The 40910-nt window shown below is 59.2% G+C and carries 31 protein-coding genes and 1 pseudogene; 13 read left to right on the forward strand and 19 right to left on the reverse strand.

The window, feature by feature from the left end; genetic code table 11:
- Positions 1-87 (reverse strand): transposase-like zinc-binding domain-containing protein (locus VB780_RS13405; RefSeq protein ID WP_416349209.1); only part of this gene is annotated, 87 nt, incomplete at its 3' end.
- A gap of 87 nt (positions 88-174) precedes the next feature.
- Between VB780_RS13405 and VB780_RS13410 the strand changes: the two genes are divergently transcribed.
- Positions 175-747 carry a Uma2 family endonuclease gene (locus VB780_RS13410; RefSeq protein ID WP_323351693.1) on the forward strand — a complete coding sequence of 191 codons (573 nt, stop codon included), beginning with the start codon at positions 175-177 and terminating at the stop codon, positions 745-747.
- A 26-nt stretch (positions 748-773) separates the two neighbouring features.
- Here VB780_RS13410 and VB780_RS13415 read toward each other — a convergent pair whose 3' ends face one another.
- Entirely contained in the window at positions 774-1307 is a 534-nt protein-coding gene (locus VB780_RS13415) for an AAA family ATPase (RefSeq protein ID WP_323351665.1), read from the reverse strand.
- Here VB780_RS13415 and VB780_RS13420 point away from each other — a divergent pair.
- Positions 1306-1554: a UPF0175 family protein gene (locus VB780_RS13420; protein WP_323351666.1), complete on the forward strand. Its 249-nt coding sequence runs from the start codon at positions 1306-1308 to the stop codon at positions 1552-1554. The genes VB780_RS13415 and VB780_RS13420 overlap by 2 nt on opposite strands.
- Before the next feature lie 194 nt (positions 1555-1748).
- On the opposite strand, the gene VB780_RS13425 is transcribed toward VB780_RS13420, so the two are convergent.
- The 7 genes and pseudogenes from VB780_RS13425 to VB780_RS13455 form a co-directional block, all read right to left on the reverse strand.
- A complete protein-coding gene (locus tag VB780_RS13425; RefSeq protein WP_323351667.1) occupies positions 1749-4301 on the reverse strand; it encodes a glycogen/starch/alpha-glucan phosphorylase in 2553 nt (850 codons plus the stop codon).
- Positions 4302-4400: 99 nt separating this feature from the next.
- Positions 4401-6806 carry an alpha/beta hydrolase family protein gene (locus VB780_RS13430; RefSeq protein ID WP_323351668.1) on the reverse strand — a complete coding sequence of 802 codons (2406 nt, stop codon included), beginning with the start codon at positions 6804-6806 and terminating at the stop codon, positions 4401-4403.
- Positions 6807-6978: 172 nt separating this feature from the next.
- Complete coding sequence (locus VB780_RS13435; protein ID WP_323351694.1) at positions 6979-9135, reverse strand: pentapeptide repeat-containing protein; 2157 nt, start codon at positions 9133-9135, stop codon at positions 6979-6981.
- 88 nt (positions 9136-9223) lie between these two features.
- Positions 9224-9886 (reverse strand): annotated as a pseudogene (locus tag VB780_RS13440) (caspase family protein); the annotation flags it as partial.
- A 473-nt stretch (positions 9887-10359) separates the two neighbouring features.
- A complete protein-coding gene (locus VB780_RS13445; RefSeq protein ID WP_323351669.1) occupies positions 10360-10731 on the reverse strand; it encodes a response regulator in 372 nt (123 codons plus the stop codon).
- A 71-nt stretch (positions 10732-10802) separates the two neighbouring features.
- Positions 10803-13946: a PAS domain S-box protein gene (locus tag VB780_RS13450; RefSeq protein WP_323351670.1), complete on the reverse strand. Its 3144-nt coding sequence runs from the start codon at positions 13944-13946 to the stop codon at positions 10803-10805.
- A gap of 99 nt (positions 13947-14045) precedes the next feature.
- Positions 14046-16409 carry a response regulator gene (locus tag VB780_RS13455; RefSeq protein WP_323351671.1) on the reverse strand — a complete coding sequence of 788 codons (2364 nt, stop codon included), beginning with the start codon at positions 16407-16409 and terminating at the stop codon, positions 14046-14048.
- A 490-nt stretch (positions 16410-16899) separates the two neighbouring features.
- Between VB780_RS13455 and VB780_RS13460 the strand changes: the two genes are divergently transcribed.
- Positions 16900-17637, forward strand: coding sequence for a GNAT family N-acetyltransferase (locus tag VB780_RS13460; RefSeq protein WP_323351672.1), 738 nt, complete (start codon positions 16900-16902; stop codon positions 17635-17637).
- A 122-nt stretch (positions 17638-17759) separates the two neighbouring features.
- The gene (locus VB780_RS13465; RefSeq protein WP_323351673.1) at positions 17760-18728 is read left to right on the forward strand and encodes a homocysteine S-methyltransferase family protein; all 969 of its coding nucleotides are present in this window, start codon (positions 17760-17762) and stop codon (positions 18726-18728) included.
- Positions 18729-19372: 644 nt separating this feature from the next.
- Here the strand turns inward: VB780_RS13465 and VB780_RS13470 are convergent.
- Positions 19373-20563 (reverse strand): acyl-CoA dehydrogenase family protein, encoded by a 1191-nt coding sequence (locus VB780_RS13470; RefSeq protein ID WP_323351674.1) that lies wholly within the window; start codon positions 20561-20563, stop codon positions 19373-19375.
- A gap of 136 nt (positions 20564-20699) precedes the next feature.
- Positions 20700-20984: a hypothetical protein gene (locus VB780_RS13475; RefSeq protein WP_323351675.1), complete on the reverse strand. Its 285-nt coding sequence runs from the start codon at positions 20982-20984 to the stop codon at positions 20700-20702.
- A gap of 337 nt (positions 20985-21321) precedes the next feature.
- On the opposite strand from VB780_RS13475, the gene VB780_RS13480 reads away from it, so the two are divergent.
- The 4 genes from VB780_RS13480 (at position 21322) to topA (ending at position 24778) form a co-directional block, all read left to right on the forward strand.
- Positions 21322-21729: a hypothetical protein gene (locus tag VB780_RS13480; RefSeq protein ID WP_323351676.1), complete on the forward strand. Its 408-nt coding sequence runs from the start codon at positions 21322-21324 to the stop codon at positions 21727-21729.
- A gap of 122 nt (positions 21730-21851) precedes the next feature.
- Positions 21852-22157 (forward strand): hypothetical protein, encoded by a 306-nt coding sequence (locus tag VB780_RS13485; RefSeq protein ID WP_323351677.1) that lies wholly within the window; start codon positions 21852-21854, stop codon positions 22155-22157.
- Positions 22154-22294, forward strand: a complete 141-nt coding sequence (locus VB780_RS13490) for a hypothetical protein (RefSeq protein WP_323351678.1) — start codon at positions 22154-22156, stop codon at positions 22292-22294. Before VB780_RS13485 ends, VB780_RS13490 begins: the two co-directional genes overlap by 4 nt.
- A gap of 300 nt (positions 22295-22594) precedes the next feature.
- The gene (topA, locus tag VB780_RS13495) at positions 22595-24778 is read left to right on the forward strand and encodes a type I DNA topoisomerase (protein WP_323351679.1); all 2184 of its coding nucleotides are present in this window, start codon (positions 22595-22597) and stop codon (positions 24776-24778) included.
- Between the two features lie 88 nt (positions 24779-24866).
- Here topA and VB780_RS13500 read toward each other — a convergent pair whose 3' ends face one another.
- Entirely contained in the window at positions 24867-25955 is a 1089-nt protein-coding gene (locus VB780_RS13500) for a glycosyltransferase family 2 protein (protein WP_323351680.1), read from the reverse strand.
- Between the two features lie 326 nt (positions 25956-26281).
- On the opposite strand from VB780_RS13500, the gene VB780_RS13505 reads away from it, so the two are divergent.
- From VB780_RS13505 to cphA, 3 genes are all read left to right on the forward strand, one after another.
- Positions 26282-27448: a cysteine desulfurase family protein gene (locus VB780_RS13505; RefSeq protein ID WP_323351681.1), complete on the forward strand. Its 1167-nt coding sequence runs from the start codon at positions 26282-26284 to the stop codon at positions 27446-27448.
- Positions 27449-27468: 20 nt separating this feature from the next.
- Positions 27469-28212 carry a DUF1995 family protein gene (locus tag VB780_RS13510; protein ID WP_323351682.1) on the forward strand — a complete coding sequence of 248 codons (744 nt, stop codon included), beginning with the start codon at positions 27469-27471 and terminating at the stop codon, positions 28210-28212.
- 200 nt (positions 28213-28412) lie between these two features.
- On the forward strand, positions 28413-31103 hold the full coding sequence (gene cphA / locus VB780_RS13515; protein WP_323351683.1) for a cyanophycin synthetase: 2691 nt from the start codon (positions 28413-28415) through the stop codon (positions 31101-31103).
- A gap of 61 nt (positions 31104-31164) precedes the next feature.
- On the opposite strand, the gene VB780_RS13520 is transcribed toward cphA, so the two are convergent.
- Together VB780_RS13520 and VB780_RS13525 are read right to left on the reverse strand one after the other, a co-directional pair.
- The gene (locus VB780_RS13520; RefSeq protein WP_323351684.1) at positions 31165-32196 is read right to left on the reverse strand and encodes a tetratricopeptide repeat protein; all 1032 of its coding nucleotides are present in this window, start codon (positions 32194-32196) and stop codon (positions 31165-31167) included.
- A 40-nt stretch (positions 32197-32236) separates the two neighbouring features.
- Positions 32237-33001, reverse strand: coding sequence for a sigma-70 family RNA polymerase sigma factor (locus VB780_RS13525; RefSeq protein ID WP_323351685.1), 765 nt, complete (start codon positions 32999-33001; stop codon positions 32237-32239).
- 290 nt (positions 33002-33291) lie between these two features.
- Here VB780_RS13525 and VB780_RS13530 point away from each other — a divergent pair, with 290 nt between their 5' ends.
- A complete protein-coding gene (locus tag VB780_RS13530) occupies positions 33292-33870 on the forward strand; it encodes a glyoxalase-like domain protein (RefSeq protein ID WP_323351686.1) in 579 nt (192 codons plus the stop codon).
- 375 nt (positions 33871-34245) lie between these two features.
- On the opposite strand, the gene VB780_RS13535 is transcribed toward VB780_RS13530, so the two are convergent.
- The 5 genes from VB780_RS13535 to VB780_RS13555 form a co-directional block, all read right to left on the reverse strand.
- Positions 34246-35679 (reverse strand): AAA-like domain-containing protein, encoded by a 1434-nt coding sequence (locus VB780_RS13535; protein WP_323351687.1) that lies wholly within the window; start codon positions 35677-35679, stop codon positions 34246-34248.
- Positions 35672-37033, reverse strand: coding sequence for an AAA-like domain-containing protein (locus VB780_RS13540; RefSeq protein ID WP_323351688.1), 1362 nt, complete (start codon positions 37031-37033; stop codon positions 35672-35674). The genes VB780_RS13535 and VB780_RS13540 overlap by 8 nt, the downstream gene beginning before the upstream one ends.
- A 337-nt stretch (positions 37034-37370) precedes the next feature.
- A complete protein-coding gene (locus VB780_RS13545; protein ID WP_323351689.1) occupies positions 37371-37718 on the reverse strand; it encodes a hypothetical protein in 348 nt (115 codons plus the stop codon).
- A gap of 45 nt (positions 37719-37763) precedes the next feature.
- Positions 37764-38195: a histidine kinase dimerization/phospho-acceptor domain-containing protein gene (locus VB780_RS13550; RefSeq protein WP_323351690.1), complete on the reverse strand. Its 432-nt coding sequence runs from the start codon at positions 38193-38195 to the stop codon at positions 37764-37766.
- Positions 38196-38291: 96 nt separating this feature from the next.
- The gene (locus VB780_RS13555; RefSeq protein ID WP_323351691.1) at positions 38292-38822 is read right to left on the reverse strand and encodes a DsbA family protein; all 531 of its coding nucleotides are present in this window, start codon (positions 38820-38822) and stop codon (positions 38292-38294) included.
- Between the two features lie 714 nt (positions 38823-39536).
- On the opposite strand from VB780_RS13555, the gene VB780_RS13560 reads away from it, so the two are divergent.
- Entirely contained in the window at positions 39537-40733 is a 1197-nt protein-coding gene (locus tag VB780_RS13560) for a hypothetical protein (protein ID WP_323351692.1), read from the forward strand.
- The last annotated feature ends 177 nt before the right edge of the window (positions 40734-40910 follow it).

A 40910-nucleotide genomic window follows, 5' to 3' on the forward strand; every position in this document is an offset into this window, starting at 1 on the left:
ACCACAGGCTACGCAAATGTGATTTTGCTTACCCTGCTTTTTCCCATTCTTACGGATATGGGTGCCGCCGCATTCAGGACACTGCATCACAACTCATCCTCAATTCATACTCTAATTATGCAACGCCGGACAGGCTTTGCCAACCGGGATGATGTCGCTGAGGCGATCGCTCAAATGACCCAAGCTAAGCTCAAACTCGTCACCTTTGCTGACTATCTAGCCTTTGACAATGGCTTAGATAGTCGGTACGAGCTCACCTACGGAGACTTGATCGAGGTGCCGCCGGAATCTGATGAGAATGTGTTGATTTCGCGCGCGATCGATCGCGTCCTCTCAGAGCTTGTTGGCTTTCGGCGAGTACGCACCCATCAGCTGGCAATTGAGCTACCGGGTCAGCCCAAAAACCGCTTTCCAGACCTCACCGTACTGCGGCCAGAACACCTAGACCAGCTCCAAAGCTTGGGAAAATCTGCCATTACCCTAGATATAGCTCCGCCACTGCTGGTGGTAGAAGTGGTTAGCCCTGGGGCCGACAACCGCCGCTGCGACTACCTCGACAAGCGCAACCAGTACGAGTGGCGCGGCATTCCTGAATATTGGATTGTTGACCCCCAAGAGCGGTGCGTCACAGTGCTGGCGATGGTGGACGGGAGGTACACAGAATCCATCTTTACCGCCGATGAGGTCGTCGTATCACCAACTTTTTCTAGCTGGCCATTGACAGTGGCAGAGATGTTGATGCCCTAACCGGGCTGATAAATCTTGGGCAGGTTTTAGCTCATTTGATCTAAAGACAACAGCCATTGCTCGGCTGCTTTGGGCGATCGCAACTGCACAATCGATAGATGAACATACTCCGGTTGCTGAAACAGGGCCGGGTACTGCTGACGCTTTTTCCAGTAAGTGCGCAGCATCCAAACCAAAATTGAATCGCGGCTAAAAAACGATTGGCGAAACGTCTCGCGATTGCCATTCCAAAGCTCTTCTTGGTGGAGCGATCGCCGCCAGGTGCGCCGCAACAGCCGCCCCATCACCAGCCCAAAGGGGTAATCCAGAAACACGACCGTGTCGGCTTTAGCCCAAACAAGGTCGCGCACGGCGCTGTAGTTGCCGTCTATAACCCAGCGATCGCCGCTCAGCGCCAACCTCACGCGATCGCGAAAGACCTGAGGCTCAGCAGGGGTCCAATTTGGCTCCCACTGCAAGGCATCTAGCTCAATGTGAGGGAGTTGGCAGCGCTGAGCGACCTGGCGCGCTAGAGTTGTCTTACCTGATCCCGTTGTGCCAACGATGGAGATTCGTGCCATGCAGCTGTCCATTCCCGAATCCATTATTCAATCCATCCGTTTGCCCGAAAGCCGCATTGAGGCAGAGCTTTTGAAAGAACTTGCCCTTGCCCTTTATGCCCAAGAGCTGCTGTCTTTTGGCAAAGCCCGTGAACTTGCCAGCCTTGATCATCGCCAATTCAGCCAACTTCTAGGCGATCGCCACATCGTCCGGCATTATTCAGAATCTGAACTTGAAGAAGATCTGGACTATGCCCGTCGTCAGTAACATCTCGCCCCTCTTAAACCTGGCAATCGTTGATCAAACATCTTTTGTAGGGGCAAACGGCCGTTTGCCCCTACAAAATGCATGCCATTCATCTCCCAAACTTTGGCAAATAGACCATGGGTTAGCCTGCTGAAGCAAGACCTGCGCCAAGGTAAATCTGAAGGCATTACCCTAATTTAGGATGGTCGTTAGACCTAACTCAGTTTGCAGGTGAGCTTGCCGCTAGATTCGCCGCCAATGTCGCCGTAGTCCACCAGGCCAACGGGGAAGGGGGCCACTTTCCAGATGTCGCTGCAATATTCGGCGATGGAGCGATCGCTCGAAAAGCTCCCCATTCGCACCGAGTTGAGAATGGCCATGCGCGTCCAGCTGTCGGCGTGGCTGTAGGCTTCGCCCACGGTCTGCTGGCAGTCGATGTAGGCCTGGTAGTCGGCCAGCAGCATAAAGGGGTCGTGGTACAGCAGCTTATCGAGCAGTGGTTTAAACAGGCCAGCATCGCCGTGGGAAAAGTGGCCCGAGGCGATCAGGTCGATGGCATCCTTGAGCAGAGGGTTGTGCTGATAGTAGCTGTAGGGATCGTAGCCTTCGGTTTTGAGGGCGACGACTTCGGGGGCCGTGAGGCCAAAGAGAAAGAAATTTTCGGCCCCAACGGCGTCGCGGATCTCGACGTTGGCCCCGTCGAGGGTGCCAATGGTCAGCGCGCCGTTCATGGCAAACTTCATGTTGCCAGTGCCCGAGGCCTCAAACCCAGCGGTGGAGATTTGCTCGGAAAGATCCGAGGCGGGATAAATACGCTGGCTGTTGGTGACGTTGTAGTTAGGTAAGAAAATTACCTTGATCTGGTTGCGCAGGTCGGGGTCTTTGTTGACCATGTCGCCCACGGCGGTGATCAGCTTGATCATCAGCTTGGCCATATGGTATCCGGGGGCCGCCTTGCCGCTAAAGATAAAGGTGCGCGGCGTGATATTCAAATTTGGATTCTGCTTGAGCTGGCTGTAGAGGGTGACGATGTGCAGCACGTTGAGGTGCTGGCGCTTGTACTCATGGATGCGCTTGACCTGCACGTCAAACAGCGAGGCGGGGTCAACCAAAACGCCGTGCTGGCTGTGGATACGGCTGGCCAGGTCGCGTTTGACCGCCTGCTTAATGGCCCGCCACTCGTCGCGGAACCCTGCATCGTCGGCCAAAGGCTCGATCTGTTTGAGGTCGTCCAGGTGCTTGATCCAGCGATCGCCGATCCGGCTGCTAATCAGCGTACTCAGGCGCGGGTTGCTCAGCACCATCCAGCGGCGGGGGGTAACGCCGTTGGTCTTGTTGCAAAATTTTTCGGGGAACAGTTCGTAGAAGTCGCGCAGCACGGTCTCTTTGAGCAGCTCGCTGTGCAGGGCGGCAACCCCGTTGATGGTGTGGCTGCTGACGCAGGCCAAGTTGGCCATGCGCACGTAGCGATCGCCGCCTTCGTCAATCAGCGACATGCGGGCCAATCGGTCAGGATCCTTAGGAAACTTCATCCGCACCAGATCGAGGAAGCGGTTGTTGATTTCGTAGATAATTTCGAGATGGCGGGGCAGCAGGGCCCCAAACAGGCTGACGGGCCACTTTTCGAGCGCCTCGGGCAGGAGGGTATGGTTGGTGTAGGCGAGGGTTTTTTGGGTAATTTCCCACGCTAAGATCCAGTCCAACCCGTGCTCGTCGAGCAGCAGGCGCATGAGTTCGGCGGCGGCGATCGCCGGGTGCGTATCATTCAGCTGAATGGCAAACTTCTCGTGAAATTTTTCGACCGGCATATTCTGCCCGGCCAAAATGCGAAACATGTCTTGCAGCGAGCAAGACACAAAGAAAAACTGCTGCTCTAGGCGCAGCTGCTTACCGGCGGTTTTTTCATCGTTGGGGTAAAGCACCTTTGAGATATTTTCTGAGGCAACTTTTTGCTCCACCGCGCCGTAGTAGTTGCCCCGGTTAAACACCTCAAAGTCAAAGGATTCGATCGCCTCGGCCTTCCACAGACGCAGGGTGTTGGCGGTATTGACCCGGTAGCCCAAAATCGGCGTGTCGTAGGGCACACCCAGCACTTCGCGATCGGGCACCCAGCGCACCCGGTAGCGCTCGTGATTATCGGTGTAGGTTTCGGTGTGGCCGCCAAACTTAACCTCCACCGACCACTCGGGGCGGGCCACCTCCCAGGGGTTGCCGTAGCGCAGCCACTTGTCGGTGCGCTCGACCTGCCAGCCGTCGCGCAGGTCTTGCTCAAAAATGCCAAACTCGTAGCGAATGCCGTAGCCCACCGAGGGCACTTCCAACGACGCTAGAGAATCGAGGTAGCAGGCCGCCAGCCGACCCAGGCCGCCGTTCCCCAGGCCCGGCTCTTCTTCCTGGGCCAGCAGATTGTCAAAGTCTAAGCCCAGCTCTGCCATCGCCTGCTTGACCGGCTCGTAGATGCCCATGTTGATTAGGTTGTTGCCCAGGTGTGGCCCCATCAAAAACTCCGCCGACAGATAGCAGACCGTGCGGGCGCGGTGCTGGGTGTAGCTCTCGGCGGTGCCATTCCAGCGGTGCAGCATGCGATCGCGCACCAGGTAGGCCAGGGCCATGTAGTAATCGTGCTGGGTGGCCAGCGACACGGGCTTGCCCTGCACATAAAAGAGATTGTTGAGAAACGCCCGCTTGATGCTCTCCACGTCGGTGGCGGTGCGGTCTTTGGCAAGGGCAGTGGATACGGCAACGTCTACTGGGGAAGGAGTATCCATAGGTGAGCGATCCTGGGTCAGGGTGTAGGGAGTGACCCTATTGATCAGATCAAACTGTGCGATCGCCCATTGTGACCTAGAGCACTATTTAAGATTAGTTTACGACTGGCCCACAATATACTTGTCGAACCACCGGAACTGCTCCCAGAGCACGTGCTCTATGCTCTCTTTGGCTCGATAGCCGTGGTCTTCAAAGGGCAGCAGCACCAGCCGAGTCGTGCCTCCCGCACCGCGCACGGCTTCGTAGAAGACCTGGGACTGAAACGGCGGGGTACCAGGGTTAGAATCGTCGTCACCGTGGATGATGAGAACCGGCTCGTTGACCTGGTCGGCAAAGAAGGTCGGTGAGAGCTGAACGTAAGCCTCCCGCGCTTCAAACAGGGAGCGCCGTTCGGCCTGGAAGCCAAACGGCTGATTTGTTTTGTTGTACGACCCGCTGCGGGCGATACCGGCCCGAAACAAATCGGTATGGGCTAGCAGGTTCGCCACCATTAGCCCGCCGTGGCTGTGGCCGATGACGCCGATCCGTTCGGGATCGGCCACGCCGATTTCGACGGCTTTCGCGACGGCAGCTTCTGCATCGGCCACCAGCTGGGGTACGAAGGTGTCGTAGGCGGTCTCAGGATCGCCAAGGATCGGCATGGCGGTCTGGTCGAGTACGGCGTATCCCTGCAATAAGAAGTAGAGGTGGGAGGCCCCGTACAGCTGCATGAAGCGCTGGGCCGAACCCCTCACCTGCCCAGCGATCGCGGCACCCGAATACTCCATGGGGTAAGCATAGAGCACCGTGGGCAGCGGCGTACCCTCTTGGTAGCCGGGGGGCAGATACAGGTGAAAGCTGAGCGGCACGCCGTCGCTGCGCTCGTAGCGCACAATCCGTTTTTCGATCGCGCGCAGCTGAGGGGTAGGGTCTTCGAACTGCGTAATGGGTTCACGCGTCAGGGCGCGGGTGGCTTCGCCTGCCGCTGCTTCGATCGGCTGGCCGAAGCTGGCCAAATAGTAGTTGGGTACCTCTACCGCTGATTCGGAGCGCAACACGACGCGGTCGCTAGCCGCAACGGCCACAACGTACTCGTAGCGGTTTGGGTCGGAGCGAAACAGTCGCTCGGTTTCCCCAGTGACTAGGTGGCGCAGGTCGAGGAAGGGGCGATCGCCCTCATCGGTCGCACCGCTGCCGCTGAAGTAGACTGCATCTCCCTGCTGGCGCAGCACCTTGCGACCGTTGGGCAACGTGCGAAACAGGGGATGGCCCGGATCGCCGTAGCGATCGCCCTCGTTCAAATCAAACCACAGCCGCGATGTACCGTTATCTACATCCAGTAGCCAAACGTAGCGCCAGCGGCGGATGCGCTCGCGCTGGGTGAGCATGAGCGTGCTGCCCTCGGCAGTCCAGCCATTGCTTTGGGGCTGAATGCGGTGCTCGGCTTTGAAGATGACTTCGGGCTCTGCCGTGAAGGGGGCATTTAGACGCATGAGGCGATCGCGGTGGGGCACCTCGGCCACAGGGTCGCCGCCATCCAGCGCCTCGACCCAAAAGAGCGTATGCGGCGCAGTGGGCCGCCAGGCCACCGATCGCGGGCCGACGGGCACGCCGTGGGTTGGTACCTGGTCGGCTACGGGGAGAGATGCGATAGTTGCAACCGGCTCGCCCTGGCTGTTCCACACTTCGATCGCGCTGGCGAAGCGCCACCAGCCCACCTCGTGCGACCAGGGGGCAACCAAATACTTAACCAGCAGATACTCACCAGACGGTGAAAACTTAGCCACGGTATAGGGAGCCGGTGCCCCGATAACGTTGACCTGGCCAGTCGCCGGGTCGATAATCGCCAGCTCGGCGGTGGCGTAGTACTCAAAGAGGGCATCGTCGTGGGCGGTCTCCAGCAGGTTGCGGGCTTCGTAGGTGGAGCGCGACGAGGCCCCCGACCCTTCAACAATCTCTGGACCTGCCGGAATGGCTGATGGCTCAGGCGCTGGCCCCCGCGATGGAATGCGGCGAATTAGCAGGCGATGCTGGTCGGGTAGCCAGCTGACGGGGTTGCCTAGTACCGGGTTGAGCGCTAGACCCTCGATCTCGGCTACTTTGCCTGCTACCGAGCCGACCCATAGACCGATATGGTCGCTATGCCTGACGGTGAGGGCATAGCGATCGCCATCCGCCGTCCATTTCACGTCGAGCACTTCGACATCCGCAGGCAGATCGAGCTGAATTGTGGTGCCGTCTTCGACTCGAACCAGGCGGGGGGAGGTGCCCCCGTGGCGGCCATGGTGGTCGTTGGTAACGGGGTTGATGCGAATGCCCGCCAGCTTGTGCATGGGCGCGGCGAGTTCGGCTAGGGGCGGGTAGCGCACCGGATCGGTAAGCAGCAGATATTTGCCAGCGGGTGCTGTCCATACGTGGGGGAGCTGCGGCGCGTGGAGCACGTCTAAGACTGCTTGGGGGGGAGACTGCCACTCGGTTGGGGGCTTCAGGCCGTTTTCGGTTGCCCCGACGTTTGTCGTCGCCATAAATGCTCCCACTGCTAGCAAAAGTAAGATTGACAATTTTACGATTATTCTCTTCATGCTTCTGCGCGGGAGTAACAGACTAGTCGGCGAACGGAACAATGCATTTGCAGATTCGGGATGAAGCCTCTGCATCAGCGGTCTAGGGCTACAAATCGCTAATCCAAAACTGACATCACTCCCACTGCTTTTGACGGGCTTCATCGACTAATTGCTGGGCATCTTCAGGTGACAAACCGTATCTACTCCTCAAAACCTTTGGCATTGCATCACAGTCGCGATCAAGTTCAACATCAGGTTCAATATCTGTCAGCGTGTCTGGGAGAGCAACATTACAGAGATAAGGCTGATTTTCCCCAACGAGGTGTTGTGAGGTCAGATTTGTCTCGCCGCGGAGATCCGTTGCCAGCAAGATTGCGTAGCGGAGGTAGGCGGAGCTGAGGTCGGCGGAGCTGAGGTCGGCGGAGCGGAGGTCGGCGGAGCGGAGGTAGGCGGAGCTGAGGTCGGCGGATCTGAGGTAGGCGTCGCGGAGGTTGGCGGAGCTGAGGTCGGCGGATCTGAGGTAGGCGTCGCGGAGGTTGGCGTAGCTGAGGTTGGCGTAGCTGAGGTCGGCGTCGCGGAGGTCGGCGTAGCTGAGGTCGGCGTAGCTGAGGTCGGCGTAGCTGAGGTCAAAGCCACTCAGCGAACGACATTGGCCGAGTAGGATGCGCTCCCCAATATAGTTGCCAAGTAAGCTCTGGTCTGGGCGGGGTACACCACGCCCACAGCCTTTGACCAAATCGACAACCGCGTATTTTTCCGCGCTGCCGCCCTCGTTATCGTCAATTCGGCCGATATCGGCCCGCACCCGTTGTTCGCGGATATTGTGCTCTACTATGCCAACAATTACGAGAGCAGGTATGACCAGCCAGCTTGCGGTTTTAAAGCGGGTCCATTGGCGGTGGCGACGACTCTTTTGAATGAAGGCTCGCGCCATATCTGAGAGGGGAAAGGTCTCTGCCTGCTGTTTTTGAAACTGAATCGCTTCATCCAGTGGCAGTCCCTGCAGTAGATATCCTTGCAATTTTTGATGTTCTTGCCAGGCTACGGCGCTGGCTTCTATGCGGCGCTGCTGGCGCAGCAGGTCGCGGTTTTGTTCTATCCATTGCCGCAGCAGGGTCCAGTGGCGAATCAGCGCTTCGTGGGCCACATCCACAATCGCCTGCCGTTCGAGGTCATCCCCTTTGCTCACCACTTCGCTGGTTACCAGCAGCCGATTGTCCTTATTCGCCAGGGTTTCAACGACCGTTTGTACGCGCTCGGCGGGGTGCAGCGGTTCCGAAACTAAATTGTCTAGAAATACGCGACGGCGGGTGTCTTCGGTACCTTCCCCCAGCTGGGTCAACTGCTGAAAGATATGCTGCACCGTACGCTGCTGGTCAGGGTCAAAGCTGTTGTAGAGTTCCGTGGCCCGCTGATCTAACGTGCCATTGATGCCACCGAGGGCTTGATACGCCGACAGCACCAGTTGATTGCCCTGTCGCCGCTGCCACAGTTCCTTCAGGGTGTACTGCAACAGCGGCAGACTCCCCGGTGCCCCTTGAATGTCATTCAAGATTTCCGTCACCAGGGCATCTTCCACGGTGAGCCCGACCTGCACCGCTGGTTTACAAATGGCATCCCGCAGCTCATCGGGCCGCATGGGCAATACACTCTCCATGTGCTGCTGCACCTGCTGAGCCAAACCACTGTAGTCGCGTTCCAGACATTTGCCTACAAAGTCTGAGCGCATGGCGATCACCAGGCACAGCTTGTCCCCGGTCGTTTGGAGTGCCCCCATCAAACAGGCAAAAAACCGCGATCGCTCATCAATGTCCTCGCAGCGGGTAAACACTTCCTCAAACTGATCGACTACCAGCATCACGCGCGGGGCGGGGGCCACTTCTACCAGACGGGCCAGGCCCGCGCCCCCTTCCCGAAGCAGCCCCTCTGCCCGCCCCAAAGCTTCCGCTCGGTCGAGCTGCGATCCGTCCTCTGGTAAAAAGGCCGTTGCCAGATTTTTCATCGGTTGCGCGTCGGGGCGCATGATCACAATCTGCCACTGGTCGCTGCCCGCAATCCGCCGCCCCAGCCGGAGCTGATGCAGCAGCCCGGCCCGCAGCACCGACGACTTGCCATTGCCCGAGGCCCCCACCAGGGCCAAAAAGTTGCTGGTGCGCACCTGGTCGAGCAGCTGCCCGGTCAAGGCTTCTCGACCAAAGAAATAGTGGGGGTCGTCGTCGTTGAGGTCGAAATATTCCAGCCCTTTGTAGGGGCAGCGGCTGGTATCGGTGGGGGTTAGCCTCGGCCGCAGCCTCGACCTGCCACGACCGGGTCAGGTCGATCGCATTGCCAAAGTTGGTGCAGACCGGGCTCTGCAACTCACCCCTCAGCGCCTGGTTGACATAGTCGACCAGGGCAAAGCTATCGACCCAGCGGCCCGGTAGCCGGGTGGGGTCTAGCCCGGCCAGCAGGGCGTTGGTCAGCACGCTATAGGGGCTGTTCAAGTCTTGCCAAGATTTTTCGTAGTCGCGCGAAGAGGCAATAAAACAGCGATCGCAATCGTCGTCATGGCCTGGATTTGCCGCCTGCACATTGACCAACAGTGCGCCGCTGTGGCAGCAGTCTAGCCAGACAATTTGCTGCTTAATTGGGCTCTCGGCCAGCAGCCACTGCAACCAGCCCAGCGAAATGCCAAAGCGATCGGCACTGGGTTGAGTATCGCTGGTGGCCAGATAGCCCCTATCGTGGCCGTCTTGGGCCGGAATGCCGTGGCCAGAAAAGTAAAACAGCGCCGTATCGGGGGTTTGGGTGCTGCCGGGTAGAAACAGGTCTTTGAGCTGGGCTTTGAGCTGGGCCTGCGACAGCGGCAGGGTCGAACCCACCTGCGGAACTTTGCGATCGCCCCCTTCAACCTGAACAATCGCCTCTGGGCAGCGGATGACGCGAAACTCGCCGTCTTGCTCTAGCCGCTGGGCGATCGCATTGGCATCGGCGGCAGGTGCATTCAAACTTTGCAGGTGTCGGTAGGTATTGATGCCAACAACCAGAGCTTTGCGATCCATAGGAATGCGTCAAAATGGTGAGGTTTCAGTCGCGCGATCGCTAGCGTCAGGCTCCCCTGGCGACGCGGTGCAACCGTTGTTAACCCTATCGCCAGAGCATACCCCATGAAGCTAACTATTCGAAGTTGCTCTATGACGATAACGTTGTGTATTGACAACTTAACGGGTTGAGGAAGTGCAGCGGCATTGTCATGCCGCGATTTAACAAGTTGGGCGATCGCACTAAAGCATTGCCGCCTCGTACTAAAACGCCGGGCGATGGTCAAAGACCGGCAGGCCAACGCACTAAAACATTGCCGCCCTACACTAAAACACGCAGCCGTAACATCAATACGTTGCGGTCTGCATCAAAGGTGTCGGGAAGAACAGAGACCCATACAGTGACTCATGTGGCAGTAGCGCGCCATAATAGGCGCTTCATCCGAGGGGCAACAAAGGACAATCCAGCCCCCTACTCTCTCACTGCCTACTCCTCACCATCTCAAAATCTTGCTAATCTCCGCCGCCAGCTTCAGGGGCCGAAAGGGCTTCGCCAGCACCGCCGCCACCGCCAGATCTGGGGCATCGGCCTGCTGAAAGGTCTGGGCCTTGGCCGTCACCAAAATCACCGGAATGCCCTGGGTGGTGGGGTCGGCCTTGAGCTTTTCCAGGGTGGCGCGACCATCCATTTCCGGCATCATCAGGTCGAGCAAAATGGCGTCGGGGGTCTTCTCGGCTGCCGTTGCCAGGGCTTCTGCCCCCGAGCTGGCGCAGAGCACCTGCCAGTCGGTGGCCATCTCTAGGCCCATCTGAATGATGTCACGCACATCGGCTTCGTCGTCAACGATGAGAATAGATTTGGGCATGGGGTAGTGGATAGGTGGATGGGTGAATGCATAGGGGCAAACGGCGTTTGCCCTAACAACCTTGGCTTAAATCAACCAAAATCGGGCGTCAACGGCAGCAGCACGTGGAAGGTGCTGCCCTGGCCAAGGGTGCTTTCGGCCCAGATATCGCCGCCGTGCTGGTGGACGATCTGGCGGCAGATGGCCAGGCCCAGCCCCGTGCCGCCCTTGGCGCGAGCGTCGGAGGCATCGATCTGCTGGAAGCGATCGAAGATCAGCTGGAGCTTGTCGGCGGGGATGCCGCGGCCCTGGTCGGTGATGGAGAGATGGAGGGTGGGAGATGAGGTGAATGGGTGGATGGGTGGATGGATACTATCTATCCACCCATCCACCCATTCACTCTCTTCTAACTGAGCCTGGAGCCAGACGGTGCTGCCAGAGGGCGAAAACTTGATGGCGTTGCTGAGCAGGTTGGTGAGCAACTGCTGCATGCGATCGCCGTCAACCCACACCCTTAACGGCAGCGACTCGACCACCAGGGTGACCTGGGTCTGGTCAGCCATGGCCTGCATGGCGGCGATCGCCTGGTCGAGCAGACCGGCCAGGTCGCAGTGGGTTTTGTGCAGGGTGAGCTGGCCCGATTTCATTCGCTCTAGGTCGAGGATGTCGTTGACCAGGCGAATCAGGCGCTCGGTGTTGCTGACGGCCACCTGCACGATCTGCTGGCCACGGGGGGTGAGGTCGCCGAGCTGGCCGGTGGCCACCAGGTCGAGGGAGCCGATCAGGGCGGTCATGGGGGTGCGCAGCTCATGGCTGACCAGGGAAATAAATTCGTTTTCGAGGCGTTTGCGCTCGGTGATGTCGTTGGCAATGGTGAGGGCGCAGCGCTGGCCCTGAAGCTCGATTAGCTCCACCGAGAGCAAGATGGTGCGGGTCTCGCCCGAGCGAATGCGCAGATCGACTTCGCGGTTGTGCAAGACGCCAGCCTTGATCAGGTCTTCGATGCCCTGGTCGTAGGTGGGGGTGTCGATGCCCAGGTTGAGGTCGGTGACCCGCTGGCCGATCAGGTCGTCGCGGCGGTAGCCGGTGAGGCGCAGGTAGCTGGGGTTGACCTCCACAAATCGGCCCTCGGCCAGGGTGGTGATCGAGATCGGGCTGGGGCTAGAGCGAAAGGCTTTGGCAAAGGTGTCTTCGGCCTGTTTGCGCTCGAGCTCGGCTCCGGCGCGGGCGGCAAATATTTTGAGAATCAGCTCCTGGCCGGGGTTTTCGCTCAGGGGGGTGGCGCTGAGCACCGCCAGGTGGCCCAGCATGTGCCCGCTGGAATGCATCAGCGGTGCGCCCATATATCCCTCGGCTTCCATTTGTTGAAGCTTGGGCGAGTGGGGGAACAGGGCTTTGACGTTGCGGGGATAGATCAGCAGCTGATCGGGGGTGAGCCCAGCGCAGGGGGTGCCGGGGATCGCGTAGGTAAAGTTTTCGGCGATCGCATCGTCTTCCCAGTAGGCCAGGGTGGTGGCGGTGCCGTCGCCGTTAAATTCGGATAAGAAAGCGTAGCGCACGTTGAGCACCTGGGCCAGGTAGCGCACGCAGGTGTGAAAGAACGCGGCTCCAGTCTGGGCGGCGGTGCCCTCGACGATCAGCCGCAGGGCTGCTTCCTGGCGCTGGCGCTCGCTGATGTCTTCGCCAATGCCCAGCAGGTAGGTGGGCTGGCCATCGTCGTCAAACAGGGGCACCTTGAGGCTGCGAATGTAGATAGTTTCGCCGGTATAGGGCTGGGTGATGGCTTCAGAATTTTCGACGGTTTGCCCCTGGGCGATAATCTCTTGGTCTTGGCGGCGGTAGTGGTCGGCCAGGGGAGCGGGCAGCAGGTCGTGGTCGTTTTTGCCCAGGCCCATGTGGTGCGAGAAGCCGAGAATGCGATCGCAGTTGGGGTTGATCAGCTCGTAGCGGTAGTCGTCTTGAATATTTTTGGCGAACACGGTGATCGGGATATTTTCGACCACGCTATTGAGAAAGGCCTCGGAGCGGCGCAGGCTCTCTTCGAGCTGGCGGCGCTCGGTGATGTCGCGGAAAAACCAGATGCGGCCAAAATAGTCGCCGTCGTCAGACACCACCGGGGCGGAGTAGCGGTCAAACACCCGCCCGTCCTTGAGCAAAATTTCGTCTTGGCTGCGGGCGGAGGGGGTTTCGTAGAGCTGCTGAATTTTGGCCAAAAACCCGTCAGGGTCTTGGAGCTGGTTGAGCACCGTCTCGACAATGGTCATATCATCCGCCGTTTGCAGCTCGGGCTGGGCGATCGCCCACATCTCCCGAAAGCGGTGGTTATACCAGGTGATGCGGCGGTGCTCATCGACCACCAAAATGCCGTCGATGGCCGCCTGCTGCTGGGCCTGGAGCAGCGAGTTGGTGCGCCGCAGGCTGGCCTCGGCCTGTTTGCGATCGCCAATGTCTACTACAAATCCTTCGTAGTAGGCCGACTGCCCAGCACTATCGGTCACCAGCCGGGCACTGGTAGACACCCAAACGGGCGCACCATCCTGTCGCCACAGCCCTGCCTCAAACCCTGAAATCGTGCCATCGGCCTGCAGCTGCTGCTGCAAGGTCTGATAATCTTCCCCATGGCAGTAGCGATCGCCCCCCATGCCCACCGGGTCAGCCAAAAACTGCGCCGACGATTCGTAGCCCAGCAGCCGGGCCAGGGCCGGGTTGACCTTGATGCAGCCGCCATTGAGCTGGGTCTGGTAAATGCCCAGGGGCGCATGCTCAAACATTGAGCGGTACTGGTGCTCGGCCTCTTGCAGGGCAAACAGGTGGCGCTGGCGCTCTTCGCCCCGGCGCTTGGCCTCGGTGACATCGCGAATCACCATCACCGCCGAGCAGTAGTCGTCGTCAAAGTAAATTAGGCTGCCAGAAATCTCCAGGCAGCGGGTCTGATCGCCTTGGCACAACTCATACTGGGCCGTCTGGTAGTCGCCCGCCAGCACCCGAAAAGAGGGATAGTCGCGGCGGGCCAGCCCTTGCCCCTGCACCTGAAGCGGCAGCACCTGGGGCAAGGGCTGGTTGAGGATGCTGGTGTGATCGCGATCGACCAGGCGATCGAAGGCGGCGTTGCACCACTGCACCCGGTTGTCGCAGCCCGTCCAGAGGATCGCATCGGCGATCGCCCCCAGGGCCAGCTCCATTTTGCTCAGGGTGGTCTGTAGCTGGTCAACCCGTTCTGCCAAGTCAACGCCCATAGTTCTTGCCCTCCCTTGCTTTGAGCGATGTCCAAATTAGCTTTACTCTACGGTTCAATCGAGAAGATATCGGGAAGAGGGGAGAGCCCCCAGCCTTCATCAACCGGCAGCTTCACGGATTGGGGGCACCTGCGATCGCTGCACCCTCGTCACAGCGCTTTGATACAGCCGCTGCAAGCTCAATCCATCCTCGGGATAGCTGACGATCGCCAGCTCAAAGTCGGGCTGGAGCCGCTCTCCGGTGGGCAGGGCAACAATCTGTCGCCGCAGCGCCTTGAGCAGGGGAGCCAGGTAATCGTAAGCATCGGCGGGGGTCAGCTCCGGCAGTCCCACCACAAAGTCGCCACTGTCCCAATAGCCCAGGGTTGCATTACCCCGCAGCAGGGCTTGAAAACACTGGCCCCAGGTTTGCAGCAGCAGCTCTCCAGCCCCATGGCCGTACTGCACAATCACCGGGCGCAGGTCGCTGAGGTGGATCAGCGCCAGTGAGAACGGCGTTTTGTGGATGTGGGCGGTTTCGAGCCCCTGGGTCAGCTGCCGCTGCGACTGGGGATAGTTGGGCAGGCCGGTGGTGCGATCGCGCTGAGCCAGCCCCTGCAAAAATCGATTGCGCTCCAGCCGGTTGAGCACCCGCGTCAGCACCTCGGGGCCAACGATGGGTTTAGAAATATAGTCATCGGCCCCGGCCCGAAACACCTGCTGCACAGTATCGGCATCGCGGTGGGCGGTGAGAAAGAGAATCGGCAGGTTTTGCCAGTGGGGGTCGGTGCGTACCGCCTGGCACAGGTCAATGCCGCTGAACTGGGGCATAGCCACATCCAAAATCAGCAGGTCGGGGGCGGTAGCCGTCAGCACCTGCCAGAACTGCTGGGGATTGTCTAACCCGGTGACCCTCATGCCCCAGGGTTCGAGCAGGGGCCGCAGGGCTTTAGTTACCAGGGGGTCGTCATCGACCACTAGCACCTGGGCAGTAGTGGCCCGATGCCGCTGCAAGACCTGGTGGGTCGCCTCCCACAGCTGAGCGGCGGTCACAGGTTTGATCAAGAGTCGCTGTAGACCGGTACGGGCCAGAGCCACCCGATCCATCAAGCTATCGGTGGCGATCAGCGCCAGGGAGGGTATGGGCCAAGGCTGAGCCGCCAGCTGCTGCAAAAACGCCAGACTAGCCGCCCACTCAGACGCCGCTGCAATATCGATGACGACCCCAGCCACCTGACGGTTCTGCAAAGCCCCTTGGGCCTGATCGGGGGTATCGACCTGCACCCAGCCATAGGTCGATGCCTGGCTGATCTCCTGCATCGCTTGCCCCAGGGCGACATCGTTTGACACCAGCAGCAGGGTCTCCGCATCTGACGGCTCCACGGAGTCACCCTGGGGCTGCAAATTGAGGCTACTGGCCAGTTGACCGACTAACGGCGGCACATCATCCCAGGTGTCGCCCTCCAGCAGGGTTTCGAGCTGGCGGGCCAGGGTAGTGCCTTCGTCGCGATCGAACATGCCCAGCACCCCGGCCAGCTTGTGGGCTGCCTGGGCCGCCTCGGCCTGGAGCGCGGGATCTAGGGAGTTCGCCTGAATTGCAGTAGCGGCTTTGGTGAGAACATCCAAACGCTGGGCCATGACGTCCTGATATTTGCTCCAGAGGCCCTGCATGGACTGGTGGAAGGTTTCCTCTAGGTTGGTGTCGGGTAGAGGGGTGGGGGAGTGGACGGGTGAGGAGGATGGGGGAAATGGAGAGGATTGGGTAGGGGCAGACACCGTCTGCCCTAGAGGGTGCTGCCCCGGAATAGGTGGGGAATCGGGGGTGAAGCGGTAGCCGATGCCGTAGACGTTTTCGATCCAGTCGGCGGCACCGACGTCTTTGAGTTTGCGGCGCAAGCCTTTTATGTGGGCTTTGACGCTGTCTTCGAGGGGCGGGTCGTCAAAGCTCCACAGGTGCTCGACCAGGTGGGCGCGGCTAAACACCCGTGCGGGGTGGCGCATAAACAGCTCTAGCAGACTGTATTCCTTGGGGGTGAGCTTGAGGGGGGTGTCGTCGTAGGCGACCTGGCAGCTGGCGGGGTCGAGCCGCAACGGCCCCAGCGCCAGCAGGGTATCGGGGGCGACTTCTCCTCGGCGCAGTAGGGCGCGCACCCGAGCTAGAAATTCATCCAAATTCAGGGGCTTGATTAAATGATCGTCGGCCCCGGCGTCAAGCCCGCGCACCCGTTCGGCAGGGGCGTCTTTGGCGGTCATCAGCAAAATGGGGGTCTTGCAGCCCTGGTGGCGCAGCTGTTCGCAGAGGGCAATGCCGTCGAGACCGGGCAGGCCCACATCGGTAACGATCAGGTCGTAGGTGGTGGCTTGGGCGTACTCCCAGGCGGTCTGGCCATCGGCGATCGCATCCACCACATACCGCTGGCTGGCCAAACAATCCACCAGCCGATCGGCCAAAATCACGTCATCTTCGACCAGCAGAATTCTCACCGCTGCGCTGCTGCTGTGGAGAAAAGGCTACTGTCACGCTACCGCAGTCCGATGGCTGAGGCGAAATTCCTTAAATATTGTTGAGCATTGCAATGCCCTACTCTGGGCCAGCCAAAAACGTTGGGCATCTATGGCTGAACCACCCTGCCGATCGCCCGAGCCAAACCCTAGGAATACTAGCTCTGCATAGGGTTACTCCCCACTCGGCACGGAATTTGCCCTCATCGCGAAACGATACATCCCTGAAATTTCCCGATTTTCTCCCGGCATCTTCCCAACTGCTCCCTACCTTGAGACTCAAGAGCACCAAACAGCTCTAGCCCTAAGGCGACTTCTAAAAAATAGTTTCCCTAATGGTGGGCAATGCCCACCCTACAGCGGCTACAGTCGCTTAATTTAAGCGGGGCTTCTTTCCTAGAAATCTCCTAAGAACCACTCAATCTATATTCCTAAGCCCTAAAAAAACCGAAACTCACAGGAGCCCATGTTGATGCAACTATCTACAACCACAACCCCGAGCACTCCGCTGGTGCCCTCGATCTCGCCGCGATTTGCGCAGCATAAAGCCTGCGGCATTCTAGAAACGGGAACCGACTCGGAACAAGTATGCGTCCCGGAATCGCCCCTCACCACGGAGGATTCCATTCACCTAGCCACCCATGCCGATCAGAAATGGCTGACTGCCGCACTAGTGCTGGCCTTTGTCGATGACCCGATCATGCGGTGGATGTATCCCGACACCCACCAATACCTCACCCACTTTCCAGCTTTTGTCAAAGCCTTTGGAGGACGTGCCTTCGAGCAGCAGACTGCCTACGCTGTCAACGGCTACGCCGGGGCTGCCTTCTGGCTGCCACCGGGAATTGAGGTTGACGAACAGCCGCTGATAGATCTCTTTCAGCACAGTGTTTTTGAAGCTCAGCAAGCCGATCTCTTTGCCCTGCTAGAGCAGATGGGCCACTACCATCCCCTCCAGCCTCACTGGTATTTATCGCTCTTGGCGGTAGAACCTGCCCACCAGCGCCAGGGCCACGGCTCAGCCCTAATGCAACCGATCTTGGCCCAGTGCGATCGCGACCAGCTCCCTGCCTACGTTGAATCTTCAAAACCTGACAATATCCCCTTCTACCAACGCCATGGCTTCGAGCTACTGGGCACCATCCAGGCAGGCGGTTCACCCCCCTTGTTCCCCATGCTCCGCCCCCCAAATAATTTCCCCATCTCCTAGCCTTGGGTCGCACCATGACGTTTGCGGCTGATTAGCCAAATCTGGGACATCTTGACCCGGATTTGGCCTACGCATCCTTAACTCTTTTTTCGGTTTTCCTTCTTTCAATCAGGAGCCCCCTTATGACTACGCTTCCCCACCTCAGCGATCGCCTGTTCATCACCGACGGCGGTATGGAGACCACGCTGGTCTTTCATCAGGGCATTGACCTGCCCGACTTTGCATCCTTTGACCTACTGCGCCGTCCGGGCGGGCGTCAAATTATCGAAGACTACTTTCGCACCTATCTGGCCCTTGCCGTTAAAAACCAGGTGGGCTTCATTCTTGAAAGCCCCACCTGGCGGGCTAACCCCGACTGGGGCACACGTCTGGGCTACTCGAGCGAGACTCTGGCGGCGGCTAACCGGGAGGCGATCGCCCTGCTTCAAACCCTGCGGCAGCAGTACGAATCGGCCACGACCCCAATCGTGATCAGCGGCTGCTTTGGCCCTCGGGGCGATGGCTACAGTAGCGCGATCGCCATGACCGAGGCCGAAGCCGAACACTACCATCGCCCCCAGATGGAAACCTTCCAGCAGGCCGGGGTGGATATGGTTGCCGCCCTAACCATGACCTACGTGCAGGAGGCAATCGGCATTACCCGCGCCGCCCAGGCAGTGGGTTTGCCCGTGGTGATTTCCTTCACAGTAGAAACCGATAGCCGCCTACCCAGTGGCACAACCCTAAAAGACGCCATTGCCGAGGTGGATGCGGCCACTGATAACGGGCCAGCCTACTACATGATCAACTGTGCCCACCCCACCCACTTTGCCAACGCCTTTGCAGTCGACCAAGCCTGGATGCAGCGCATTCGCGGTCTGCGAGCCAACGCCTCTGCCAAAAGCCACGCCGAGCTGGATGAGTCTACCGAACTGGATGCGGGCAACCCGGCGGAACTGGGGCAGCAGTACCGGGAACTTAGGGCTCAGTTCCCTCACATCACCATTCTGGGGGGCTGCTGCGGCACCGACGATCGCCACATTGAGGCCATCTGCCAGGCCTGCCTGCCCCTGGCCTGGGCACACCTGTCGCAGCCCGCCCTGATTCTCTAGAGCTAATTTCGCCGAGAGAACTCAACGTAGCCAAACGCCCTCAGACTTCTCTTGAGGGCGTTTTTTATAGCCGTCGCTACGAAGGCTAGGACGTTTTTATCGGTAACTTCTAGGCGATGGCTATACGCCAGTTCGCTGCCCCAGTCTTGGCTACAGGCGATCAATACTGTCCTAAGCGAACTGGCCAGCGCTACAACCCTAAATTTGGTGTTGCTGAACTGAAGCATGAATTCGGGTAAGGGCAAACGGCCGTTTGCCCTTACAAGAGACGTTACAGTTTTGATTCATACCTGTACCCAGCAACGCCCTAAATTTTGTCGGTTGGCATCCTGACTGACTGTGTACATAGGTATCTTGCCTGTCCTTGGCATCGCTTCCCGGCGGTGTATTGCTTCACGTTGGCAAAGCCTCGCCTAGCGTTATGTACCCTACCAGACCCTAAAAAACAGGCTTGACATGGATTCCCGTTTCACGGGAATGACAGACAGGGATCGTTGCAAGCAAAACGTCCTAATAATATCGGCTAGGGCTATATGATTTGCTCCCTTAGCCCCCAATCCTGAGGAAGCGGCCTGTCCGCAAACAAAAAAGGGTGAGCCACCCGCAGATGGCTCACCCGATCGCGCTTATTGCCCAAGCCAAACCTAGGAATACTGGCTTGGCACGGGATACTCGCCATTCAGCACGTAGTTGCCCACATCGCGGAACTTGTAGGCCACCGGGTCGTGCAGGCTAAAGGTGCGCAGATCGCGCCAGTAGCGGTCAAAGCCGTGGCGGCTGGCGGTGGCTCGCGCCCCCATGCCGTCGAAGATCTGGTTGGTAATCGCCAGCCCGGCGGCGATCGCCAAGGCCTTGGCGGCGGCCAGGGAGACGGCGATTTCGCCCCGTTCTTCAAAGGTCAGAGCCGTCTTTTTCTGCCAGCCGAGCTGGATCTGCTCGGCGGTTTGGTCGGACAGAGCGATCGCCGCTTGCAGCTGTGCCCACAATTCGCCGTACTGATGCAGAATGTATGGATCTTGACTCGCTGACTCAACCCCCGAAAACAGCCAGGGGCGGCTTTCGGTGACGGTGTAGCGGCGGGCGGCCTTGAGCGCCCCCTCGGCAATGCCCAAGTAGGTAAACACCTTACCCATCTGCGACACCAAAAAGGCCAGGGTGGGGAAGGCGCTTTCGGGCACGGGTGGCGGCCCGATCAGCTCGTCGCCATACACCACCACGTTGTCAAAGCGGTAGCTGCCGCTGGCGGTGCGGCGCTGGCCGATGTTGTCCCAGTCGTGGTTGTAGGCCCAGCCGGGGCGATCTTGAGGCAGCACAAACACCAGGGGTAGGTCGCCCTCGGGGGGCATGGCACCAATGATGCTGAGGTCGGCCACCGCCAGGCCCGTGCCAAAGCTCTTCACCCCGTTGACCCGAAAGCCGCCCTCGGGGGCCGGGGCAATTTTGAGCCGCGAGTCGCGCCCGTTGATGGCGTTGGCCCAAAACAGGTTGTGCTGGGCGGTGAGGCGATAGTAGTGCTCGGCCTGGCCGGGGCGACCAATGGCCTCAACCGCCGCCACCAGCGAGACATGGTTGGCGTAGAGCTGCCCCACTGAGCCCTGGGCATTGGCTAGAGCCTGCACCGCCTGATAGACCTGGGGCCAGGTCGCCCCCGCCCCACCATACTGGCGAGGAATGGGCAGCAGCAGCAGGCCAGACTTTTTGAGGGCTTCGACCTCGGCGGTGGGCAACTCGCCACTGCGGTCTTGGTTGACGGCATCAGCGGCCAGTTGCTCAGCCACCGATGCCGCCACGCTGAGGTAGTCGGTAAAAGTAGTTGAAGGAAGCGTCGCTTGCATAGAGTTAGTCTCCTGGGGGGGAATATAGGGGAGGGAATAGGGCTTCTGTGTATTGAGAGCTAGGGATAAGAATCACCGCCCCGTCGGCATAGATATACCGAGGGGACGGGGTGACTCAACCTAGCCATGCACGGTGCTAAATTTGATCGGCTTTATCGCGGTTTGCTTCGCGTAGTTTGTCGAAATCTACTTTGTCAAGATTCTCTTGACGCAGCTTGCCGAAATCTGCTTTGTCAAGATTCTCTTGGCGCAATTTATCGAAATCTACTTTGTCGCGATTTTCTTCACGTAGCTTGTCGAAGTCCACTTTTTCGGTAGTTTCTGTGTTCAACCCATCAGAAGAGTAGGCGGCGGCAAAGACAGGAGAAAAGGTGGTAGCCGCGATCGCAGCAGTCAAAACAAACAGGGCAGTACGTTTCATAGCATTGGGCTCCTTGTAGAGTTCAGAAAGATGTTGTGTAGTAAATCAACTTAATTGCTCCTCAAGGGTGCGATCGCAGACATTTTTCCGAGAAGAATATTGCTCTAGAAAATGCTCTGGCGATCGCAACGTTTGAGGTAGCTGTCCTCACTACATCGAACTCTATTGCCCAAACGAGAATAAGCCGAGAGGCAACCGAGAAAACTTCGAGAAGAATTCGGGAAGCTGCCATCGCCCTGCTAAAGTTCCCGAGTATTTCTCAGTTTAAATTCCAGTTTTTCTCCATTGCTCCTTAGGTTCAGAGCATACCCAGCGCTAGAACTCTCAGGAGCCACCCATGTTTATTTCCCCCAATTTCTCCCAGCTCGGTGCGGCGGCTAAACCTCGCCAGAAGCGATCGCCCCAGCCCCCGATTAAGCATCCCCTTGGCTACAGTTATCGGCCCCACTGGCACAACCGATGTTGGGAAGTGCTGTCGATCGTTTGGGGCGATCGCCAAACCTCTAAGCCCCACTGCCACCAGATCTCGTTTAACCTCACGCGGGTGCAGTCGGGCCGCATTTTAGAGCGCAAGTACCGCACCTCTGGCGGGCAGTTGATCGTTGCCTCCGAGCGGGTGCTGACCGCTGGCCAGTGGACCTGGACGCTGCCGTTTCAGGTGCATGAGCTAGTTGGGTTGGGCGATCGCAGCCACACCCTGCACGTCTATTTCCCCGGCAGAAAATCCACCGTTCGCCATCCCTAACCTGCTCGACAAACTTCTCGATTTTCTCCCCAGTTTTTTCCCGGCATCTTCTCGACTGCTCTCTACCTTAAAACTCAAGAGCAAACGCCATGCTTCCATCCCCAACCCCTGCAGGAGCCCCTATGTACCCCTTCATTTCGACTGAAACCTACCTGACCAATCGCCATCCGGCCCTCAGGATGCGGCCACAGCTCATAGCCACTTCGGTTTTGCTGACCCTCACCGCTTTTTTCACCCAGGGGTACCAACCCAAAATTCGCGAAACTGTCAGCGGTGGCAACAAAACCTGGCAGGTCTACGACCCCGCCACCCACCAAAAAGCCACCTTCTACTCTGAAGATGACGTGCGGATATGGCTCGAAAACCGCTACCGCCAATCATCTTCCACCAGAGCTAACTCCCCTAGTTGGGGAAGATCAAACCCATGAACACCAGGCCAACTTACCCCCACCCGCCCCCGCGTTTAGACCGATATGTGACCCAGGTGCGGGCTTGGATGATGGTTCACCGCCACAGTTCCCCCAGCATCGCCCTAGAGCAGAAGATGTCCCGCCAGGGACAGTAAACCCTGGGTCAGCCACGGATTACACCAGCACCGTTTCCACCCATCGCCGGGGCGACTTGGGCATCCCCGTCCCCCACCTAGCCCCAGCGTCTGGGCAAACCCAGGCCGCAGCGCCGCTTCCTCCACCGGCTGGTTCAAAAACGTATTACGAATACCCAGGGCCGTGACTTGCACGGCGATCAATACCCTCCTTGGCAGAGGTGATGGTCAGGGTCGCTGGAGCAGAGCCGCTGCAATTATTGAGTTCAAGTGTACTATTGAGTTGGTGCATTTATATCCCGATGGTTTACCGAGGCAACCATGGCCAATTTGCTGCTGATTGAAAGCCCTGGCAAGGTAAAGAAGCTGGGGCAAATCCTGGGTTCGGGCTGGGTGATCAAGGCCAGCATGGGCCACGTGCGCGAACTCGCCAACGACGGCGAAGATGCCCTCGGCTTTGATCTGGGGGCAGATTCCATCGACTGTCGCTACCAGCCCCGCGATGCCCGCTCCAAAAAGGTTCTATCAGAATTGCGCCAGGCGGTCAAAACCGCCGACTGCGTCTACATTGCTACTGATCCCGATCGCGAAGGCGAAACTATTGGCTGGCACCTGCAACAGGCGCTCAACCTGAAGAATCCTCGGCGGGTGGTCTACAGCGAAATTACTGCCCAGGCGGTGAGAGCGGCGATCGCCCATCCCCGCACCCTCGACCAAAGCCTAGTCGCCGCCGGACGCGCCCGCGACTGCCTCGACAAGCTGGTGGGCTACAAGGGCAGCCGCCACGTGGTTTGGCCCCTAAATAACGGCGCAAAATCCATGGGTCGAGTGCAGAGCGCCGCCCTGCATTTGCTCTGCGTGCGGGAACGAGCCATTCAAGCCTTTGTGCCCCAAGACTACTGGAGCGTGTGGGTCACCTACGGCGAGGGGTTCAAAGCCTTCTATCGCAGCAGCCCTAAGCCGCAGCGCAAGCCCGCCAAAGATGCGGAGGATAAGGGCACTGAGAACGAGTCGGAGCGGGTGACCACTCAAGATCGAGCGGATGCACTGGTGGCGATCGCCCGCGCCCATCCCCATCACGTCCTACAGATCGAAGGCAAACAGGCGACCCAATCGCCCCCGGCCCCCTTCGTCACTTCCACGCTGCAACAAGCCGCTGGTTCCAAACTCCACTTCAGCCCCGAGCACACCATGAAGGTGGCCCAGGCCCTCTACGAAAAGGGCCACATCACCTACATGCGCACCGATTCGATCACTCTCTCGGCCCCCTTTTGTGAGTCGGTGCGCCAGTACCTAGAGCAGCACGACCCCACCAACCTGCCCCGTAAAACCACCCGGCACCGGGCGGTTAAGGGATCTCAGGAAGCCCATGAAGCGATTCGCCCCACCGATGTCAATCACCTGCCCCAGCACCTCCAGCGCGAACTGTCGGCGGAACAGGCCCGCCTCTACGAGCTGATTTGGAACCGGGCAGTGGCCTCGCAGTGCGCCCCGGCCCGCCTGCGCAAAACTCGCATTGTCACCCAATCCGGCGACGCCTACTGGGAAGCCCGCGGCCAGGTGCTGGAGTTTGCGGGCTACACCCGCTACTGGAACAACCTCAGCGCCGATTCGGTATTGCCTGCCCTCACCCAGGGGCAATCGCTCCAGCTCGACCAGGCCCAGGCCGATGCCAAACAGACTCAGCCGCCGCCCCGCTACAGCGAACCCAAGCTGGTAAAGCTGATGGAGCAAAAAGGGATTGGCCGCCCCAGCACCTACGCCCCCACCATCAAAACTCTGCGGGAGCGGGAGTATGTGGATCTGCTCCAGGGTAAGCTCCAGCCGACGGCGCTGGGACTGGAGCTCGACGGGGCATTGGAGAAACTGCTGCCCGACCTGATTCAGCCGGAGTTTACCGCCCAGATGGAGACGGCCTTGGATGCGATCGCTACGGGCGACCAAGAATGGCAGGCCTATCTGCTCGACTGGCATCGGGGGTACTTTGCGCCGGCGATCGCCCAAGCTAAATCTCAGCTCCTCTCCCTGCCGACCTTTGCCGAGCATTCCCCGACACCGGGAGCCGTGACTTCTGTGCGATCATCCGCCACCAGGGCCAAGCCTGCCACCGGGCAGCCGACCAAAACCCAATGCCCTACCTGCGGCGAGGCGATGACCAAACTTGCCTCCCGTTCTAAAAAGATGAAAGCCAAACACTTTCTCAAATGCTCCGGCTGCGGCACCGTCATGTTTTGGAATGCTCAGGCCAAACGCTACGAGCTGCCCCAGGCCCAGCGCCAGGCGCTCAATTCGGAGATATTCACCGATCACCCCTGTCCCGTCTGCGGTGCCCTGCTAGAGCGCTATGCCTATACCAAAGAGGGGCAAGACAAAATCATGCTGCGCTGCTCAATTCTTGAAAATCGCCGGGGCAAGAAGTGTAAAGAGGTGGCTTTTTTCCAAAGCCGAGGGGAGTTTTGGTCGCCCAAATTTGGCACCTTGAAGTTACCGGCACCTAGCCCATAGTCGAGACTGAGGTAAGACAGCGATGATGATACAAAATCCTATCGTCAAGCGAATCAATCGTCCTGATTGAAATAGGCAAGACATAGCTTTAATTTCTGTTTGAGGCCTCATCTAAAAGCTTCTTTTGCAACTCTGGATAAATATTGTTTAGCTCGTGGATATCAGGAATTCGAAAAATATTTCTGGCCTGCAAGACTCCATAAACATCCCCTCTGACCTGAGGGAAAGAAAACCGTCTGCCCAATCCATCTTTGATAAGGTCGCCAAAAATACGACGACAAGACAGCTTGTAGAACTTGAACTGATCTCGACGTAGATTGTTGGAATGCTTTCTCAAAAAACAAGCCTGATTTAAAACAGAAAGTGCCGAGACAAGAAATCGCGGGAAGCGACCACCACCACTAGAATAGTGATGGAGTTGAGCATCTTCAGCAAGCACAAGCGCACCAGAACGGGTCACCCGATTAATAGCATCAAGATCTTCTGTAACCGCATAGTACCGTAGAGATGCGTCAAACAATTCTCGAGCTATGACATCCCGCCGGAATGTCATTTGACAGCCGCGACAGAGAGAAACAGGCTTAATATTGATCGACCGAGTTTCAACGGGCAATTCGTGATGGGGGAAATCGCCATCGTAGGGTATCCAAAGCTCATAAATATCCATTATTAGAATCTTTTTCCAAAACCATTGGAAGGCCGAATTTTTGCTTAGGAGATCCCAGGCTTTTTGGGAATAGCCAACCTCCTTTTGAGTATCTTGAATGGGGCTACCTCCAGGAGCAGTAGGGCTTTCTGCAATAGCGACAGAACTGATAACACCTTGGGTATCAGCCTCGTAGACTTGCATGACCGCCTCTGCGCAGCCTGGAAACATAAGAGAATCATCGTCAATTAAAAAGACTACGTCAGTCGTAGCTAGCCCTAAGCCCCGGTTCCTTTGGGCGGTAATGGAAGGAACCTCATAGTGCTCATAGATCCAGCGGATATCGCTGTGGTTGACAGCGGTATTCTTCTGGACATTTTCCCAGGTCTTTTCCCAGTTAGAGCTAGCGTCGATTACAATTATCTCTTCGGGCTTGCGAGTTTGTTCAACTGCCAACTGTAGACATAGAGGCAGAATTTTCTCGCGGTTGAAGGTGACAATTACCAATCCCCAAGATAAAGATTTCGACATAGGCTCAACCTGGTTTTTTGCGATCATTTGCAACTACATTTTATTCTACCTATTTACTAATCTATAACTTCAAGCGAATTTTCGATCGCACCACCGCCTCTGGCTGGGGTCGGCCCATGGGCGTGGTCAAGCGGTTGATCAGCAATCTCCACGAGTCGAGGTTTCTAGGAACTGATTCACCCAGCAGCAGCCCCGTTGCAAAAGTCCTAGAGCAATTGGTCAGGGCAGATTTGCCTAGCGCAGCTTGTTGGCCTGTCGGGGATAGCGCTCCCTGCTAGGATGGGTTTTGTGCCTTTGGGGTGCGCTGTTCTGTTGTCGAGCCCGCTATGCAAATCTATTTAGACTACAGCGCTACCACGCCCCCGCGCCCAGAGGCGATCGCAGCTTTGCAGACAGCAATGGCCGACCAGTGGGGCAACCCCTCTAGCCTGCACAGCTGGGGCAGTCAAGCCGCCACCGCGCTAGAGCAGGCGCGCCTGCAGGTGGCAGCGCTGCTCAACGCCGACCCTAACTCGGTGGTGTTTACGGCGGGGGGCACTGAGGCCGACAACCTGGCGCTGCTGGGGGTGGCCGGGCGCTACCGCGTGCCTCAGCATCTGATTATTTCGGCGGTGGAGCATTCGGCGGTGGAGCAGCCAGCCCAGCACCTCGAACAGCTGGGCTGGCAGGTGACCCGGCTGCCGGTAGATGCCCAGGGGCAGGTGAGCCCGACCGATCTGCGTCAGGCGCTGCGCGACAATACCGCGCTGGTGTCGATTATTTACGGTCAGAGCGAGGTGGGTACCCTGCAACCCATCGAGGTGCTGGGGCAGATAGCCCGTGACCACGGAGCGCTGTTTCACACCGATGCGGTGCAGGTGGCGGGGCGACTGCCCATTGATGTGCAAACCCTGCCGGTCGATCTGCTGTCGCTCTCTAGCCACAAGATCTACGGCCCCCAGGGGGCGGGGGCGCTATACGTGCGGCCAGGGGTGGATCTGGTGCCTCTGCTGGGGGGCGGCGGTCAGGAATTTGGCCTGCGCTCTGGCACCCAGGCGGTGCCGACCCTGGCGGGGTTTGGGGTGGCCGCAGCCCTGGCGGCGGCGGAAATGCCCGCTGAAACCCTGCGGCTGATGGGGCTGCGCGATCGCCTCTTTGACCAGCTTGCCAATGTGGCTGATCTAGTGCCCACGGGCGATCGCCGCCACCGACTGCCCCACCACGCTAGCTTTTGCATTGCCGCCGCCGATGGCGATCGCGTCAGCGGTCGCACCCTGGTGCGCGAGATGAACCTGGCGGGCATTGGCATCAGCGCTGGGTCGGCCTGCCACAGCGGCCAGGTCAGCCCCAGCCCAGTGCTGCTGGCGATGGGCTACGGCGATCGCGCGGCCCGCTGCGGCATTCGCCTCACCCTGGGGCGGCACACCACCGCCGCCGATATAGACTGGACGGCGATGGTGCTGCGCCAGGTGCTGCGGCGTGCCCTCGCTCCCCTAACCCTATCTCCGGTGTAGAGCTTGCTATGGATGGTGCTATGGATTCTGTGACGACTACGGGCGTTCCGGCCAGTCTCGAAGACGCGATCGCCCAGGCCCGAGGGGCTACCCAGGCCGCGATCCAGGCGGGGGTGCCCCGCATGATGGTTGAGCTAGTCTACTCCGAGCTGAAGGGCCTGCCCGTCGCCGAACTGTTTTACCCGGCCCTGCAAGAGCTGGGCCTGACCTTCAAAATTTACTTTCCCGACGCGGGGGCAGCGGCCCTGGCCCGCCGCAACTGGGGCAACCCCGAGTTTGTAGTGCGGGGCATCGGCGAGCTCCACAGCGAGATGGAGCCAGGCGACCAGGCCTACCTGTTTGTGGAGCCCTCGTCGATAGAAGTCAACCAGGTCGAGGAGATGTGCGCCCAGGCGGGCGATGCCTTTGTAATCATGCTCAACCCCAAGCTCGAAGACGTGGCCACCATTGGCATTGGCTACGCCGGACGGCAGCTGCGCGATCGCTTCCTCAGCACCCTAGAGCCGGTCTACTACCTGCGGCCCATGGAGGAGGTTGTGCTGCTGCGCTGCTACCCTTCCCCCTGGCAGGTGTGGCAGGAGACTAGCGCGGGCTACGAGCTGCTGGCCGAAACGCCCCAAAAGCCCTCCGGTGAAGCGATCGATCGCATCTTGATGGGCGAAGCCAGCCCCAACTCTGGCGAGCCCGGTGCTGCGGCCCCCAAAGGCAAACGAGGCGGGTTTTTAAGCGAGCTTCAGGGATTTATTCGCGCCCTGACCCAGTAAGTCAGCTACAGAGGCCAGCTAGGGCGGGTATCGCTGTTAGACTATTCCTGCCATCGAGCCCAAGATCGTGCCTCAGGGATACTGTCTTGGGCCTTGACCTGGGGTTATACTGCACTACACCCCTGCCCGATTGACCCCGCTCTCGATCGGCGCTGCTTTCAGGCCAACCCTGTTCTACGACCGGTGAGTTACGACAGCCCATGCGAATTCTTAAAACCCAGACTCTACGAGGGCCAAACTACTGGAGCATTCGCTACCCCAACCTGATTCTGATGCGGCTCGACCTAGAAGACCTCGCCGACCGCCCCTCCGACCAGATTCCTGGGTTCTACGAAGCTCTAGTAGAAACGCTCCCTAGCCTGATCGAGCACTTTTGTTCTCCGGGGCACCGGGGCGGCTTCTTGAGTCGGGTGCGCCAGGGCACCTACATGGGCCACATCGTCGAGCATGTCGCCCTTGAGCTGCAAACCATAGCCGGCATGCCCGTCGGCTTTGGCCGCACCCGCAGCGTGGCCGAGGCTGGAGTCTACCAAGTAGTGTTTGAGTACCAAAACGAGCAGGCTGGTCGCTATGCAGCCCGCGCCGCCGTGCGTCTCTGCAACAGCCTGGTCGAAACCGGTCACTACTCCAAAGAAGAGCTAGATCAAGACCTGGCCGACCTCACCGAGTTTCGCCTCGACGCGGCCCTCGGCCCCAGCACCGAAGCCATTGTGCGCGCTGCCGAAATCCAAGATATTCCCTGGATGCAGCTCTCTACCCGAGCCATGATTCAGCTCGGCTTCGGCCGCTACCAGCAGCGGGTGCAGGCCACCCTGAGCAGCAAGACCAGCATTTTGGCGGTAGAGCTGGCCTCCGACAAAGAGGGCACTAAGCAAATTCTGCGCAACGCCGGGGTGCCCGTGCCTCGGGGCACTGTGATCAACTATCTCGATGAGCTTGAGAATGCGATCGAGGATGTGGGCGGCTACCCCATCGTGATCAAGCCCCTCGACGGCAACCACGGGCGCGGCATTACCATCGATATCGACACCTTTGAGGCGGCAGAAGAAGCCTACGAAGCGGCTAAAGAGGTGTCTCGGGGTGTGATTGTCGAACGCTTTTACCGAGGCCGAGACCACCGCGTGCTGGTGATCAATGGCCGGGTGATTGCGGTGGCTGAGCGAGTGCCCGCCCACGTGGTCGGCGACGGCAAATCTACCATTGAGCAGCTGATTGAAATCACCAACCAAGACCCCCGCCGAGGGGTAGGCCACGACAACCTGCTGACCCGCATTGAGGTCGATCGCACCACCTGGCAACTGCTCGATCGCAAGGGCTACACCCTCGACACCGTGCTGCCCGAGGGCGAAATGTGCTATCTGCGGGCCACCGCCAACCTGAGCACGGGCGGCATCGCCATCGATCGCACCGACGATATCCACCCCGACAACATTTGGGTGGCCCAACGCATTGCCAAAACTATCGGGCTCGACATCGCCGGTATCGATGTCGTCACCTCCGACATCTCCAAGCCCCTGCGCGAGGTGGATGGGGTGATCGTTGAAGTCAACGCCGCCCCTGGACTGCGCATGCACGTGTGCCCCAGCGTGGGCATCGCCCGCAACGTAGCCGAGCCGATCTTGGCCATGCTGTTCCCGCCGGGGCAGCCCGCCCGCATTCCGGTGGTGGCAATCACCGGCACCAACGGCAAAACCACCACCACCCGCCTCACCGCCCACATCTTTAAGCAGACCGGGCAGATGGTGGGCTTTACCACCACCGACGGCATCTACATCGGCGACAATATGGTCGAGCCGGGCGACACCACCGGCCCCCAAAGCGCCCAGGTAATTTTGCAGGATCCCACCGTGGAGGTGGCGGTGCTGGAGACGGCGCGGGGCGGCATTCTGCGATCGGGCCTGGCCTTTAAAGACTGCGACATTGGCGTAGTGCTCAACGTGGCCGCCGACCACATGGGCCTAGGCGACATCGAAACCCTCGAAGATATGGCCCACCTCAAGAGTGTGGTGGCCGAAACCGTGCGCCCCAGCGGCTACGCCGTGCTCAATGCCGACGACCCCCTGGTAGCGGCCATGGCCCAAAAGGTGAAGAGCCAGGTGGCCTACTTCTCCATGGATCCCCACAATGACCTGGTGCGCAAGCATTCTCAACAGGGGGGATTGGCGGCTATCTACGAACAGGGCTATTTGTCGATTCTCAAGGGCGACTGGCTACTGCGCATTGAGCAGGCCGACAAGGTGCCCCTAACCATGGGCGGCAAGGCTCCCTTCCAGATCGCCAACGCCCTGGCCGCCAGTCTCGCTGCCTTTGCCCAGGGGGTGGATATTGGCTTCATTCGCCAGGCGCTGCACACCTTTGAGGCCTCGACCGACCAGACCCCTGGCCGTATGAACCTATTTAACCTGGGCCGGTTCCACGCCCTGGTTGACTATGCCCACAACCCCGCCAGCTATGAAGCCCTGGGCGGCTTTGTCAAGAACTGGCCGGGTAAGCGCATTGGTGTCGTGGGTGGGCCTGGCGATCGCCGCGACGATGACTTCATCACCCTCGGCAAGCTGGCGGCCCAGATGTTTGACGACATTGTGGTCAAAGAGGACGACGACACCCGGGGGCGGAGCCGGGGCGACGCCGCCAAGTGGATTGTCCACGGCATTGAGGAGGGATCGGGCCACGCCAGCTATCGCACGATTCTCGACGAGACCGAGGCGATCAACACCGCCCTCGACGGCGCTGAGGACGACAGCCTGGTGGTAATTTTGCCGGAGACCGTGACTAGGGCGATCGCCCTGATCAAAGCCCGCAACCCGCTGCCCCAGATCAAGTCGGGGCTGAATGGCACCGCCGAGCCCCAGTCTACACCCATCGACCAGTACGCCCAGGTGCATCCCTAAGCAATGCCCATCTCAAACGGGCGTCCCTAGAATCTAGGGACGCCCGTTTGAGTATAGGAAACTAAAACTCCAGCAGTCGGTTGATAAACTCCGCTTCTAAGGATTTCTGCTGGAGATCGCGAGAAATTTTTAGACCTAGGGTAAAGGCCTGCTCGGCTCGGGCTGCGTCCCCCGTCAGCATGTAGTAGTCACCCAGGGCTCGATAGCTGAGGGCCGTTTGCAGATCGGGCGGGACGGTTCCCAAGGTGAGGGCGGCGCGCTGGTCGAGGTAGGTCTTGGCCTGTACCAGGTCGTCCCGCTCCAGGTAGATGCCCGCCAGGCCATCCAGGGCGCGAATTTGTAGGGCGCGATCGCCCGCCTCAACCCCGGCCCGTAGCCCCACTCGGTAGGCTCCAATGGCGTTAGATTCACGGCCCAGGGCCACATAAACATCCCCCAAACTGTTCGACGAGTGGGCCTCGCCCACGTAGTCGCTGGCCAAAATGCGGTAGTTAGTGGCGGCCTCAAGCAGCTGCACCGCCGCTTCCAGGTCACCCCGCTGGGTTGCCACCTGCCCCAGATTGCTGAGAGAAACGCCAATGGCCCGCGAATCGCCCGTGGCGCGAGCTATTTGTAGGGCTTCTGCAAAGTGGGCCTGCCCTTCGATCAGCTGCCCTCGGTTGACGTAGAGGTTGCCCAGGTTGTTGAGGCCGTACACCTGCCCCAGCAGATCGTCGTTGTCGCGGGCTGTGCCCACCCGCAGCACAAAGGCACGCTCGGCTTCGGGGTAGAGGCCCAGGGTGGCCAGGGCGGCCCCCATCGAGCCGTAGGCTCGCCCCGCCGACTGGCCATCGTCCAGCAGGCGATAGATTTCTGCCGCCTCGGCCCAGGAATTGACGGCTTCGATCAGATCGCCCTCCGTCAGCTGCTGATTGCCCAACTGCATCCAGCCGTCAGCGACATCCCTTGACTCACCGCGAGTAGCGCTGTTAGGGCGCAGATCGAGCTGTTCTTCCAGGTTGGCCGCCGGGGCTACTTGCCCGCTCAGCAGTACCAATACCAGTGCCCCCAGGCTCACCCCCAGGCTCAATTTACCGATGTGCTTCATAGCCATTCTCCCCCTCCCCAGGGTCTTCGTTGCGGGGTCAGCTGAATTAGTTGGCCCATTCGCCACCAACGTCTCCGGCGGTGCCCACCAGTCCAGCATCTACCAAGCCTGTTCCCTCTAGATCGGGCACGGTCAGCAGGCCGTCGAGATCGTCGGGCAGGGGGTCAGGTCGCAGCGATCCACCGCCCAGGTAAATTTCGCGAATGTCCTCGGGCAGGGCCGACTCCAAATGTTGAAAAGCCAACCCCAGCTTGTGGCGCACCTCTGCCGCCGTAAGGGATTCACCCTCGGCCTGGAGGTAGGCGGCAATACGGTTCTCGCTCCAGCGAAAGGTCAGGGCCATGACGGCCACCAGCCGCTCTACCGGCGGCAGGCGGTCGAGGGCCTGCTCAACGTAGCACCACAGGGGCGGCGTCGCCTGATCGAGGGAATAGTGAATGGTCTCAACCTCGGGCACCACTGCCTGGTTGATGCAGAGGGCGGTGATATTGATCAGCCAGTTTTGCAGGGTAAACGCGCCCGGCCCCTCGCCCGCCGCCGCCTCGGGGCAATCGACACCGCCCAGCTCGTGGAGAATGTGCCGCCAGGTGAGGGCAAATAAGTACTCGGCCTGCACGGGCGATCGCGCCGAGTGGCGAATCAGGCTGTAAACCATGGGGCTGTAGCGACAGAAAATCGCCGTAAAATAACGCCCCGCATCGCCGTGGCGCTGAAACAGCTGCACCAGCTCGCGATCGCTCAAATGGTGCAGCGACTGCACCAGCCTGTGGTCGCACTCAGGAAAGGTAGGAATAGGCGCTGGGCTAGACATAGGTTGAGCCGTGGAGAACGTTGACCAAAGCCACCCTCAAAATCTGCGATCGCAACTGACCAAGGCGGCGGGTTAAATCAGCCTTTAATATACCTAGCGTGGCGATTTTAGCGACGTAATTTTTTTGAAACTCAGGGATTTCCCCATCCCTAGCCCCAACCTGCTGCCCCCGGCCCAGCCAGTACCGAAGCCCTTGGGGAGTTTATTGCAGAATTGATACACTAGTTACGAGATATTCTATTCAGGCGAGGGCCACCATCGCCGCTGTAGTTAACCCTGTGAGTGGGCCTATGCTGCTTGACCTAGTCTCCCCCAACCTCTGCCTGGCGTCCCTCCTGGGGCTGCCCCTCGACAGCATCATGTCGACCCAGGGCATTATGGTCATGCTGCTGGTGGCCTACGCCGGGGCCATGTGGATGTTTCTCAAGGGTGCCCCCAAGGTCTACACGGTGATGGTGTCTGATTTGGAGGTGGCCCGCCGCTTCTACGAGGGTATGCTCAACCTGCCCGCCGCCGAAGTGCCCCTGCACTATTACTACAACTACGAGCAAACCCTGGGTACCGCTGGTCTCGACCCTCTGTACATGGGCGGGGCCACCAGCCTGGCCAACCAGAGCGCCATGAGTAGCCCCGAAGGGCTGTGGTACCAACTGCGCAAAAATACTCAGCTCCATGTGGTGGGCGGAGCCAGCCTGGGCCACCGCAACCAGCAGCGCCACGTCTGCTTTGACCACAACTGCCTAGAGTACATTTTGATGCGGGTACAGCTCGGCGGCGTTCAGCACAAAATTCGCAACGAAAAGCCCCTCAACTTTCTCGTCAAAGACTACGACAACCAGGTGATTGAGCTGGCAGAAATCGACGATTAGCAGCTGACTAATGCTAGGTAGAAGCTCGAAGTTGTGAGGTGTCGAACCCGCTTCACTAGAGCATTGGCCAGCACCAGCAGGGGAGTCACCAGGGCGATCCCGGGACGGATACTCGGTTCGAGTCGGTTCCCGAACGCTTTGCGAATCGCACCATAGATTGTCAGTTGCCGCTGCTGCATGATTAGGTTTCAGGGAAGGGGGTTTGCTTGGCTGAATTCCCCCATCATCCCTAGGGAATCTGATAACCCCCTGAAGCTCTGTTAGAACTCTGATCTAGGAGTTCTTATCTAGCAGTCATCCAATTCTCAGCGCATTTTTAGCCCTGCCATCCCGGGTATCCCCCTCCAAAATCGCCAATCCAACATCCAAAATCACCTAGGGTCTAAACAGACTCATCAACAGCGCCACCAAAGAAATCGCCAGACAGGCCCCCAGGCTGAGGCAGCTAAACCAGATGATTTGGTTGGCCTGGCGCTGGGCCTCGGCCAGCATGCGGTTGGCCTGGTTTTTAGCCTCTAGCTCCAGGCGCACCATTTTGGCATCCCACTCTTGGCTGGCGGAGAGGTAGCGGTAATCGAGATCGCTGAGGCTTTTGTCAGCCGCCCATTGCAGGGCATCTTGCAGGGCCTGGCCCATGAGCAGACGCGAGTCATCCTGAAAGTTTGAGGCCACCCAGGCTTGCAGCATGACGGCGTAGGGGCGCTGCTGGGCGAGGCTCTGGTTGACCCAACCGGGGTTGAAAACTTGGGCGTAGATGGGGTTGGCGATCTGGAGGTGCCCGTCGCGGGCGATCGCAATTCCTGACAGCTTTAGCTCGGCCTGGTCTATGCCGCCGTCAGTAGGAATCGTCTCTGCGGTGAGAATGCGCTGGTACAGGCTGAGCAAGCGACTCGATCGCAGTTCGTCGGCCAGCAGGCGATCGCGAATGGTGCGCAGGTGTTCGGGGTCGTCCTGGGCTTCCCACTGGTGAATCAGGCGCGATCGCACCAACGCTTCCACCCTCGCCCCCTCGGCCCCCGCCCCGATGAAATTGTCCCGATGGGCCGTCTGAATGAGATCGCAGAGTTTTTGGGTCAAAAAGGGCTGCCCGCCAGTCCAGTGCAGCACCGCCGCCAGCACCTGTTCGGGTCGCTCCGCCAGCCCCACCAGCCCCGCTGCCAGGGGAGCGGCCTCAGCCTGCGTAAAGCCCGCTAGGGAAATCGCCCGGCCAATGTTGAACGGCGTTTGGTGCGCCTCCGTCACCAGGTCGTGGGGAGTGGCTACCCCAAACAAGGCCCAGTTGAGGCGGCGGTAGGCAGGATTCTCAGCCCGCTGGTTGTAGCAGAAGCGCACTAACCCAAAAAAATCCCCTACCCCAAAGCTCAGCCCCTTCACGCTGTCAATTTCATCCAAAAAAATGAACAGCGGCTGGTCGGGCTGGGGGGTGAGGAGGACGGTTTCGATCCAGTAGCTCAGTTTTTGCACGGGTGGTAGCGGCCCCAGCCCCTGCCACCAAGTCGGCAAATCAACCCCATCGGGCAGTTGAAACTTGCGCCGCAGGTCAAAGGCCAGGCCCAGGTACCACTGCTCGGGGCTAATCTGCTGACTGCCAATGCGGGTGAGGTCGATCGCCGCGCAGCGCCCCATGCCGTTGGTCTCTAGCCGCTGGCGGGTGCGCAGCCGCAGGCTTGACTTGCCCATCTGCCGCGAGGTGAGCACGTAGCACAGCTCGCCCTGGAGCAGCGATCGGTAGAGGGTGCGATCGGCCTCTCGCTCTATGTAGGTGGGGTCATCGGCGGCGAGGCTGCCCCCCACCCGGTACTCAACCATAGGCCGAACTCAAGGATGGCGGTAGAAACTGGAGAAAATACTGGCGGTAGAGTTCGCAACTGGCAGTGGCCAGGTTTTTGCTCAGGGTGACCAGGCCCAGACTTTCGAGGCGGTAGGCGGCAATCGGCTCCAGGGCCACGGGGGTCACCGACTCGATGACGTAGCGAAAGGCCACCTGCAAGTCAGGGTGGGGGTACAGGGCGGCCAACAATTCTCGCAGATGATCGCTGTAGATGCCCGACTGGGTGGGGGCTTCTTCGATCAGCTGCTCTAGGCTAAGCTCGCCCTGGGCCAGGGCGTAGAGGGCCAGCCGCACCAGCCCTGGCCGACAGCTCACCGCCTGCAACAGCGATCGCAGCCTCTGAGCACCGTCCCGCCCCGTAGCCCAGGGTAGCTGGTGGCGGCAGGCCAGATCCTGCACCTGGTCTAGGGTAAAGGGGGGCAGCCGCAGGGCCAGCCCCACATTAAAGGGCGACTGGTGCAGTTGCAGCGGCACATACACCTCCGTAGCGTGGGAGAGAATCCAGCGCACACGGCCCCAGGCCTCAATTTCGCGGGCGTCTTCGTACCACGATCGCAGCAGCGGCAAAAACTCCGCCGACAGTCTCGGGTACTGAAACAGCTCATTGACCTCATCAAGGGCGATCGCCAGCGGCCCATCCACCCGAGGCAGTACGTAGTCTTCCAGGTAGGCGGTGCAGCTCACCTTGCTACCAATGTCACCATTCCAGCGGCGCTCCAGGTCGGGCTCTAGGCCCAGTTGGTGACCAATGTTGGCGCAAAACCAGCGCAGAAACAGATCTAGATCGGCAAAAATCTGGCGATCGGCTCGGTGCAGGCTCAGGGTCACGCAGCGCATGTGGTGGTCTTGGCCATGGGCCACCAGTCGCCGCAGTAGAGAGGTTTTGCCCATCTGGCGCGGAGCCTTGAGGCGAATCAGGCTGCCCGGTTTGAGCAGTTCTGCCTTGGCTTGGGCCTCCAGGGGCGGGCGATCGATGTAAAAGGTGGACTGTAGCGGTACTGGCCCATTGGGCAACTCCCACACTGGCGGAGATAGGCTGACCTCAAGGCGATCGGCCAGGGTCAGCGCAGGGCTGCTCTGGCTACGGGCATGGCGCTCTAGCACAGCTCGAATATTGCTTTTAGAAACCTTTTGGTTGAGCGACTCAGACAGCGCCTGCCACAGTCGAAACCCCACATCGCGGATATAGCTGTGGTCGTAGCCGCAGCTCTCGGCAATTTCTGCATAGGTTTTGCCCTCCCATACCTGGCTAAAAACGGTTTCTTGCAGGTTGCTGAAGGTGCTACCCGGCAGCAGTTGATCTAGCAAGGCTAGAGCTTCGTCGGCACGCATAGCAGTGGGGAAAAACACTGACGCTATCATAGCGAACCGAGTTGGAGGGGTTTGGAGGGATGGGGGAGGTGGGGAAGATGGGGAGGTGGGGTGATGGGGTGATGGGGTGATCGTAGCGTGGGTTAGGCGGGCGGGGGTTGAAGCAATCGACCCAGCCACTCCATCACCGCCGTAACCCACGGCTTTGTCAGAAAGCAGGAGATGGGAGGCCGTAGCGTGGGTTAGCCGTAGGGTGGGCACTGCCCACCACCGGGGACAAAGTTTTTCAGAAGTCGCCTTAGAGCTATCGACCCAGCCCCTCCAGCACGGCCGTAACCCACGGCTGGAGAAGAAATGATCAGGGCGCGGCAACAGAGATGCAGTGCACAGGTTGGGCCATTCCCCCCGGCGGTGCGTAGGCCCACAGCAGCTTGGCATGAATACCCAGGTAGTCGAGGCCCGAGTGGGCCGGTTGGGCCAGGGCCAAGGCAGGCCGGATCGGCTCTGCAACAAAGGTTCCCTGGATTTTGTCGAGACAATTCGTCAAGACCAGCAGCGGTGTAATGATAGACAGCGCCGTCAAGATCACTCGATGGTTGAAGCTCAATGGCATACCGCCCACCGGGTCATCGCTTTGATGGTTGTCCTGGGTCAGTAGCGTAGAGTCGAGCGGGCTGAATGAGGATTGCACGGTAGGGTTGCCCATAGCTAAACCGATGAAGTAGCAGGTTGATTCAATGACAGAAGGCCGTTATTCCGAAAGCTCTTGATAGGGCGGCAGGGAAGGGATCTCGACGCCGTAGCGGGTCGGGTCGGGGCGATGGTTGGCCTGCCAGTGAGCCCCTGAGGGATGAGCGCTGCGGGCAAAGGCAATCACATCATTGACGATGCGGTTGAGCCGTTCGGCTTCTTCTAGGGCCAGAGTTAGGCGCTGGCGGGCAACCTGGGGCAGCGGCATTCGCTGGCACAGTTGCAGACCGTTGATGATCACGGTGAGGGGGCTGCGCATGTCGTGCACTAAACCGACGGTGTTCTCGCCAATTTCGGCCAGGTAGAGCAGGTATTGCTGGCTGTGGGCAATAGGCGGTGGGTCGGGGGGCAGGCGCAGTCCTGGTTTGAGGGGTGGGCCGAGGGGCGGTGAGATGGTGGGATTGGTGAAGTGGGGATGGGGGTAGTTAGTCATAGGGTGGGTGAGGGGTAGGGGGTGGTAGAGCATCCTCAGAGGAGAAAGGGTAGGGGTAGACCTATGTGTCTACCCTGAATCTTGGCCTTGGGGTATTTAGAGGGTGGAGAGGGCATCTAAAAGGGCGGTTTGGGTGGGGGCACCGTGGTAGCGGTGGCCATTGATGAAAAAGGCGGGGGTCTCGACGACGCCGCTGGCGCGACCGCTGGCGATATCAGTCTGGATGCGACTGACGAAGCGATCGCCCGTTACCTCCCGCAAAAACTGCCGCACATCGAGCTTTAGATCAGCGGCGTACTCGACCAGGTAGCCGCTGCCCAGGGCGTGCCGATGGGTATACAGACAGTGGTGCATGGGCCAAAATTTGCCTTGACTGGCAGCGGCTTCGGCAGCTTCGGCGGCATGCTGGGCGTGGGGATAGACCTCGCTGCGAGGAAAGTGGCGAAATACAAAGCAAAGCTGATCGCCCAGGTGCTCTAGCAAATTCATCAGCAGCGGATAGGCGGAGCCGCAGTTGGGGCACTGGTAGCCGCCATACTGCACCAGGGTTAGGTGGGCGGTGGGTGGCCCCCATAGGTGGTCGCCCGGGCCAACGGGGGCGGTCAAAATAGACACAGGGAGCACCATAGCGGGGAGAGCCGAGAAGTTATCCGTAACTGTAGGGGGCGAAGCAACAACTGTCGCGCCTCGTAAGACTAAGATTGTGGCTGTTCCTGGGGGTGGCTATAGACCTAGCCAAAAGGTCAGGATGAGCCCTAGAGTGCAGGCTCGCATCGCTGCCCTGGGCGCTGCTTTAGAGGGGGGCAAACTGCCCTGCTGGGTGGTTGAATTTAAGAGCTTTCCAGGAAAGAAGATACCGGCCTGACTACCTGACAGAAGCCACTGTAGGGTGGGTACTGCCCACCAGTGAAAAACTTTTTTCGAGAAGTTACCTTAGCTGGCTTTAGCATGTCTAGATAAACGTTTAAACGTGCGATCGCTTGAGCATTTTTAGGGTTGATTGAGGTTTTAGTCCATGCGACTAAGCAGGCAGGCGCAATTAAATATAAGACGTTGCAGGTTGGGTTGAGGCACGCAATACAACGCCCGCATGGGTTACGCTATCGCTAACCCATCCTACTTTTGAACTAGCCCACCCATTTACAGCTATACAAAGGCGTGCCCAGTCCCCAGGACGACACAAAATACTCTTTCACAGCCAACAACCTAACCATTAGGACAGGTCAAATCCCTAACAATAGTTGGGAGAGAGAACTCGTCTCGGGCATAGCAACAAGCGGTGGCAGGCTCTATAGAGTGGAGGCGAGTCCCCTATTCAGAAAAAGAGGAAATTTCGCCCCCATGAACCTACGTAAACGAGCTATTTTTTTGGTGAGTTTTCTGCTCGCCGTGGTTTTATCGATCGCATCCACCAGCTTTGCCGCTGGGCCTAATGGCGTAGCTGAGGCCAACGCAATTCTCACCACCGCCGCGCAAGAATCGGGGCGACCGGCCTATTCTGAACGCACCGCCGTCGCCTTTAAGCCCAGCGACAATGTCTATGTCAAAAGTGCGCTGGCGGTGGATTTTACCCTGGGCAGCGCCACGGTAACCTTGCCCTTATACCGGGGCCTTTCTCCCCAGGGTGAGTCCGTCTATTACATTTTGACGGAGGCCTCTGATTTTGATGTCGCTAAGACCTTGGGCATCAATTATTCTCCCAAAATGAAGCATGTAATTGGCACGGCGGGCGCTCAACCGGTGACCCTAACGCAGGGCATTATGCAGTTCCAGGGCAACATCGACTTTTCGCCAGAATATCAGGTTGAGCCCGGTTCGCCGAACCCGTTTCCGCCGGCGGTGGCAACCCCTGGGGCGATCGCCGATGCCCAATATTCTTCCATGGCGGTGATGCCCAGCGGCGTGGTGCTCAACGCCCAGATCGTCCACAATGCCTCCGGCAGCCACGATCGCCTGGAGGCTATTGATCTAGAAAACAGAACCGTCACAATGTCGATTTTGGATGGCTTCCAGGGCGGGCGGCAGTACTTCTATCACCTGGTCACCGACGTGTCGGCGGATGTGCCCTCGGTGCTCGAAAAAGGGGTGTTTGCCCCGAAGCTGGCGGATATTCCGGCCTTTGGCAAATCGCTGCCTGCTGATGAGTCGGCGCTGCTGGGCTTTTCGCCCGTGCTCAACGGCATTAGCGATACCAGCACCGGGCAGCACCAGGGGTTTGTGGCGTCGCTGGCTAACAACGGCATCGACCCAATCAACGTGTTTCCCTACGGTCCCGACAACGACAACCCATCAGCGGACAACAACTACAGCCCCCTGTGGGATGCCCACGTGAGCATGTGGACGGAAGGGGCGATCGCAGCCAACAAAGTACGCCGCATCACCTCCCTGGAAGATCTGCAAGGGTTGATCACCAGCGGCCTGGTCACCGATGCGGTGATCAACCCCGAGGGGCCGGGCAACCCCTGGCTGTTTGGCCTGCGCCCCACCCAGGCGACAATCAACTGCCCGGTGATTGCCCATCCGGTGCTGGAAAATTAGGCTAAGGGATGCAATCGCAACCGGGTTAGAGGATGTTTGAAAAGTCCTACTTCTTGTAGCAAAAGTGGAGATCCCCCTTGTATCTTAAGAACCAGGACGGTAGACCGATGTCCCCCTGGTTCTAGAAACCGAGATTTAGTCCAGGTCGCCGTTCCACCATTTGTCAACAGCTCGAAA

This window comes from Leptolyngbya sp. CCNP1308 (assembly GCF_034932455.1).
GTDB lineage: Bacteria > Cyanobacteriota > Cyanobacteriia > Phormidesmidales > Phormidesmidaceae > Nodosilinea.

Excerpts from the sequence above, each read along its gene's own strand:
- VB780_RS13410 (WP_323351693.1), top strand. The coding sequence starts at position 175 with ATGACCCAAGCTAAGCTCAAACTCGTCACCTTTGCTGACTATCTAGCC.
- VB780_RS13420 (WP_323351666.1), top strand. The coding sequence starts at position 1,306 with ATGCAGCTGTCCATTCCCGAATCCATTATTCAATCCATCCGTTTGCCC.
- VB780_RS13415 (WP_323351665.1), bottom strand. The coding sequence starts at position 1,307 with ATGGCACGAATCTCCATCGTTGGCACAACGGGATCAGGTAAGACAACT.
- VB780_RS13425 (WP_323351667.1), bottom strand. The coding sequence starts at position 4,301 with ATGGATACTCCTTCCCCAGTAGACGTTGCCGTATCCACTGCCCTTGCC.
- VB780_RS13430 (WP_323351668.1), bottom strand. The coding sequence starts at position 6,806 with ATGGCGACGACAAACGTCGGGGCAACCGAAAACGGCCTGAAGCCCCCA.
- VB780_RS13445 (WP_323351669.1), bottom strand. The coding sequence starts at position 10,731 with ATGCCCAAATCTATTCTCATCGTTGACGACGAAGCCGATGTGCGTGAC.
- VB780_RS13450 (WP_323351670.1), bottom strand. The coding sequence starts at position 13,946 with ATGGGCGTTGACTTGGCAGAACGGGTTGACCAGCTACAGACCACCCTG.
- VB780_RS13460 (WP_323351672.1), top strand. The coding sequence starts at position 16,900 with ATGCAACTATCTACAACCACAACCCCGAGCACTCCGCTGGTGCCCTCG.
- VB780_RS13465 (WP_323351673.1), top strand. The coding sequence starts at position 17,760 with ATGACTACGCTTCCCCACCTCAGCGATCGCCTGTTCATCACCGACGGC.
- VB780_RS13470 (WP_323351674.1), bottom strand. The coding sequence starts at position 20,563 with ATGCAAGCGACGCTTCCTTCAACTACTTTTACCGACTACCTCAGCGTG.
- VB780_RS13475 (WP_323351675.1), bottom strand. The coding sequence starts at position 20,984 with ATGAAACGTACTGCCCTGTTTGTTTTGACTGCTGCGATCGCGGCTACC.
- VB780_RS13480 (WP_323351676.1), top strand. The coding sequence starts at position 21,322 with ATGTTTATTTCCCCCAATTTCTCCCAGCTCGGTGCGGCGGCTAAACCT.
- VB780_RS13485 (WP_323351677.1), top strand. The coding sequence starts at position 21,852 with ATGTACCCCTTCATTTCGACTGAAACCTACCTGACCAATCGCCATCCG.
- VB780_RS13490 (WP_323351678.1), top strand. The coding sequence starts at position 22,154 with ATGAACACCAGGCCAACTTACCCCCACCCGCCCCCGCGTTTAGACCGA.
- topA (WP_323351679.1), top strand. The coding sequence starts at position 22,595 with ATGGCCAATTTGCTGCTGATTGAAAGCCCTGGCAAGGTAAAGAAGCTG.
- VB780_RS13500 (WP_323351680.1), bottom strand. The coding sequence starts at position 25,955 with ATGTCGAAATCTTTATCTTGGGGATTGGTAATTGTCACCTTCAACCGC.
- VB780_RS13505 (WP_323351681.1), top strand. The coding sequence starts at position 26,282 with ATGCAAATCTATTTAGACTACAGCGCTACCACGCCCCCGCGCCCAGAG.
- VB780_RS13510 (WP_323351682.1), top strand. The coding sequence starts at position 27,469 with ATGGATTCTGTGACGACTACGGGCGTTCCGGCCAGTCTCGAAGACGCG.
- cphA (WP_323351683.1), top strand. The coding sequence starts at position 28,413 with ATGCGAATTCTTAAAACCCAGACTCTACGAGGGCCAAACTACTGGAGC.
- VB780_RS13520 (WP_323351684.1), bottom strand. The coding sequence starts at position 32,196 with ATGGCTATGAAGCACATCGGTAAATTGAGCCTGGGGGTGAGCCTGGGG.
- VB780_RS13525 (WP_323351685.1), bottom strand. The coding sequence starts at position 33,001 with ATGTCTAGCCCAGCGCCTATTCCTACCTTTCCTGAGTGCGACCACAGG.
- VB780_RS13530 (WP_323351686.1), top strand. The coding sequence starts at position 33,292 with ATGCTGCTTGACCTAGTCTCCCCCAACCTCTGCCTGGCGTCCCTCCTG.
- VB780_RS13535 (WP_323351687.1), bottom strand. The coding sequence starts at position 35,679 with ATGGTTGAGTACCGGGTGGGGGGCAGCCTCGCCGCCGATGACCCCACC.
- VB780_RS13540 (WP_323351688.1), bottom strand. The coding sequence starts at position 37,033 with ATGCGTGCCGACGAAGCTCTAGCCTTGCTAGATCAACTGCTGCCGGGT.
- VB780_RS13545 (WP_323351689.1), bottom strand. The coding sequence starts at position 37,718 with ATGGGCAACCCTACCGTGCAATCCTCATTCAGCCCGCTCGACTCTACG.
- VB780_RS13550 (WP_323351690.1), bottom strand. The coding sequence starts at position 38,195 with ATGACTAACTACCCCCATCCCCACTTCACCAATCCCACCATCTCACCG.
- VB780_RS13555 (WP_323351691.1), bottom strand. The coding sequence starts at position 38,822 with ATGGTGCTCCCTGTGTCTATTTTGACCGCCCCCGTTGGCCCGGGCGAC.
- VB780_RS13560 (WP_323351692.1), top strand. The coding sequence starts at position 39,537 with ATGAACCTACGTAAACGAGCTATTTTTTTGGTGAGTTTTCTGCTCGCC.